We start from the raw sequence: 42710 nt of genomic DNA, 5'->3' as shown, positions 1-42710 counted from the left end.
AAGCTGGGCGCGAGGGAACGAATAGTGCCCCGGACAATAATGCACTTCACCAGTACGTGCAACGTCCTCTGTGTCGGTGGGGTCGTGCCGAGACTGGCCGCACCCGATTCTACGCGCGGACGTTCACTACACTGGACCAGGTCATGAGCGTCCCGGGAATTTCAGCGTCCTCCCCCTACGACCAGCCCTGGCTGAGCATCGACGAGCAGATCGACCACCTCGCCGGCCGGGGGCTCGAGTTCGCCTCGGGGCAGGATGCCGCCGCTGCCCTGCACCGCATCGGGTACTTCCGGCTCACCGGCTACCTCCACCCGTTCCTGCGGCGGACGCCGGACGGGTCGGTCGACCCGGACGCCTACGTCCCCGGGACCGCCCTGGACCACGTGCTGCGGCTGGTCGACGCCGACCGGCGGCTGCGCCAGATCATGCTGGACGGTGTGGACCGCATCGAGGTCAGCCTGCGGATGAGGCTGGGGCACACCCTCGGCGAGATCGACCCCTTCGCCCATTTCGACACCGCCACCTTCGACCCCGGCTTCGTCCGGCGCTACAAGCACGGCCAGTGGCTCGCCGACGCGTCCGACAACCACCTGCGTTCCCGCGAGCAGTTCGTGGCGCACTACGCGGACAAGTACAACGGTGACCTGCCGATCTGGGCGCTCGTGGAACTCCTCGGACTGGGGCAGCTCGCGACCCTCTACGACGGTCTGCGCGACGACATCGCCACCCCGGTCGCCGCGGATCTCGGCGTCCCCGACCGTGACCTGCTGCGCAGCTGGCTCGCCGCGGTCAACGACATCCGGAACGCCGCCGCGCACCACGTCCGGCTGTTCAACCGGTTCCTGGTCATCGCGCCGATGCGTCCGCGCAACGGGTCCGTACCGCTGCTGTCGCACCTGGTTGAGCACCCTGGCCTGTCCGACCACCCGACGGGCGGCTTCCGGATCTACAACGTCGCCGCGGTGATGGCGTACCTCACGCAGCGCATCGATCCGTCATCCACCTGGACCTCCGATACGGCGGAATTCGTGGAGTCCTTCCCCCGCCACCGGAGTCTGGGCGTGGACGCGATGGGGTTCTTCGACGGCTGGCACAGCGAGGAGCTGTGGCGCCGGTAGCGGTCAGCGCTACGACCGCAGGATGCGCACCAGGACGGCGGCCGCATGCGACTTCGCCGCCCGCTCGGCACCGTGGGCATCGCCAGCCTCGAGGGCGTCCACGATGTCGCAGTGCTCGCGGAAGGCCTTGTGGCGGTTGATGTCGCGGCGCCACGCGTCCGAGCGGTAGAGGTACCCCTGGATATCCAGCTTGACCAGTGCGTCACACAGCGGCCGGTTACCGGAGGCCTCCCTGATCGCGGTGTGGAAGTCCAGGTCCAGGCGTGCGTCCCTCAGGGAGTCAGGCTCGGTCCCCAGGTTCGCCTCCTGGCGGTCGAGCATCTCCCGCAGTCCGACGATGTCGTCCAGCGTCATCCTCGAGGTGGCCTGCCAGGCAGCGAGCCCGTCGAGGAGCTGGCGGACCTCGAAGACCTGCTCGAGCGTCCCCCGGTCCAGCGCAGCGACGCGGGCCCCGGCGCGGGGCCGGTACTCGGCGACCCCCTCGACGGCCAGCTGTTGGACGGCCTCGCGCACCGGGCTGCGCGACACCTCGAGGCGGGCGGCGAGCCCCGGCACGCTCAGGGGTGTTCCCGGCGGGAGTTGCCCGGTGATGATCTCCTCGCGGAGTCGGTGCAGGACGGTTTCCGTCAGCAGGGCACGTCCTCCGGCACCGGCACCTGCACCGGTGGAGATGCTGCTGACGGGGGCGGGGGACAGGTCGGGGGAGTCGGGCACGGATCGGTTCCTTTCGGGCGGTGTCGGACGCGCAGTTCCGCGCCAACGAGGACAACTGTAGCGATTACATGTATTACGTGCCGGTTTCCCAGGTAAACTCTGCGTATCGGATATGCGCGGCCCGGAGGGTGCGGATCGTGCCCGCCGCACGCTTTTCTTCTCTCTGCCTGCGGATAATCGATGTGGTCCGGAATGTTTCCTTGCTTCCCTCCCGCCGTCGCTACATGGCAATCAACGGCGAAGACCCCTAGCGTTACATGTAATTACCCCGACGACGTTCACGGCCGCCACGGCCCCACGAGGAGAGACATGTCCGCACGAAGCACCCGTACCCGCCGCACATCGTATGCAGCCCGCACCCTCGGCGCCGCCGTCGGTGTCACCGCCCTGACCACCTCCCTGGTCGCCTGCTCCGACGGCGGGGGCGGCGAGGACGTCGACATCACCCCGGCCGCCGAGGAGTACCAGCTCGCCGACGTCTGCCCGGAGAACATCGACATCCAGCTGCAGTGGCAGCCGCAGTCCGACCAGTCCGGCGTGATCGGTCTGCTCGGGCCCGACTACTCCATCGACAACGAGTCGAAGTCCGCGTCCGGCTCCCTGGTCTTCGACGGCGGCGACACCGGGGTGGACGTCACCCTGCGCGCCGGCGGTTCCGCGATCGGCTTCCAGTCCGTGCCCGACCAGATGTACACCGACACCGACATCGACCTGGGCCTGGTCCACGGCGACCAGATGGTCGTCGCCGCCGACACCCAGCGTGTCGTCGGACTGACCCCGTTGATGAAGACCAACCCGTCGATCCTGATGTGGGACCCCGAGACCCATTCCGACTGGGAGGGCATCGAGGACATCGGCGAGTCGGACGCCTCGGTCGTCGTCTCCCAGGACCAGGTCTTCCCCCGCTGGCTGGTCTCCGAGGGACTGATCGACGAGGACCAGCTCGACACCAGCTACGACGGCTCCCCCGCCCGCTTCGCCGCCGAGCCCGAGAACGCCCAGCAGGGCTTCGCCAACTCCGAGCCCTACGCCTACGAGAACGAGACGGACGCGTGGAACAAGCCCGTCGACTACGAGCTCGTCCGTGACGTGGGCTACGACGTCTACGGCTCGAACCTCAGCGCCCGGCCCGACGATGTCGAGAAGATGGCGCCGTGCCTCGAGAAGCTCGTCCCGATGGTCCAGGAGACCAACAAAAACTACGTCGAAGACCCGGACGAGGCGAACTCGATCGTCACCGAGTGGGTGGGCAACGACAACTCCTTCAACCCGTACAGCGAGGACGAGGCCGCCGCGTCCGCCGAGGTCCTGCGCGACGAGGACATCATCGCCCCGGGCGATGACGGCGTGTGGGGCAGCTACGACATGGAGAAGACCCAGTCCCACATCGACATGCTGATCCCGGTGCTCAACGACTCCGGCTCGAACCTGCCGGACGAGATCGACGCCACCGAGCTCTACGACCCGCGGTTCATCAGCGAGGACGTGCGCTAGGTGTAGTTCCCCGTGAGGTTGTGAACACGCGCTGAGGGAGTCAGGCCCCCGATAGCAGTGTGGGCTCGGTGATGATTGTAGTGGTGCAGGAACTGCTCGTACACCGCCTCACGCGAAGACTCGCTGAGATACGGTCTCGCATAGGCCCACTCGTTCATCAGTGTGCGGTTGAACCGTTCGACCTTGCCGTTGGTCTGCGGACGATACGCCCGGGTGAACCGGTGTGTCACCTCCTCACCGAGGGCGTCGTTGAACGCGTGCGAGCGGTAGCAGGAACCGTTGTCGGTCATCACCGCCTCGACAGTGACCCCCAGTGAGCTGAAGAAGTTGTTGGCCCGGGTCCAGAAACCTGCAGCGGTATCTTTGCGCTCATCATCCAGGATCTCCGAGTAGACGACTCTCGAGTAGTCGTCGATGGCGTGGTGCAGATAGCGGTAGCTTTTCTGCGGTGCCGGGCGGTTGGCTGTCTTCCGGCTGGTGCGGTGCTGATCGGTGCCTTTACCTGCAGTACGCCACCCACCGCCATCAGGGATCCGCCCGAGTTTCTTGATGTCGACATGCACCAACTCACCGGGCCGGGTTTTCTCGTAACGGCGCGGCGCAGCCTTGCGCACCGGCAGGCCGGTGGCCTGATCGATACAGTCCAGGGTGGGCATGTGGTAGCGGCCCAGCACCCGACCAACAGTCGAGCGGGCCACACCGAGGTGGTAGCCGATGCGGTGGGGTCCCCAACGGTGGGTGAACCGTAGCTTGATGATCCTGCGTTCCCGCTGCTGTGACAGCTGGTGGGGGCACCTGTGTGGTCGGCTGGTGCGGTCGGCGAGATGTTCGCCGGCGCGGTGGCGAACCACCCAGCGGTGGACGGTGGCTGGGGAGACGTTGAACCTTTCAGCCGCCCGGCGTTGGGACCAACCGTGGTCGATGACCAGCGACACCAACCGGGCCCTGCCAGTCGGGGTCAGGGGTGCGTTACGGTGGGACACGGAAGACCTCCTGTGCGTTGTCGGTGCGTGGTTGCTCCACAACGGTTACCGGAGGTCTTCCTTATGTGTCATCCCCTGCGGTGTTCACAACCTCCCCGGGAAGTACAGCTAGGTTCCAGGCCACCGGGGGCTGCCACGCCTTTCCGCGTTCGATACCCTGTCTCCCATGACTCCAGCGGCCCTCGAACGCCACCAAGTGTGGTTCTACCTGGTGGCTATCGCCGTTGGGCTGGTCACGGGAACGGTTCTGCCGGACGTGGGGCATGTGTTCGACGCCCTGCTGTGGCCCGTCATCAGCGTGCTGCTGTTCGTCACTTTCGTGCAGATCCCGATGACCTCGATAGCCACGGCGTTCCGCGACATCCGCTTCCTCGCAGCCACGCTGCTGGGCAACTTCGCGGTCCTGCCGCTGCTGGTCTGGGGACTGGTCCAGTTCCTGCCCGGCGGCCCCGACCAGCAGGCGATCCAGCTGGGACTGCTACTGGTGCTGCTGGTCCCGTGCACGGACTGGTTCATCACCTTCACCCAACTCGCGAAGGGGGCGACGGCCCGGGCAACGGCGGTCACGCCGGTGAACCTCGTGGTCCAGATCCTGCTTCTGCCGGCCTACCTGTGGCTGATGGCCGACGCGGACGTCGGCACCGTCTTCGCACTCGGTGACGTGTGGCCGGCACTGGTCGTGGTCCTGGTCCCGCTGGGCATCGCGATCGTGTCCGACCTCTGGTTCCGCCGCTCAGCCACCACCGAGAAGACCCGCGACGCCCTGGGGTGGGGGCCGGTACCGCTGTTGTCCCTGGTGGTGTTCATGATCGCCGCCGCGCATGTGGGCTCCGTGCGGGATTCTCTTGGAGTGTTCCCCCTGGTGATCACCGCTGCGGTCGTGTTCATCGCCGTCGCGCTTGTCCTCGCCAGGCTGATCGCCTCAACCTCCGGCCTCCCGGCTGCCCAGGGCAGGACGCTGGCCTTCAGTTTCACCACGCGCAACTCCTTCGTGGTCCTTCCGTTCGCGCTGTCCCTGCCGTCCGGGTGGGAACTGGTCTCCATCGTGATCGTGATGCAGTCCCTCGTGGAACTGCTGGGGATGGTGTTCTGCATCTGGTTCGTCCCGAAGTACCTGTTCCCGGACGACACCGCCGCACCACCGCAGCGTTAAGCCTGGTCGGTGGGACGGATCATGATGGTGTCCACGTCCATGTGCGCGGGACGCCCCGCCACCCAGCGGATGGTCTCGGCGATATCGTCCGCCGTCAGATTCAGGTTGTCCGCGTACACGGCGTCCGCCTTGTCCCTGTCACCCTTGAATCGGTTCAGGCTGAAATCGGTGGCCACGCGACCCGGGTCCACCTGGCAGACGCGGACGCCTTTCTCGGCGAACTCCATCCGCATCACGTCGCTCAGAGCAGTCTCGCCGAACTTCGCGGCGTTGTAGCCCGCCCCGTTCCGGTAGGCCCCGCGCCCGGCGATGGAGACGACATTGATCACCTGCGGGGCCGTGATGTTCTCCCTGGTCAGCTCGCCGAACAGTGACTGGGTGACCTGGAGGGTGCCGATCACGTTCGCCTCGTACATCCACCGCCAGTCCTCCACGTCCCCCTCGAGGACCGGGTCGAAGCCACGGGCACCGCCGGCGTTGTTGACCAGCAGGTCAACCCCTCCGAGCTCGTGGACCTGCGCCGCGAGAGCGTCCACGCTGTCCCGGTCCGTGACGTCCACCTGCGCGATGTGTGCGGTGGCGTCCGGTGCCTGATCGGCGATGCGTCCTGCGACGTCCTGCAGTTTCCCCGGACGTCGGGCGGCCAGCACCACGTCCCACCCGTCAACGGCGAGGGCGACGGCGGTGGCTTCGCCGATACCGGCGGACGCTCCGGTCACGACGGCGAGGCGGCGGTTCTGTGCTCCAGTGGTTTGTGCTCCAGCGGTATCAGTCATGCCATAGAATCTACAGACATGAAGATCCCGAGCGTTCTCAATGCGCACGCCACCCGCGCCCAGATCGACCGTCCCGTGGCCACGGCGAAGGTGATCCGGAAGCTCACCGGGTCAAGCGGGAAGAAGAAGCCCTCCGGTGCGGACAACGAACCGGCGCCCGCTCCCGCCCCGGCGCCCACCCGCGACACCCTGACACGCACCAACGGGATCGATGCCGCGAAGGTCGCCGCCGGGGTGCCCGCGGACCACTGACTGCGGATTGATCGGTCTCTGGATCCGACGGTATCCGGGTAGTCCCGCACGTCGGCCCACATGTCACGGTTGAGGTGCCGTGGGGTGGTCTACCCGTTCACATCCGACCCACGGCACCTCACCTGTGACAAGTCCGGGTGGGCAACGGAGGTTGGCCCGTCTCTTGGAACCACTACGGCCGGGGCACCAGGTAGCGACCCGCACCAGGGACCAGTTCGACCTCCATCGGCAGCGGGGCGAACTTGTCACCGTCGGCGTAGCCGTTGATGGATTTACCCCCCTTGTCCGTCATCTCGATGCGCACCTTCTTCGCCCGGTAGGTGTTCACCCCCTCCTCCTCGACGAAACTCCCGTCGAAGATCTTGATGAACTTCGTCGCGGCCCGGACCCGTCCCATGCGCTCCAGCACGGTGATGTCGAGGATGCCGTCGTGGTGATCGGCGTCCGGGCAGATCAGCATGCCCCCGCCGTAGCTCTTCGTGTTGCCCATCGCCACCAGCGTCATGTTCTCCTCGATGACCCTCTCCTCCTCCGTCCCGGGATCCAGCACCATGCGCGTGGGGATGGAGTGGAAGTTCAGAAACTCCGCCACGATGGAGATGTTGTAGCGCATCTGGCCCTTCGGCCACGAGATCCGGTTCGTCCGGTCGGACACCAGGGAGTCGAAACCGGCGCAGGCGATGGTGCCGAACCAGTGCTCGTCCCCGGCATCGTTGCGCATGATCCCTAGGTCAGTGGTGGTGTAGAACCCCCGGGCGATCACGTCCGCCGCCCGGCGCGGATGGGTGGGGATGCCGTACTCGCGAGCATGGTCGTTACCGGTGCCGGCGGGGATGATGCCCAACGGCACGCCGGATCCGGCCTGTTCCTGCAGGGCGAGGTTGATCAGACCGTCGCCACCACAGACGACCAGTGCGTCGATCCCCTCCTCGGCGACCATGCGTCCGGCCAATTCCCTCGCGCCCTCCGGCGACGCGCCCTGGATGGTGACCACATCGATGCCGTGGTCGGCGAAGTGGTCCCTGGCGACCTCCGCCGCCAACGCCGCGCCACCCTTCCCGGCGTGCGGGTTGGTCAACAGGGCGATACGTTTCAGGTCGACATGGCCAACGTCGTAGGGGGTGCTCATCGCTGCCCTCCAATCAGGGTGCCGGGGTTCAGGATGCCCACCGGATCCAGCTGCCCCTTCACGGCCCGGAGGATACCCACGCCCAGGTCGCCGATCTCGGCACCCATGAACGGGGCGTGGTCCGCACCGACCGCGTGGTGGTGGGTGACCGTCCCGCCGTTCTCTGTCAGAGCCGTGGTCACCGTGGTTTTCGCGGCCCTCCACTGTGCCACCGGGTCACCCTTCTGCGCGGCGACGATGGTGAAGTACAGGGAGCAGCCCTCGGCGTAGACGTGGGAGATGTGGCACATGATCAGCGCCATCGTCCCGGAGGAGTTCAGCGACGATGCCAGCGCCTCGCCCACGGCCTTCTTCAGCCGGGGGACATTCGACCAGTCCGTCGCGGTCTCCAAGGTCTCGCACAGCGCACCGGAGTCCAGCAGCGAATCGCGCAGGACGGGGGCGTTGAACCGTCCCTGTTCCCAGTGCCGGGCGGGGTCCTCCCCCACGCTCCGCGCGCCCAGGGAGAGCAGCAGCTCACGGGTCTCCCTGTGCCGGGACGCCGCGTGCTCGGCCGTGCCCTCGTACATGGTGATGCACATGCACCCGGGAGGGGCACTGGACTCCCCCGCCTTGTCACCGGACGACAGGTTGATGGACGACTCGATCTCATCGGACAGGCGGATCACCGTCGGCCCCGTCCCGGTCTGCTTCACGGCGCGCAGGGCCTCGACCCCGGACGCGAAGTCCTTGAAGGTGAAGGCCTCGTACCGCTTGACCTGCGGAACCGGGTGCACGCGCAGCCGGACCCGGGTGACCACGCCGAAAGCCCCTTCAGAGCCCATCACGAGCTGCCGCAGGTCCGGCCCCGCTGCAGAAGCCGGGGAGGCGTGGCCGACGGCCATGACACCGACCGGGGTGACCAGCGTCATCTCCCGGACCATGTCATCGAAGCGCCCGTAGCCCGCGGAGTTCTGCCCGGAGGACCGGGTCACCGCGTAGCCGCCGATCGTGGCGTAGGGGAAGGACTGCGGGTAGTGCCCGATCTGCAGTCCGTGCTCGGCGAGCAGCAGTTCCGCCGCCGGCCCGGTCAGGCCCGCCCCCAGGGTCGCGAGCCCGGATTCGGCGTCCACGTCGGTGAGCCTGTCGAAACGCACCAGGTCCAGGCTGACCACGGCGCGGAAGCTGTGGTCCCCGTCGGGGCCGGACACCGTGTCGGAGGGGGTCAGCCCACCGACAACGGACGTCCCGCCGCCGAAGGGCACCACCGCGATGTTCTCCCTGGTGCAGAACTGCAGCACGTTGAGGACCTGTTCATCGGTGTTCGGCGCGAGCACCGCGTCCGGCGCGGAGATCTCGTGTGAACCACCCGTCCGCCATTCCAGCAGGTCCAGCGAGGATTTCCCGCGGGAGCGCGGGGCCCGCTGGGTATCATCGGTGCTCACGTGGGCGACCCCGATCAGCCCTCCGAGGTGCGCCAGGTCCTCCTCCGTCAGCCGCACGGGGCTCAGCCGGATGTCCCCGACGGGAACGTCCTTCGCGGCGGTCTCCGACGGGTCCTCAGACACCCCCATAAGCTTCTGCAGCATCCCCTTCGTCGAGGATCCCAGCGGTTTCGCTTCGTCGACCGTCCCCCAGAGATTGAATTTCATCGGGGGCAGCGGGAAGTCAGGATTCATACCAGCGGACTTTAACCGGTCGGGCGAGGGGCGGCGGGGCTGAATCGCGACCACGCCCCGCACCCGGGCGATACACTGCAGGGTATGACACATTTCGACGCCGACGCCACCCGTCTCAACGCCGCCCGCAGGGCACGTGACCTCGACGCACTCCGCACCACCGGTTCCGGGGAATCGCATGTCGACCTCGTGGTCGTCGGCGCCGGGGTCACCGGCGCCGGCATCGCGTTGGACGCCTCCCTGCGTGGCCTGGACGTCCTGCTCGTCGACGCGCACGACATCGCGTTCGGGACGTCCCGCTGGTCGTCGAAACTGGCCCACGGCGGACTGCGCTACCTCGCCACCGGAAACATCGGCATCGCCCGGCGTTCCGCCCGCGAGCGCGGGATCCTCATGGAGACCACCGCACCCCACCTGACCAGGTCCGTCCCGCAGGTCGTGCCGGTGCAGGACCGGTACACCGGCATGCAGAAGGTCGCGCCGAAGATCGGTTTCACCGCCGGGGACGCCCTACGGGTCGCCGCGGGAACCAGCTCCGTCACCCTGCCGTTCTCCCGCACGGTCAGCAAACGGCGCGTCGCCGAGTTGTGCCCCGCCGTCGACACCAGTGACCTGCGCTTCGGCTACGTCAACAATGACGGGCAGCTCATCGACGACGCCCGGCTGGTCACCGCCCTGGTCCGCACCGCCGCGGGCTACGGGGCCCGGGTGATCACCCACTGCCGTGCGCTCGAGGCCCACGGCGACCGGGTCGTCCTGCAGGACACCCTGGCACCGGACAGCGACCCCGCCACCGTCACCGCCGGCGCGGTCGTCAACGCCACCGGCGTGTGGGCCGGGACCCTGGACCCGCAGGTCACCGTCCGGCCCTCGCGCGGCACCCACCTGGTCATCGACGCCGACCGGGTCGGTAACCCCACCGGGGCATTGACCGTGCCGGTCCCCGGGCACTCCAGCCGCTTCTGCTTCATTCTCCCCGAGCAGCTCGGCCGCTGCTACATCGGCATCACCGACGAGGACCTCGGCTCCGGGTCCATCCCGGACGTCCCCGAGGTCCCGGAGGAGGACGTCCGCTGGATCCTCGACGTGGTCAACCAGGCGCTCGAGGTCGACCTGACCCCCGACGACGTCATCGGCGCCTTCGCGGGCCTGCGTCCGCTGGTCCAGTTCAACGACGAGGGCGGTTCCACCGCCGACCTGTCCCGCGAGCACGTCATCCTCACCGGTGAGGGGGAGGACGCCAACCTGGTCACCGTGACCGGGGGCAAGCTCACCGAGTACCGGCTGATGGCCGAGCAGACCGTGGACCTGGTCGCCGGGAAGCTCCGTGAGACCGGCAGTTCCCCGGGCCCGTGCACCACCACGTCCACCCCGCTGGTCGGGGCCCCCGGCTCACCCGGGGTGGAGACCGTGCACCCCAGCGACCTCGCCGGACTGCCGTCCTCCATGGTGGAACGCTTCGGCCACGAGGCACCGGAGGTGTTCCGGACCTGCCCGGTGGAGCGTCCCCTGGAACCCGTCGCGCCCGGTATCGACACCGTCCGCGCGGAGTTCGCCTGGCACGTCACCCACGAAGTCGCGCTCACCGTGGAGGACCTCATCGACCGCCGCTCCCGCATCGGCCTGGTCGGCACCGACCGTGAGACCTGCCTGGCCACTGCGCAGGAGATCCTCGACGCCCTGGCATGAACCGCCTGCGTGAGTGGCATACTGGCGCTATGAGCCCGAACGACCCCCGACCGACACGGATGCCGCTCTCCGTCCCCCGTCCCGCACCCGACACCCCGGCCACCACCACCTGGGCCTCCGTCACCGGCGCCGACCCCGCCCACTCGCAGCGCTACATCGACAGATGGGAGGGGATCGAGGGCGAAGGCACCGACATCAACGGCGAAGCCCGCCTGGTCGACGCGATGGCGCCGCGCGGTGCCCGCGTCCTCGACGCCGGGGCGGGGACGGGACGCGTCGCCGCCCACCTCGCCGCCCTGGGGCACCGGGTGTCGGCCGTGGACATCGACCCGCAGCTCGTGGACTACGCACGACGGCGCTACACCGACGGTGACGGGTCCGCGGGGCTGCCGGTCGACTGGCACGTCGGCGACCTCGCCGACGACGCCGAGGTCCCGTCCGGCCCCTTCGACATCATCGTCTCGGCGGGCAACGTCCTCGCCTTCATCCCGGACGCCGCGCACCGGCAGGCCCTGTCCGTGCTGGCGTCGCGGCTGGCACCGGACGGTCGGCTGCTGGTGGGCTTCGGCCTGCAACGCGGCCGGTCCCTGGAGCAGTTCACGCAGGACGCGACAGAGGCCGGGCTGACCCTGGTCCAGGAGTTCTCCTCCTGGGACGTGCAGCCGTTCACCGGGGATTCCGACTTCCTGGTGGCGGTACTGGGCAGGGACGAACCGGGCCGGGACAGCAACGGGAAGGAGACGCGATGACTGACGAACCAGTGTTCTCCGTGGCACAGGTCGTGTTCCGACACGACCCGACGACGGCACCGCAGTGGACGTACTACGGCATCAACGCACCGATGGCCGGCAACGCGCAGAAACTGTCCGAGGCGAAGTTCGCGGCGAACCGCGACCTGCAGTTCCTCTCCGGCGAGGAGAAGCCGGTGATGCGCGGCTACGCGGAGTGGGCGGTGGAGCAGGAGACGTCCCCTGAGGGCTTCGACCACGCCACCCCGGGGATGTACGTGCGCTCCCTGCAGGACGACGACACCAACCAGCGGCTGCACCGGCAGAACCTCGCGCAGGCATACCTGGAGGGGATCCGGTCGACGCCGGAGATCCGCACGTCGCTGCCGTCCCTGGTGCAGACTCCCGCGGACGGCGACCCGGTGGACATCATCCTGGTCACGCTGTTCCCCGATGACTTGCTGGGCGATGCGCTGCTGAACCTCACCGAGCAGGACACGGTGGTCTTCTGCCTGCCGGACGGGGACTCCCTCGGCTTCCTGCCGGTGGAGGGCTCGGACGTGTGGCCGTCGGACGACAGCCCCGGCCTGCTCGAGCGATTCGGACTGGACGAGTTCGCCACCGTCCGCGACCTGATGGACGCCAGCGACGGGACCGACGCGCCGGACGATTCCGATTCAGACGGTCCGGACACTCCCTGATCCGCCGCTTCACCGGCAAGCGCGGAAGTCCTACCGGTTTTCAGTGGTAGGACTTCCTGCGACCTGGTGTTTTCCGAGTTCAATCGCCCGAACACCGGTAGGACTTCCGGCGGCGCCGTCGGCAAGGGCCGTGACTCAGTACTGCGGGGCGTACCCGTAGCCCGGATCGACCCAGCCCTGGTTCGGATCCTGGTAGCCCGGGTCAACGTAGCCGGGGTCCTGGTAGCCGGGGTCGACCCAGCCCTGGTTCGGGTCCTGGTAGCCCGGGTCAACGTACCCCGGGTCCGGCTGCGGAGCAGGCTCGGGCACGATCCCCGGATCGGGGATCGGCGCCGGGTTCGGGCCCGGGTCCGCCGGCACAGCGGGTTCGCCCTCAAGCGGTCGCTCGACGAACCCGTCGTCGCCGGGCTTGGGCAGCCGGAACACGTCCTTCTCCATCGGGGCGTCCGGGTCGACCGGCGGCACATCCCCGTTTGCCTCGGCCTCCTCGGCGGCCAGGCGCTGCTCCTCCGCTGCCGCGGGGTCGTACATCTGCCGGGAGATCTCCGGGGCCAACTGGGCGGCGAAGAGGTTCGTGAAGTGCTGCGCGTCGCGGTAGACGAGTACATTGCCGACCACACCCGGGCAGCGTCCGTCCTTGCAGACCGCCGGGGTGACGTCCACGTTCGTCAGGTTGAGTCCCTCGTAGGCGGCGAGCGCGGGGTTCACCGGGGCCAGGGACTCCGCCTGGTCCACGCCGCAGTCGTCGTCCTCCATGCCCTCGGCGACGCACAGCCGTGCATTGCCCTGCACGCCCGGGGAGGCCAGGACCCAGGGGGTGTCGCGGGCACCGAAGGTCTGGATACCGGCGTCCGACATGCGGCGCACCATCTCCACGTACTCCTGCGGCACCTGGTCGGGGCCGTCACCCTGGATCGTCGTCGGACGCGTCACAGTCATGAACACGCCCTCGGACGGCGGGTTCTCGAAGATGTAGTCCTCGGCCTTCTGCTGCCACTCACGGCACTCCGGGTAGTCCGAACCGTCCCACTTCGGGATGTCCATGCCGATCACGCAGCCGAGCTTCAGGATCGGGACGATCTTGAAGTTGCGCTGTTCAGCGATCAACTGCAGCGCGGGCAGGAAGTGCTCGGAGTGCGAGCCGCCGACCAGGTACATGGTGCGGTCCGACTCGACGTCACCGTAGACGCACGGCTCGTCCTCCGAGTTGAACCACTTGTCCATGATCAGGTCGGTGTGCTCGAAGTGGGCGATGCACCCCTCCTTCAAGGCGTCCGCCATCATCGGGCCGTCGTCCGCCGGATCCGGGAGGACGGGGAGGCCGTCGGGCACCGGGGCGTCCTGCAGGAAGGCATTGGGGCCGGGGTACTCGGCGGGGTCGACGTCCTCGACGCTCAGTTCCTGGGTGCGGTTCTGGATCCGTGCCTCGGTGACCGGGCCGAACGCCATCACGCCGCCGGTGACCAGCACCATCAGCAGGACGGCGACGGCCTTCCACCGGGCGCGCAGGATCATCCGCCAGTAGGCGAGGTCGAAGATCACCCAGGAACGGTGGGGCTTCGCCTTCTGCCGCAGCGGGCTCTCGATGAAACGGTAGGTGAGCCACGCCAGCAGCAGCGACACGGCGATGACGGCGGTGCCGACGATGATGCCCTGGCTCGTGCCGAGGGTGGCGGTGATGCCGGACAATCCGTCCCCCACCGGAGCGGTCCCGGCCTCAGAGAACAGGTAGGTCGCCAGGACGAGCAGCGGCCAGTGCCACAGGTACAGACCGTAGGAGATCCGCCCCAGGAACTGGAACACCTTCCCGTCCAGCAGACGGGTCACACCGACCGAACCGACGGTACGTCCCTCCGCTGCCGCGAGGACGCGATCCCCATCCGGCTCGGCGGTCGGGTTGCCCGCCAAGATCACCAGCATCGCACCCGCCAACGGCACCAACGTCCACGGACCCGGGAACTGCGCCGCCCCATCCAGGAACATCCCCGTCGCAATGATCAGGGCCACACCAACCAACCCCGCAGGCCACCGGATCCACCGCAGCGAATACGGAATCACCAGACCCAGCAACCAGATCCCGAACAGACCACCCAGACCGATCTCCCAGAACCGCGACAACGGCGAATAGTAGTTCGTCGCCTGGTCCTCCCCACCGAGCCACGTGGCGTAGACGAAACTCGCCACCGTCGCAGCCACCAGCAACCAGTGGAAAATGCTCGTCCCCAGCCTCGAACGCTTCCGGAACAGCATCGCCAGCAGGGCAATCACGATCAACGACCCCACGTAGATCTGCATCTGCACCGACATCGACCAGATGTGCTGGTACAGACTCACATCACTGTTGATCGCCGAGTACTCCTGACCCTCACTGGCCAGGTGGAAGTTCTGGAAGTAGGCCAGGGACGCGGTGGCGTCATTGCCGGTGTCCACCCATCTGACCTCGGCGTAGATGATCACCGCCAGGACCAGGGTGGCTGCCACGACCGTGACCAGGCCGGGGTAGAGCCGGCGGAAGATCCGCAGGAACGACTGCACCAGGGTCAGGCCCTTCGGGTTCAGCGCATTACGGATCTGCGGCGAGAAGAAGAAGATGCCGCCGATCAACAGGAAGACATCCACACCGGCCGACACCCGTCCGATGAAGACGTGGAAGATCACGACCAACGCGATAGCGAGGCCGCGGAGTCCGTCTATGTCCCGGCGGTGGGGCCGCCGGGTCGTCGCCTTCGGCGCAGGCGTCGTGGTGGAAGAGTTCATGGCGCGCTACATCATACCGCCCACTGCCCCGGGAACCGCACAACCGGTTCCCCGGGTGGGTCTCGAACGGGGGAGAGCGCTGGTGGAGGCACTCCACTGGTCGGCCCCGTGCCCCCGCCGGGTCGCTCAGTACACCGGGACCCACCCGGGGTCGACGTAACCGGGGTCGACGTAACCGGGATCGACGTAGCCGGGATCCACGTAACCCGGGTCCACGTATCCGGGGTCGACCCAGCCCGGGTCTATGTCCTCCGGTGCCGGATCCCCCTCCCCCGGCCTCGGCAGGCGGAAGACGTCCTTCGGCGCCAGCGGGACGTCCAACTCCGTCGGCCCGCCCACCGCGTCCCCGACCGCCCGGTGGTGCTCCTCCTCCGCCGCCGGGTCGAACATCTGCCGTTCGATCTCCGGAGCCATCAACTCGACCCACGCCGGGGTGAAATGGTCCCCGTCGCGGTACACCGTCACATTGCCGACCACCGCGGGGCAGACCCCGTCCCGGCAGTACGCGGGGGTGAGGTCGATGTGGGTCACGTCGAGCTCCGCGTACGCGGCCAGGGCCGGGTTCACCGGTGCCAACCCGGCGGCGTCCGGCCCGCACTCCTCCGGGGATCCTCCATCGGCCAGACAGGTCAGTGAGTTCTCACGCACCCCGTCCGTCTGCCGCCAGGGGTTGTCGCGCACCGCCCAGGTGTGGATCCCTGCCCGGGAGAAGTTGTCAACAACGTCCACGTACCCCTCGGGGACGTGGTCGGGCCCCTCGCCCTGGCGGGTCGTCGGACGCGTCGCGGACATGAACACCCCGTCGGTCGGAGGGTTGTCCAGGATGTACTCTTCGGCGGCGTCCTGCCAGGTGTAGCACTCCTCGTAGGGCTCCCCGTTGGCGCGGGGGATCTCCACTCCCAGCACACAGCCCATCTTCACCAGCGGAATGACCCTGATGCCCCGTTCCTGTCCGATGAGGTCGAGCGCGGGCAGGAAGTGCTCGGAGTGCGAGCCGCCGGCGAGGTACATGGTGCGGTCCGAACCGGTGTCCCCGTAGACGCACGGCTCGTCGGAGCGTCCGCCGTCCTTCGTCAGCAGCAGGTCCTCGCGGTCGACACCCGCCATGCACCCGTCCAGGGACGTCTGCGGGAACATCACCCCACGGTCCCAGACCGCCGGGGGCTGGATCCCCACTCCGGCGGGGACCGGTGCGTCCTCGAGGAACGCCGTGGGGCCGGGGTACTCGTCGCCCACGAGTTCCCCGGCGTCCACCACGTCGTTGCTGCGGTGGTTGCGTGCCTCGGCGAGGGGGCCGAAGGACAGGACGCCGACCGTCGCGAGGGCCACGACGAGGGTGACCACGGCCTTCCCGCGGGACTGCAGTCCGGTGCGCCAGTAGCCGCGGTCGCCGAGCACCCACGAGCGGGACGGCTTGAGCTTCTGCCGCAGAGGCGTCTCGACGAGCCGGAAGGTGAGCCACGCCAGCAGCAGGGACACGGCGATGACGGCGGTGCCGACGATGATGCCCTGGCTCGTGCCGAGGGTGGCGGTGATGCCGGACAATCCGTCCCCCACCGGAGCGGTCCCGGCCTCAGAGAACAGGTAGGTCGCCAGGACGAGCAGCGGCCAGTGCCACAGGTACAGACCGTAGGAGATCCGCCCCAGGAACTGGAACACCTTCCCGTCCAGCAGACGGGTCACACCGACCGAACCGACGGTACGTCCCTCCGCTGCCGCGAGGACGCGATCCCCATCCGGCTCGGCGGTCGGGTTGCCCGCCAAGATCACCAGCATCGCACCCGCCAACGGCACCAACGTCCACGGACCCGGGAACTGCGCCGCCCCATCCAGGAACATCCCCGTCGCAATGATCAGGGCCACACCAACCAACCCCGCAGGCCACCGGATCCACCGCAGCGAATACGGAATCACCAGACCCAGCAACCAGATCCCGAACAGACCACCCAGACCGATCTCCCAGAACCGCGACAACGGCGAATAGTAGTTCGTCGCCTGGTCCTCCCCACCGAGCCACGTGGCGTAGACGAAACTCGCCACCGTCGCAGCCACCAGCAACCAGTGGAAAATGCTCGTCCCCAGCCTCGAACGCTTCCGGAACAGCATCGCCAGCAGGGCAATCACGATCAACGACCCCACGTAGATCTGCATCTGCACCGACATCGACCAGATGTGCTGGTACAGACTCACATCACTGTTGATCGCCGAGTACTCCTGACCCTCACTGGCCAGGTGGAAGTTCTGGAAGTAGGCCAGGGACGCGGTGGCGTCATTGCCGGTGTCCACCCATCTGACCTCGGCGTAGATGATCACCGCCAGGACCAGGGTGGCTGCCACGACCGTGACCAGGCCGGGGTAGAGCCGGCGGAAGATCCGCAGGAACGACTGCACCAGGGTCAGGCCCTTCGGGTTCAGCGCATTACGGATCTGCGGCGAGAAGAAGAAGATGCCGCCGATCAACAGGAAGACATCCACACCGGCCGACACCCGTCCGATGAAGACGTGGAAGATCACGACCAACGCGATAGCGAGGCCGCGGAGTCCGTCTATGTCCCGGCGGTGGGTACGGCGGGGAGACCGACGGCCACCCAGGACGGGTACCCGGCGGGGTTCTACTTTCGTGTACGTCGGCTCCATGTCACGCTAAATACTAGGTCTCCCCCAGGCATTCCCGCAGAGGACGTGCCGTGGTGCGCGGAACAACGTGTCACGCGGCCTCCCGCGGGATCAGTACAGCGGGGCGTAGCCGGGGTCGACGTACCCGGGATCCACGTAACCGGGATCAACCCACCCCGGGTCGACGTAACCGGGATCAACCCACCCCGGGTCGACGTAACCGGGGTCAACCCACCCCGGATCCACGTAACCGGGATCAACCCACCCCTGCTCGGGGACGGGGTCAACGTCCTGTTCACCCTCCGGTTCCACGTATCCGTCCTCCCCCGGCTTCGGCATGCGGAAGACATCCTTCGGGGACGGTTCGACCTCGTCATCGGCGGTGAGACGGGCCTCCGCGGCCCGTTCCGCCATCTCGTCCTGTGCCTCCGGGTCGTACATCTGCCGGGTCAGCTCCGGAGCCAGCATCTCGGAGAACCGTGAGGTGATGTGCTGGGAATCGCGGTAGACCAGGACGTTCCCGACCACCGCGGGGCAGCGTCCGTCACGGCACACCGCGTCGGTGAGGTCGATGTGGGTCGCGTCCATCCCGTCCAACGCGGTCAGGGCGGGGTCGACGGGGAGCAGGGCATCCTCCTGCGCCACACCGCAGTCTTCCCCGGGGTCCCGTCCCTCACCGACGCACACCCGCGCGTTCAGCATCTCGCCGGGACCGCCCATCATCCACGGGGTATCGCGCACAGCCCAGGTGTGGATCCCTGCGTCCGACAGCTCCTCGACCATGTCGGCGTACTCCGCCGGGATCTGGTCGGGCCCGTCGCCCCGGATGGTGGTGGGACGGGTGACGGTCGTGAACACCCCGTCCGACGGCGGATTGTCGAGGATGTGGTCCCGCGCCTTGGCCTCCCACTCGGCGCATTCCGGGTAGGGGTCGCCGTTGACCCGTGGCAGCGCCATACCGATCACGCAGCCCATCTTCAGGATCGGGACGACCTGGAACCCCTGCTCCCTGCCGATGATGTCGAGGGCGGGGAGGAAGTGCTCGGAATGCGATCCCCCAGCCAGGTACATGACCCGGCCGGAGTCCACGTCGCCGTAGACGCAGGGCTCATCGGACTCGTTGAAGTCCTTGGTGAGCACGAGCTCCGTGCCGGGGAAATCGGCGTAGCAGCCGTCCGGCTGGTTCGGCGGCATCATCGGCTCGAACTCGGCCGGGTCCTGGATGACCGGCAGGTCGTCCGGCACGTCCGCGTCGTCCAGGAACGCCGCCGGGCCGGGGTACTCCTGGGCGGAGAGTTCCCCGGACGCCAGCACCGACGCCCGGTGCTCGTTGTAGCGCGCGACCACGGGGCCGAAGGCGACGACACCCACGCTGACCACCAGGATCACCATGGTCACGGTGGTCCTCGCACGGTCCCGGGCCGCCTCGCGGAGGTAGGCGCGGTCGAAGACCACCCAGGAACGCGCGGGACGCGTCGTCTGCTGCAGCGGGACCTCGATGAACCGGTTGGTGGCCCACGCCAGCACCAGGGACACCCCGATCACCCCGGTGCCGACCAGCGTGCCGTTGACCGTGCCGAGGGACGCGGTGATCCCCTGCAGCCCGCCGGGGTCCGGGGCCACCGTCACCGCGGACGCCGCACGGTTGGAGACGACGTAGGTCGCCAGGGTGAGGATCGGCCAGTGCCACAGGTAGAGACTGTAGGCGTTGCGCCCGAGGAGCTGGAAGACCCTGGTCTCCAGCAGGACCGAGACCCCGGTGACCGGACGGACGTCCTGCCCGCCATCCTTGACGGGACTGCCCGCCAGGACGACGAGGACGGCGCCGGCCAGTGGCACCAGCGTCCACGGCCCCGGGAAGCTGGCCGCACCGTCGAGGACCAGGCCGGTGCCGATGATAAGCACCAGTCCCGCCAGGCCGGCGGGCCAGCGCAACGGCGCCCACCATCGCGGCAGGTCGCGGCCCAGCACCCAGAGCCCGAACAGGCCGCCGAGCCCGATCTCCCAGAACCGCGACAACGGCGAGTAGTAGTTCGCCCCCTGGTCCACGCCGCCCAACCAGGCCGCGTACAGGACGCTGGCGATGGTCGCCACAACGAGAACCGTGATGATGGTGCGCCGGGCGACGTCCCGGCCGGCCTTCGCGGCGGTGACCGCCCCGAGCACGGTGATGAGCACCAGGGACCCGAGGTAGATCTGCAGCTGCACCGACATCGACCAGATGTGCTGGTAGAGGCTGACGTCGTCGCTGATCGCGGCGTAGTCCTGGCCCAGGGCACCCAGGTTCAGGTTCTGGAGGTAGAGTAGTGACGCCGCAGCGTCGCGGCCGGCGTCGGTCCACCGGACCGGGGCGTACACCGCGACGGCGGCGACGAGTGTCACGGCGACCACGGTGACCAGTGCCGGGTACAGGCGGCGCAGGATCCGCAGGACGGACTGCACCAGGGTCAGTCCGGACGGGTCCAGGGCGTTGCGGATCTGCGGGGCGAAGAAGAAGAGGCCGCCGAGCAGCAGGAAGACGTCCATCCCCGAGGACACGCGTCCGACGAACACGTGGAAGATCACGACCAGGGCGATGGCCAGCCCCCGAAGGCCGTCGATGTCGGTACGCCGGAGGGAGGACCGTGCCCTGGTGCGGGTGCCGGCCCCGGGGCCCTCGTGTTCCGTCCTGCCGGTCATGACCGGTTCATCCTAGTCACTCCTCGCGGGGCAACACGAAAACATCCTTCTGCGGGAGTGGCGCGGCCACGGCAGCGGGCTGTGCCGGGACCGCGGGATCGGGCGCAGGTCCGTCCGGCGCGGCCTCCGGGTCGAACATCTGGCGTTCGAGCTCCGGGCCCAGCAGCGAGGAGAACAGCGACGTGAAGTGCTGCCCGTCGCGGTAGACCAGCACGTTGCCGACGACCGCGGGGCAGCGTCCGTCACGGCAGAGTGCCCCCGTCACGTCGATGTTGGTCATATCCAGACCGGCGTAGGCCTCCGGGGCGGGGTTGACCGGGGCGAGGCTCGCCGCCTCGTCGATACCGCAGTCGCCACCGTTGTCGTTGCCCTCGGCCATGCACAGCCGGGCGTTGCCCTGGACCCCCGGTCCGGCCATGTGCCAGGGGGTGTCGCGCACTCCCCAGGTGTGGATGCCGGCGTCGGTGAGCCTGGTGACCATGTCCACGTACTCCGCCGGAACGTGGTCGGGGCCGTCGCCCTCGATCATGGTGGGGCGTGTGACGGGCATGAACACGCCGTCCGTCGGCGGATTGTCGAAGATGTACTGCTGGGCCACCTCGTTCCATTCCGCGCATTCAGGGTAGGGGTCGCCGCTGAGGTGCGGCAGCGCCATACCGAGCACGCAGCCCGACTTCAGGAGCGGGATGATCTTGATGCCCTGGTCCTTCGCCACCCTCTCGAGCCCGGGCAGGAAGTGCTCCGAGTGGGACCCACCGGCCAGGTACATCGTGCGGTCCGAGTCCACATCGCCGTACTCACAGGGCTCGTCCGAGGAATTGAAGTCCTTGTTGAGGATCAGTCCGGATTCGGCGAATCCGGAGAAACAACCGTCCGGCAGGGACTCGGGGATCATCTCCTCCTCACCGATGGCGGGGTCCGGCTCGACCGGGACGTCATCGGGGGCCGGCGCGTCCTCCAGGAACGCCGCGGGCCCCGGGTACTCGGCGGGGTCGACCTCGGAGGCGGAGGTCAGGGCGTCCTCGTCATTCTGCCTGTCCACCAGCGGGCCGAAGGCCAGGACCCCGGCCGTGGCCACGACGATGGCCAGCGTGGCGGACGTCCTGACCACGCCGCCGCGTCCGGTCACGGAGTCGCGCAGGTAGGTCGGCGTGACCACCCAGGACCTCCTGGGCTTCGACCGTTGCCGCAGCGGCGTCTCGATGAAGCGGTGCGTCGCCCAGGCAAGGACGCCGGACGCCACGACCACGCCGACGCCCACGAGAATCCCCTGGCCGGTGCCGAGGGTGGCGGTGATGCCGCCGAGCGCACCGGCGGCATCACTGTCGGCGACCGCCGGATCGGACGCGGCCTCCCCGCCGCCGGCCGGGTCGGGGGCCGGACCGTCCGACAGAACGAACGTGCCCAGCACCAGCATCGGCCAGTGCCACAGGTAGAGGCTGTAGGCGATGCGGCCCAGGAACTGGAACGGGCGGGTCTCCAGCAGGGCCGTGACACCCTCGGACCGGGGCGCACGGTCGTCCTCCACGGGGTTGCCGGCGAGCACCACCAGTATCGCCCCGGCGAGCGGCACCAGGGTCCACGGACCGGGGAACTGGTCGGCGCCGTCCAGGAACAGCCCGGTGCAGATGATCAGGCCGATGCCCAGCACACCCGACGGCCAGCGCAGGGTCTCCCAGATGCGTGGCAGGGTGCGGCCCAGCAGCCAGATGCCGAAGAGCCCACCCAGCCCGATCTCCCAGAAGCGGGACAGCGGTGAGTAGTAGTTCGCACCCTGGTCCTCGCCACCGAGCCACGCGGCGTAGAGGAAGCTCGCCAGGGTGGCGGCGACCAGCAGCCAGTGCATGAACCGGGACACCGCCGCCGGGTTCTCCCGGGACTTCGCCACCAGACCGGCGACCATCGCGATCGCGGCGATGACCACCAGGGAACCGACGTAGATCTGCATCTGCACCGACATCGACCAGATGTGCTGGAAGATGCTCACATCCCGGTTCAGGGCGGAGTAGTCCTGGCCGAGATCCGTGAGGTGCTTGTTCTGGAAGTACAGCAGCGATGCCGCGGCGTCCTCCCCCAGCTCCGACCAGCGCACCCGGCCGAAGACGAGGGCCCCGACAGCCACGGCCACCGCCACGACCGTGATCAGCGCGGGGTACAGGCGGCGCAGGATGCGCAGGAACGACTGCACAACGGTCAACCCCGCCGGGTTCAGCGCATTGCGGATCTGAGGCGAGAAGAAGAAGATTCCGCCGAGCAGCAGGAAGACGTCCACACCGGCGGAGACCCTGCCCACGAACACGTGGAAGATGACGACCAGCGCGATGGCGAGGCCGCGCAGGCCGTCAATGTCGGTGCGGTGGCCCGGGCGCGCGCGGACCCGCGTTCCGCTCCGCTCACCGTTGTCGTGTCGTGGCTGTGCAGATTCCATTGGTCCCACATGTTATCGGCCGCGGCAGTCTCCCCGAAGTTCCCCCACGCCCTCTGCTCCCCGGTTACGCTCACCCCCATGCCATCATCGCGCCCCACATCCCTGTCATCACGCCTGCCCCACCGCGACCGCACCGGTCAGAAGGTACTGGTCACCGGCGCGGCATCGGGGCTGGGGCTCGAGCTGACCACCCTTTTCCTGGCCCGGGGCGCGACCGTGACCGCCACCGACCTGCACAGCGAGGAGCCGGAGTCCATCGCCGGGCTCGCGGGACGCTTCCCGGGACAGGTCACCTACCGGACACTGGACGTGACCTCGCTGGCCGACTGGGAGGACGCCGCATCGGAGTTCAGCGTGGACAATCCCCTGGACGTCCTGGTCAGCAACGCTGGCATCGCCGTGGGAGGACGCATCGACCACACCCCCGTGTCCACCTGGGAGAAGGCACTGGACATCAACCTGCTCGGCTCGGTGCGTGGATGCCACACCTTCGTGCCGCTGATCCGCGACGGCGGGCAGATCGTCCTGACCGCCTCCGCCGCCGGGCTGGTCAGCGCCCCGGCGATGTCGACGTACAACGCCACGAAGGCTGCCACGGTCTCCCTGGCCGAGACCCTCAGCGCGGAGCTGCGCCACCGGCGGATCGCGGTGTCCGCACTGTGCCCCCAGTTCTTCCGCTCCGGTCTGGCCTCCTCGCTGATCAGTGACGATGACACGGCGACGTCCCTGGCGAATGCGCTGCTGACCAGGACATGGCTGACGGCGGAGATCGTCGCCCGACGCGCGATGACGGGGATCGACGCGCGTCGCCTGGTGGTGACCCCGGACGGCTTCGCCACCTTCTCCTGGTACTCGAAGCGGTTCACCCGGCCGGGCTACCTGTTCGTGACGAGGACGATCGGACGGGTGCTCGCCCGGCGCGGGGAGTGACCCGGACGGTAAGTGGCCTGCTCGGGCGGGTGATCCGGGCCTGCACTTCGCCCTCCGGTGCCAGCCGCCCTCGCAAACCGTCAGGTGCCCTCACGAACGGTCGGGCGAACGGCGTTAACTCGACAGCTTGTGAGGGCGGTGGACAGGCTGTGAGGGCAGGCCACGGGGATGCGCCGCTACACCGCTATGTGGCGTCGAACGCGGGGTGGTAGCGGACCGTGGCCTTCGGGTACGCCGCCGCGTTGTCGGGGGCGGCACCAGCACCGTCACCACTGTCCAGTCGCCGCGCCTGGAAGTAGGGGGCTTCCTCCTCCGGCAGCCCCTCCATCGTCAACCCGTCACGCGCGAAGAACTCGAACCGTGAGTACAGGGACGGCTCACCGAGCAGCACGGCACCAGCGGCACCCAGCTCAATGAGGTTGTCCAGCATGGCCCTCATCAGGGCGGATCCGACACCCTGGCGCTGGAAATCCGGGTGCACGGACAACGGCCCGAGCCCGTACCAGTCACCGAAGGACTCGGCGAGCTCATCCACCTCCACCTCCGACTGGGCCTCCCGCTGAGGGGTGAGCACTACCGGGGACGCTGCGGCGTGGCCGACGATGCGTCCCGCATGGACCGCCACCAGCGAGATGGTCAGCGCATCGGCGTCCCGCAGGGCATCGATGATCGCGGACTCTGTGCCGGACGAATGCTCGGCACCGGCGAAGGCCTCGGCGGTCAGGGCGTGGATGGCTCCGATGTCCTCGCCGTCGGTCCGCTCGGGGCGGATGACCGGGTAGTCGTGCTCGACGGCATCAGGGGCAGCATCGGTGGTGGTGTCAACGGTGGTGTCTGGTGTGGCATCCATGCCCGAAGTTTACCGTCAGAAGTTCTCCGAGGCAGCGTCCAACGCCGCGATCTCCTGCTCGGTGAGCTCCAGGGTCGTCGCCGCCAGCAGGGGCGCGACCTGCTCCGGGGTGCGGGCGGAGGCGATCGGCGCAGTCACGCCCCTGGCCAGCAGCCAGGCCAGTGCCACGGAGGCGGGCGCCACCGTCTCACCGTCGGTGCTGTGCGCACCGGCGATGTCGACGAGGGTGTCAACCACGACGAAGGGGTCGGCGTCCCCCTCGAAGTAGCCGCCGGTCTGGCCCTCGCGGGCAGCGCCGGACAGGTCCTCGCGGGAACGGTACTTACCGGTCAGCAGGCCGGACGCCAGGGAGAAGTAGGTGAACACCCCGACGCCGTACTCCTCGACGACGGGCGCGTAGTCATTCTCGAAGCCGGAGCGGGCGAGCAGGCTGTACTGCGGCTGGATCGCCAGGGGAATGGCCTGGTCCAGGTCGAGTTCCCGGGCGGTCTCGAAGAACTCACGCATGCGTTCCGGGGTGTAGTTCGACAGGCCCAGGTAGTGGACCTTGCCGGAGTCGACGAGCCCGGCGGCGGTCCTGACCTGGTCCTCGATGCTCACCGACTGGTCATCGTAGTGGTAGTAGTAGATGTCCACGTAGTCGGTCTGCAGCCGTTCCAGCGAGCGGTCGAGGTTCGCGACGACGGTGTCATGGGCCAGGCCCGGCGCGTCCTGGAGGGCGCCGACCTTGGTGACCAGCACGATGTCCGACCGGTTGCCACGTTCGCTGAACCATTCACCGAGGACGGTCTCCGACTCCCCGCCGGAGTGCCCCTCCCCCCACTGGGAGTACATGTCGGCGGTGTCGATGAAGTTTCCTCCGCCGGAGACGTAGGCGTCGAGGACCGCGAAGGACTCCTCGCGGTCGGACGTCCATCCGAAGGTGTTTCCACCCAGGTTGAGCGGGGTAACGGTGAGGTCCGTACCCGGGATCTCAACGCGTCCGGACGTGGCCGTACGGACGGTGGTCGTGGTTGTCGTATCAGTCATGCGTCCCACGCTACGCCCGCGATACTGTGGTCAGCCATGAGCCCTACCATCGCGATCCTCGGTGGCGGTCCGCGCGGAATCTCCGTCCTGGAACGCATCCGTGCAGCGTGCACGGCATCCCCGCCCACGTCCCCGCTGACCGTCCACCTGGTCGATCCGGCCCCCGGGGCCGGTGAGGTGTGGCGCACCGACCAGTCGCCCACGTTGTGCATGAACACGCTGGCGGACGCGGCGACGATGTTCACGGAGCCGGGGTCGTCGGTGGCTGCGCCGGTGGTGGAGGGGCCGACGTTCCACGAGTGGATGGGCGAGGGCCGGCCGGATTCCCACCCGCCACGCGCGGCGTTCGGGCGTTACCTCCAGTGGGTGCTGGCACGGGTCCTCGACGACCTTCCGGAGCAGATCACCGTGGAGATCCACCGGACCCTCGCCACGGACATCAGTGAGGGGGCGGGGCGCGACCGCATCTCCTGCGCCGACGGCACGGTCATCGACGCCGATACCACGGTGCTGGCCCTCGGGTGGACGGCACCGCAGCCGGACGCGATGGAGTCCTTCATGGCGGCCTCGTGCGGCATGTTCGGTGAGCTGACCTGGGTACGTCCCGGGAACCCCTGCGACCAGGACGTGGACGCCATTCCGTCCTACGCGGAGTCCGGGCAGGATGTGCTGGTCCGGGGCCTGGGCATGGGTTTCTTCGACCTGATGGCGATGGTGACGGTCGACCGTGGAGGGAGGTTCGTCCCCGATACCGCGTCGCGCTCGGGACTGCGCTACGAGGCTTCCGGGCGCGAGCCACACCTGGTCGTCGCGTCCCACCACGGATACCCCTACCAGCCGAAACCGGTGTACGGCTCGCTGCCACCCGCAGCGGTGATGCCCCGGTTCCGGGCGGCCCTGGACGAGTTGCCCACCGGTCCCGGGCCCGGGTCGGTCGACTTCGGGGCGGCCCTGTGGCCGGCGATCCTGCGGGACGCCCAGGCCGCGTACTACACGGTGCTGCTGCGTGACGATCCGGAACGCCTGGCTGCGGTGACCGAGCTGATCGACTCCCCGGGGATGGAGCCGTGGCTGCTGCACAATGACCCCGCGCTGGCTGAACTCGTCCCGGACGGGGACGACCGCTTCGACCTGCCGTCCCACGCCGACCCGGTCCGTGGATTCACCGGCACCGTCGGGGAACTGACCACGTTCATCGCCGACCGGACGGCCTCCGACCTGCAGGAGGCGTGGCTCGGCCGGGGCTCCGCGGTCAAGGCGGGCCTGCAGGTCATCGGGTCGGCCCGCAAGCCCGCGGCGCTCGCCGACGAGCCGGGGCGCTTCACCCTGGCATCGCGCCGGTCGACCTACGCCGAGCTGCGCCGAGTCGGACAGATGGTCGGCTCCGGCCCACCGGCGTTCCGCACCGCGGAGCTGCTCTGCCTCATCGACGCCGGCTACGTCCGGTTCCTCGGGAGCCACCCGACGGTGGTGATCGATCCGGAGACCCCCGCGTTCGTGATGACCTCGGACACCACCGGCGACGTGGACGTCCCGTCGCGCACGCTGGTGGACGCCTGGATGCACAAACCGGACGCCCGCTCCCCATCCGACCCGGTGACCAGTGCGTTGAAGGATGCGGGACGGTTGCGACCGTGGGCGTTCGACGAGGGCTCCGGTGGTGGGACCGGCGGAGTCAGGACGTCCCGCGCCCCGGAGGTCGACCCGGCCACGGGCAGGCTCGTGCGCGGGGACGGGCACCCGGATCCACGGGTGCACATGATCGGGATCCCGATGCAGGACGTCCGTGCCGACCGGACGATCTCCCCGATGCCGGGGAGCGACCCGGTGTTCCTGCAGGAGACGGATGCGGCAGCGGTGTCGGCATTGCGGATCTGCGGGGTTGAGCTGCCGTGATCGACCTGTCGTCCCCACCGGAGATTGTGGCTCCGCAGCTGCTCGGAGCCACGCTCCGACGCAGGTCACCGGAGGGAACCGTCGCTGTCGTACTCACCGAGGTCGAGGCGTACCCGGGCGTCGGGGATCCGGCGTCCCACACCTACAACGGCCCCACCCCACGGTGCGCGACGATGTTCGGCCCGCCGGGGAGGCTGTACGTCTACGCGTCCTACGGGATCCACCGGGCAGGCAATATCGTGTGCCGCGGGGAGGGCACCGGGGCCGGGGTGCTGATGCGGGCAGGACGCGTGGTTGGGGGATCGGACGTGGCACGGGACCGGCGGGGTCCGAAACCGCAGGACGACGGGCTGGCCCGGGGCCCGGGCAACCTGGGCGCGGTGCTGGGTCTGGAGCTGGACCTCAACGGTTCGGTGATCACGCAGAACACGGGTGACGACCACTCCCCGTTCACACTCACCCCGGCGCCCGGTCCCGTGGACTGGGTTAGCGGACCACGGATCGGTATCTCGAAGAACAGGGACGCTCCCCTGCGATTCTGGATCCCGGGGGACCGTACGGTGACCACACCGCGCGGACGGCCGCGCTGATATCTGCGCCGATATATCTGTTTCGCTACGGCTGTTCCCGCCTTGTGGGAGGAATTCGGCCCCGCTTCACCCCCGGAAGACTTTCTCACAGATGGTTCTCGGGGGTGATTTCTGCAGGAATCACAGCAGTTCAGACGTCTTTTCCTGACGTTCACCAAGGGCCCCTCGCCGCACGTTCCCCGAAAAAGTGGTGGCCGTCACACTTTTGACGTTGCTAGCGTTCTCGTCACTGCCTGCCCGCACTCCAGCGGGATGTCGCAGTGCATCACCCTCACTTATCCCCCACTTGAACGGGAGCCTTACATGTCAGATCAGCTTCATGCCGCAGTCGTGGAGAAGTTCCGCGACCCGCTGGCCATTCGCGACCTTGACCTGCCGACCCCCGGCCCCAACCAGGCCCTGGTGAAGCTCATCGCCTCCGGCGTATGCCACACCGATCTCCACGCCGCGCACGGCGATTGGCCTGTCAAGCCCGAACCCCCCTTCATCCCCGGCCATGAGGGCGTCGGCGAAGTCGTCGAACTCGGCCCCGGCGAGCACAGCGTGAGCGTCGGCGATCTGGTGGGCAACGCCTGGATCTGGTCGGCCTGCGGCGAGTGCGAACAGTGCCGCAAGGGCTGGGAGACCCTGTGCCCCAACGCCGAGTACGGCGGCTACACGGCCAACGGTTCCTTCGGCACCTACATGCTCGTCGACACCCGCTACGCACCCCGCATCCCCGAGGGGTCCGACCCCGTCGAGGTGGCACCGATCCTGTGTGCCGGTGTGACCGTCTACAAGGGGCTGAAGGTCTCCGAGACCAAGCCCGGCCAGTTCGTCGTGATCTCCGGTGTCGGTGGTCTCGGCCACCTCGCCGTGCAGTACGGCGTGGCGATGGGTATGCGCGTCATCGCCGTGGACATCGCCGACGACAAGCTGGAGCTCGCCAAGAAGCACGGCGCGGAGTTCACGGTCAACGCGGCGGATGTCGACCCCGCCGAAGCCGTCCAGGAGTACACCGACGGCGGTTCGCACGGCGTGCTCGTCACCGCGGTGCACCCGCAGGCTTTCGGCCAGGCGATCAACATGGCGCGCCGTGCCGGGACCATCGTGTTCAATGGTCTGCCCCCGGGAGATTTCCCGGCCCCCATCTTCGACATCGTGCTCAAGGGTCTCACGATCCGCGGCTCGCTCGTCGGTGACCGTCAGGACCAGGTCGAGGCGCTGGACTTCTACTCCCGTGGCCTCGTCAAGCCGACGGTGAAGTCCTGCCAGCTCGAGGACATCAACGATGTCCTCGAGACGATGGAGCAGGGAAAGATCGACGGACGTATCGCGATCAAGTACTGACACCGGGGCAATGCCCCGAGAACTCAGGCCCACCCCGTCGGACGGTCCATGGCTGTCCCGTTCCACGGGGTGGGCCTTTGCGCGTGCACCCACACTGACGCCGGACCCCGAACAACACATGCGAACCCGGGAATCCCCGCACCGCTTTCCCACGTTCCACTGCAGAGAAAAGCCCCGAACCGGTGCGCTGGGGGCCGGAACGACAACCTGTCTTCGCTGCATCGTCCAACTTCTCCGGGTCACCGGTCAACCAGCCGTCGCTCAGTCTCTTTCCCCGCCTCCTTCTGTCGGGCCAGGATCTCCCGAAACATATCGTCAGCGCGGACGGCCTACCGGTGCTTGCAGCCGGGCCAGCAGCATGGCCTGCGCTGTCCGTCCTCCAGTTCCTCGCAGGTCCGACGGATTCTCCGGGCCCGGGTCTTCGCCTGCATGGCGTCCTCGACCCAGCAGATGAACTCGTTGCGGGCCAGCGGGGTGATGTCCTCCCACAGGGGCAGGACGCTGCGGGCCACCGACGGGCTTCCGTCGTCACCCTCACCGCGCTCCCCACCCAGGATCGCTGCGCGCAGATCCTCGGGCAATTCATGGACGACGCCGCCGGGGACCGCGGTGGGCCCGGAGGCAGTGGCGGGGGCGGTGGGCTCACTCATGCGACTGAAGATACAGGATGAGCACCCTGTCCCGCACCAGCACCGGCGCGCATCCCCCCCAGTTTGTCGAGTGATTCACACCCTGAAGGCCCGTACCGCGTCCCATGACGGGTCCGCCTCCTCGGTGACGTCGGCGTCGCCGAGGTCCCAGGTGGAGGCGACCGTGTTCAGGGTGTTCAGCACGGAACGGTCACCGGTGCCGTCGGGGCCGCCCACACCATCGGCCGCGGAGTCGAGGTACAGGTGCATCGTCGCACTCTCCCCCTCCTCCCCGGTACGGGTCACCACGGCGACGAGCAGTCCGGCGGAGTTCTCCTTCACCGTCGCGTCCAGCGCATCCTCGATGGCGCTGACCAGGTGGGTGACCTGCGCACCGGTCAGGTCGGACGCCGCGACGGGGTCGATCGGCAGCGTCACCGCCACGTGCAGGTCGCAGGACGGGGCGACCATCGGCGTCGCCGGGACGATAGTGCGCGCGGTTCCCTGCTCGAAGCGCAGGACGGTCCACGCGGGGTTCCCCTCCGGGTCCACCGAGTCCGCGGCCATCCGCCCCAGCAGTCCCCGGAGGTCATCCATGGTGACGGCGTCCTTCGGACTCTCGTCCGTGACGTCGATCGACCCCAGCCAGGTGGACACTGCTGCCTCACCGAGTGCCGCGTCCAGCATCAGGAACCCGGCCTGCAGGTCAGGGGCGGTCCCCTCGGTTGATCCCGTGCCGCCGAACAGTCCGCGGCGCAGCGCCGAGGTCTTCGCCGGACCCCAGTTCGGGTGCCACAGCGTGACATGGACAATGCTGTGACCTGCCTGCAGTCCGATGCGGCAGTCGACGGGGTCGTATGTCAGCCCGTCCCACTGAAGCACGGAGTTCGGGGACGCCAGCCGCATGTCCGCGAAGGACCATGCCGCGTCCGGCGCGGGGGCCGCGTCCAACCAGCGCCGCGCGTCCGGACGCAGCCCGGGGACTCCCCCGGCCGTCACCGTCAGGCAGTGGCGTGCGCCCCCGGTGCCGGGGCCGAACTCCCACTCCAGGTCGGGGTTGATGGCACGGACCCTCCCGGTGAGTTCCGGGACGATGTCCTGCGGTGTCAGTCCCTGCGCAGTAGCCGTGTCACCGTCGAACACGGCGGCGAAGCGGGACGCGACGGTCGGCCACCACTCCCAGAAATCGGCGATGGGGGACCCCGGCGCGGGGGTCACAGTGCGTCCAGCGCCTGCTCGAGATCGGCGAGCAGGTCATCGATGTTCTCGATGCCGATGGAGATCCTCACCAGGTCGTCCGGCACTTCCAGGGCGGAACCGGCGGCGGACTGGTGGGTCATCTTCGCCGGGTGCTCGAGCAGCGACTCCACCCCTCCCAGCGACTCCGCCAGGCAGATCAGCCGCGTGTTCTCGCAGAACTGCAGTGCGGGGGCCTCTCCCCCGGCGAAACGCACCGACACCATCGCCCCGAAACCGGACATCTGCGCGGCGGCGGTGTCGTGTCCCGGATGGCCGGGGAGTCCCGGGTAGAGCACGTGCGAGATCTCGGGGCGTGCGTCCAGGAACTCGGCGACGGCCTGCGCATTGGAGCAGTGCCGGTCCATGCGCACGCCCAGTGTCTTGATGCCCCGGTAGGTCAGGTAGGCGTCGAAGGGTCCGGGGACGGCACCCACACCGCCCTGGAGGAACAGCAGTTCGCCGTCCAGGTCCTCGTCGTTGGTGACGATCACCCCGCCGACCACGTCGGAGTGGCCGCCGAGGTACTTGGTGGTGGAGTGCATGACCACGTCCGCTCCCAGGTCCAGCGGCTTCTGCAGGTAGGGGCTGGCGAAGGTGTTGTCCACGACGAGCTTCGCACCGTGGCCCTGCAGTGCCGTGGCGGTGGCCGCGATGTCGGTGATGCCGAGCAGCGGGTTGGTCGGCGTCTCCAGCCACACCAGCTTCGTGTCCGGGCGCAGCGCGGCGACGATCTGGTCGGTGTCGGCGGTGTCCACCACCGAGGTCTCCACACCCCAGTCCCTGTAGGTGGTGTCGAGCAGGCGGAAGGTGCCGCCGTAGGCGTCATTGCCGAGGACCACGTGCTCCCCGGGCTTCAGCAGCGCACGCAGCAGGGTGTCGGTGGCGGCCATGCCCGAGCCGAAGGCGCGTCCGAACCGGGCACCCTCCAGTGCGGCAACGGTCTCCTCCAGCGCGGTGACCGTGGGGTTGCCACAGCGCGAGTACTCGAAACCGCCGCGGAGCTGGGCGACGCCGTCCTGCGCGTAGGTGGTGGAGGCGTAGATCGGAACGTTGATCGCGCCGGTCTGCCCGTCCGGCTCGTAGCCGGAGTGGATGGCGTTCGTGTCGAAACCGTAGGGACGTCCGGACGCGTCGGACAGGCGGTCGCCGGCAGCGAGGGCCGCGGCACGGCGGGCGGCCGTCCCGGCATCGGCACGGGACTCGTGCTCGGCGTTGTCGACACTTGTCATGGGGTGGTTCTCCTGGGGCTGCTCATGGTCGCTGGCTACCGGCCCCATCCTATCGAACAGCCTTGTCCGCTTCAGCGTCCGGCATACTGGTCGGCATGACCGACATGACTGACATGACCGAGGCGGACGCGCGCGCCGCCGCCGAGGCCGATCCCCGCACCATGTGGCAGCGCATGGTGGCCGGCGAGCTGTACAACGCGGAAGCGGACGGGGAGATCGCCGACGCGTCCCTCTCCGCACGCTCCGCCTGTTTCCGGCTGGGGCAGACCGACCCGGCGGACGAGGCGTCCTACGAAGGCCAGATCCGGGAGCTGCTGGGATCCGCCGGGGAGAACGTCACGGTCTGGCCGGGACTGCGTGTGGACTACGGGGCGAACATCCACCTGGGCGACCGGGTGTTCATCAACGTGGACGCCACCATCCTGGACGTGTGCCCGGTGACCATCGGGGACAACTGCCAGATCGGGCCGGGCGCGAAATTCCTGACCCCGTTGCATCCGATGGAGAACCACGAACTTCGGGCGTCCGGCTGGGAGTACGGGGCACCGATCACGCTGGGGAGGAATGTGTGGTTCGGCGGCGGGGTGACGGTGTGCGCCGGGGTGGTCATCGGCGACAACACCGTGGTCGGGGCCGGGTCGGTGGTCACCCGTGACCTGCCGTCGAATGTGCTGGCGGTGGGGACGCCGGCCCGGGTGGTGCGGGAGCTGTAGGACACGGCGGCTTTCGTCCCACCTTTCACACCAACCACACCCGTCACACTACCCCCAGGGGCATCATGCGTGACATTGTGGCGGATCTTGGCGAAGATGGACTTTTCTGACTCTTAGTTTGATCTAACAATAGAGAATGGAAGGCCATCGCCACCATGACCGCCGGGACCTCCTGGAAACAGACCGCCCTCAGTATCGGCGCCTTCGGGGCAGCCCTGGCCATCGGGGCCGCCGCCGCCATGCCCACTGCCGCCGCGCAGGACGCCGCTCCGCGCATCCACCCCGAAGCCGCCGAAGGAACGGATTTCGACCCGGGCGTGACCGGCACACCCGAGACCTTCGCCAATGGCATCGACCTCGGCCAGATCGGCGACCTGCTGGAGAACGAGCTGATCCTCGACTACATCGAGGTCTGCCAGACCGGCGACGGCCCCGTCCCGGAGGACGTCCTCAACGACCCGGACGTCACCCCGACGGCGGTGGCCGACTGCAGCCAGTCCACCGGGGACGGCATCGCGGTTGTCCTGCCCGAGTCCGTCGAAGTGGGGATGGTCGCCGAGGAGATGACCGTCGACCTGGGCGACGACATCAACATCCCCCTGGTCGGCACCGTCCGGCTCGGGGAGCGCAACCTCATCGAGCTGATCAGTACCGCCGCCCTGGGCAGTGACACGATCAAGAACATCGTCGCCGGCATCCCGGGTCTCGGCCTGCCCCGCATCGACCCGACCCAGCTGGGGAAGTACTCGTCCTACGCGCAGGTGCAGCGGGACGCGGCGCTGCCCGTGAACATGGTGACCGAGCGCGAGTGCACCGGTGTGGTTATTGCAGGACGCTGCCTCGGCCAGTGGGTAGAAAAGACTCAGGACACCAACCTCGCGAAGCGCACCGATGCCCTGAAGATCGCCGAGTACCTCACCGGCGAGTCCTACAACTACACCCAGCCGGTGGAACTGCCGGGACGCGCGGAACCGGAAGGCACCTCGACGGTCATCGGCGACGGGACGCAGGTCGCCGCGGCCATGCGCGGCGGCAATGCCACCGCCGAAGCCCACCAGTTGCTTGAACTTCCGGGCATCGCCCTGGCCGGCGCCGATGAGGAACGCAGCTCCATCGCCTACACGCGGCTCGGCTTCAGTTCCGCGATGAACATGGACACCGACGAGATCGGCGTCAGCTGGTTCGGCAACGCCATCGACTTCACCGCACTTCGCGAGGCCGGCATCGTCGACTTCGCCGGCGAGGAGATCGAGGACATGCTGACCATGGTCGACGACCTGGACATTCCCGCGCTGAAGGAGGTCAGCTGCTTCGGCCTGTTCGCCCACGCCAACGCGGAAGGGCTGGGGAGCTGCGCGAACATCCTCGGCACCTTCGACAGCTACCAGGACCTGCGCGATCCCGAACCCGGGGAGAGCCGCCAGACGCAGGTGGGCATCACCGACGTGACCTCGCTGGTGCTGGGCAACGATGCCCTGCTCAAACAGTTCACCGGCGAGACCGAGGACACCCCGTTCCTCGACGACCTGATGGCCGACCTCACCTCCGAGGACGACCGCCTGACGTTCGCCAAGGACTTCGTGCGGTACACCACCGACAGGTACACCGAGGAGATCGAGGGGCCGGACGGGGAGACAACAACCCGCACCACCATCGGCGCCTGGGTGACCAGCGACTACGGCCTACGCGAGCCGGTGACCGTGGAGTGGCTGGGCCACCGTGTGGTGTTCTTCCCGGCCGTGGAGGTCAACGGGAATGAGCGCCCGAACCTGATCGGCCTGCCTGAACTGGAGCGCATCGCCGATGATTCGGATGCCGGCCTACTCCCCAAGGTCAGCCTGGTCACCTGGGACAACGCCTTCGGGCTGGGTACAGTCGTGCTGGATAACCTGACCCGTCCCGATGTCATCTACGGGAACTGGCGGGACAGCGTGACCCTGGGCGACGACATCTCCTGGCTCGCCGAACTTGCCGGCGTGGGGGGTTCGGACGGATCGGACGACTAGGAGCGTGGGTCTTCAGTTCCTGTCCGGGAGTCTCAACCGGCAGACCAGCAACACCGCACCGGTTTCAGCAGATCGGCTTAAGAAGAAATGGCCAAAGCGGTGCGAAGTTGCCGATGGGCCCCTCTCCTCACACCAGTGCCTCTCCGGTGGAGCAGCACCCTTGCAGTCCGGGCGGCCACGAGGAACAGGTTGAAGACCCACGCTCCTAGCGGACGTCCTGCCCGTCGTCAGCGTCGAGCATGCCGAGCGTGAGGCCCAGCGCCTCCACCGGCCCGCTGCACCCGTTGAGGGAATCATGGCAGACACCGCTGAGATTCTCCCCGTCAACGGGTCGGTAACTCCTGGTCAGGAAGTTCCGGGTCAGGGTTCCGCTCTCGTCGTACTCCTGCACCATGCGGAGCTCTTCCTCGGCGACCTCCGCCCCGGTCGCCACGTCCTCACGGTCGTAGACCTGAATCACCGGGAAGTCGATGAGCTGGTCGGTGTCCTCGGGGTCCGCCGGGGTGCAGGACGCGTAGGGCACCATGTCGAAAGGGATACTCGGTGCCATCAGGCACGAGTAGCCGTACTCCTGCGCCGCACGCGAGAACTCGGTGAGCGCCTCGGACGCATCAACACCCGCTGGATTACCAGTGTCGAATCCGGGCTCGGATTCCGGAGGGGCAACGGGCGTACCCCCACCCGCCGCACCGCCCAGCTTCTTGGACGAGAGGTCCCGCCCCTCGGCTGCATCGTGGGTGCTGCCATTGAGCGAACACGCTGTCGCGGACACCGACAGGACGGCCGCCGCGACCGCGGCAGCCGCCAGACGGGGTGCCGATGCACCGAAACGTGGTGACCTCACTGCGTCCGACCTACGCGTCGTCGTCGACCGACTGACCGGTCTTGTCCGCGACGATGTCGCACTCATCGAGTGAGCCCGGCGTGCACAGCACCTGCCAGTCACCATCGGACACCGACACCATCTCGTCGCGACCGACCTCGTCGAAGGCACCCTCGTCCTCCAGATCGTCGAGGCTCTTGTCGAAGATGACCATCATCGAGTCGAGGTTGCACCAGGCCACCTCACCTTCGCGTGCGGATTCCTCGGTGCAGTGGATCTCCCAGGCGTCCAACTGCTCGGTCGCTTCCTCGAGGCTCCCCCAGCCCTCGTAGTTCTGCAGCTCCTCCTGACGCTGTGCTTCCTCCTCCTCGAGCTGCTTCTCGTACTCCCGTGCAGAGCGGTCGGCCTCATCTGCCGTGTGCTGCTCAAGCTCCTCATCATTGAGAGCCCCCTCGAGCAGTCCGATGTCCAGCCCCAGGTCACCGATAACCTCGTCACAACCATCCATCGTGTCACTGCAGAACCCGCTGACATCGTCCCCGTCCACCGGGCGGTAGGTCCCGCCGATGGTTTCCCGGGTGACTCCCCCCTCGGGATCAGCGTCGAGGACCTCCTGGAGCTTCGCCTCGGCAACCTCCTCACCGGAGTCAACGTCCTCACGGTCGAACAACTGGAACTGCGCCAGATCCGTGGACTCGGTGCCGAAGCAGTGCAGGCTCATCGCGTTGTCCATCGCGATGTCCGGGGCACCCATGCAATCCTCGTAGCCGAGTTCCTCGGCCTTCTCCTGGTAGTCGGCGAGCACGCCGGTGAGCTCAAGCCCCTCCGAGGCATCGAGTCCGTCCGTCGCGGCCGCGGCGCCGGTGGCCGCGGCATCATCCGAGGAATCATCGTCGCCACAGGCGGCGAGCGCGGTGGCGGTGACCAGCGCGACAGCCGCTGCAGCACCACGCCTGAAGGTTCTTTTCTGTGTCCATGAAAACGTCATGGCAAGTATTAGAACATATGCAACTTATCTCCCTGCAGATTCATCGCGAGTTCACCGGACCGTCCTCAAGGACTCACCACATGTTCACTCCCGCACCGTGGCGTCCGGCGACGGACCCCTGACGTACACAAGAGAGTGAAAAGTGAACAACACGCGTACACGCATGACTCGCACCGCCATCGCCGCCGTCGGCGCGATCTCCCTCCTCGCCACCGCCGCTGCCTGCGGCGACGGTGACGCCGACGAGAACGCCGGCGACGGCAGCAGTGCCGTCGAACCCCAGGACCGCGCCGCCGAGGGTGACCTGTCCGCCAACGGCGGGGCCCAGCGGCTGGACGGCGACCAGGGCGACTACGTCCGCGACGCCGTCTCCGAAACGGGAGCTAAGAACGTCATCCTCCTCATCGGCGACGGCATGGGCGATTCTGAGATCACCGCCGCCCGCAACGTCGCCGAGGGCGCCGCGGGAAGCTTCAAGGGCCTAGACGCCCTCCCCGTCACCGGCCAGTACACCCACTACGCCCTCAACGAGGACGGCTCGCCGAACTACGTGACAGACAGCGCCGCGTCCGGCACCGCCTGGGCCACCGGCACGAAGTCCTATAACGGTGCCATCGGCGTGGACATCAACGGTGAGAACCAGGAGAACCTCATCGAGAAGGCCAAGGCCGGCGGGCTGGCCACCGGCAACGTCTCCACCGCTGAGATCCAGGACGCCACCCCGGCTGTCCAAGCCTCCCACGTCGGTGAGCGCAAGTGCTACGGCCCGGAGGACACCGAGGAATGCGGCGATGACCTCCTGGACCAGGGCGGCGAGGGGTCGATCTCCGAGCAGTACCTCGAGTCCCGCGCGGACGTGACCCTCGGCGGCGGCGCGGAGAGCTTCGCGCAGACCGCCAAGGCCGGCGACTGGGAGGGCCAGACCCTGCTGGAGCAGGCCGAGGACCGCGGCTACCAGCTGCCGACCAACGCCGAGGAACTCGACGCGGTCAGCGAGGCCAACGACGACTCTCCCGTCCTCGGCCTCTTCGCCGACGGCAACATGCCCGTGCGCTGGGAGGGCGAGCAGGCCACCCAGGCCGGCTACCTCGACGATGCCCAGGAGTGCACCGACAACCCGGAGCGCACCGACGACATCCCCTCCCTCGCCGGGATGACCAACAAGGCCATCGACCTGCTGGGCAGCAACGACAACGGCGAGGAGAACGGTTTCTTCCTGCAGGTCGAGGGCGCCTCGATCGACAAGGAGAACCACTCCGCCAACCCGTGCGGCCAGATCGGCGAGACCGTCGACCTGGACGAGGCCACCCAGGAGGCTCTGAAATTCGCCGAGGAGGACGGCGAGACCCTCGTCCTGGTCACCGCCGACCACGCCCACACCAGCCAGGTGCTGGGCAATGTCAGTGACGAGGACATCGAGGGCATCGCCGAGGAGAACGACGTCAGCGTCGAGGATGCCCGCCGCGCCGTCTACCCGGGCCTGTCCAGCAACATCGTCACCGCCGACGGTGAGGACATGACCATCGGCTACGCCACCTCGGAGGACCAGGACCTGCAGGACCAGGGTCACACCGGCGCCCAGCTGCGCATTGCGGCCTACGGCCCGTCCGCCGCGAACGTTTCCGGACTGACCGACCAGACCGACCTGCACTTCACCATCGCCGACGCCCTCAGCCTCGGCAACGGGGAGTAACCACCCCCGCATTTCTGCAGCGCCCGGCGGGTGGAATAACGTCACCTCCATGACGCTCAAGAATCTCGCCGGGAACCTGCTCTTCCGGATCGTCGTCGCGATCATCCTCGGCATCGTTTTCAGCCTCTTCTTCCCGGAGTGGCTCGCCAAGGTGTTCGTGACCTTCAACGGACTGTTCAGCAACTTCCTCGACCTGTTCATCCCGGTGCTGATCTTCGCCCTGATCACACCGGCGATCGCCGGGATCGGACGCGGCGCCGGACGCTGGCTCGGGATCACCGCCGGCATCGCCTACGCCTCCACGATCATCTCGGGGCTGACCGCCTTCGCGGTGGCGACGCTGACCTACGGCTGGCTGCTGGGCAACGACTCGCTGGACACCCTCGTCGACATCGACGAGGGTGCCCTGGCGCCCTACTTCGAGATCGAGATGCCCGCGCCCTTCGAGGTGATGACGGCGTTGATCCTGGCCTTCTGCATCGGCCTGGCGATGACCGCGGTCAAGTCCGACCTGCTCTACACCGCCTCCCGCGAGCTGGAGAGCATCGTGATGAAGGTCATCAAGGTCTTCGTGATCCCGCTGCTGCCGGTCTTCGTCTTCGGCGTCTTCCTGTCGATGGGCATGAACGGTCACCTCACCGACGTGATCTCCGCCTTCCTGAAGGTGCTGATCCTCGCGGTGGTCATGACCGTCCTGTTCGTCCTTGCCCAGTACCTGCTGGCCGGCGCGATCACTCACCGCAACCCCTTCCGGGCCCTGTGGACGATGATGCCCGCCTACGCCACCGCGTTGGGGACGTCCTCCTCCGCCGCGACGATCCCGGTCACCCTGGAATGCGTGAAGAAGAACGGGGTGCCGGACAATGTCGCCGGGTTCGTGGTGCCGCTGTGCGCGACGATCCACCTGGCGGGGTCGATGATGAAGATCACCCTGTTCGCCCTGGCGGTGATCCACCTGTTCGACCTGGACATCAGCGCAGCACAGATCCTGGGCTTCCTGTTCCTGCTGGGCATCATGATGGTCGCCGCACCGGGCGTGCCCGGTGGCGCGATCATGGCGGCTGTCGGTGTGCTGCAGACCAGCCTCGGTTTCGACGCGGACCAGATCGCGATCATGATCGCCGCGTACATCGCCATCGACTCCTTCGGGACGGCTGCGAACGTCACCGGCGACGGTGCGCTGGCGATGATCGTCAACAAGCTGTCGGGTGGCAAGCTCGGGGTGCGGGACGCGCAGGAGGACGCCGACCTCTCCGGTGTCGACTCCCACGAGGCCGCGAGCAGCCGTGCAATCGCCGAGGACATCACCGAGGGCCGGAACTAGACTCCCACGGTATGCGGGACCTCTTCGTCGTCGTACACCCCGAAGCCAGCCACCACCGCGAGAACCGGGTGGGAGGCTGGTTCGATTCCCACCTCACCGATCGCGGCGTTCAGGACGCGGGACGCATCGCCGATGAGCTGGCCCGTCGCGTAAGGGACACTGACGGCCCCATCTCCGTGTTCACCTCCGATCTGGCGCGGTGCCGGGAGACGACCACCCCGATCGCAGGAAGACTCGGGCGCGGGCCGGACGATGTCACCTTCCTGGCTGAACTGCGGGAGAAGTCCTACGGTGTCGGCGAAGGACAGTCGGACACCTGGTTCCGCGAGCGCTTCGTCCCGCCGCCGGCTGGCGGCGAGAGGCTGGAGCACGATGAGCGCATCGAGGGTGCGGAAACGATGGGCACGTTCGTCCGGCGCGTCTACGCCGGGATGGAGCAGGTGGAGAGGCATGCCACGCACGGCGCCGGGAACGGTGCGCCCTCAACCACCATCGTGGTCACCCACGGCGGTGCGGCGACACCGGTGATCGCCCACTACCTGCGTCTGCCCGTGGACGCGCTCTCCTACGCGCGGTTCCGCGTCTCCCCCGGAAGCATCACCCACCTCCGCGAGGACGTCTACTTCCACAATCACACCCTGGTCAGTCTCAACGACCTCTCGCACTTGACGCGGTGATGCTGGCATGCGGACTACCCTTGATCTCGAACCCACCGTCTTGAACGCCGCCCGTGCCAGGGCGAGTGCCGAGCGCATTTCGCTCGGTCGGGCCGTCTCACAACCCGCGACATTCGATGCCGCACTCCAGGTGCCACTGATGCCTCCTGACCGCCTCAGCTGACCCCGCCGAGACGGTTCAGCGGCCAGACCTTGAACTGCACCTTGCCAACCACGTTGTCCTCCGGAATCAGTCCCTGCTCGGGGTCGCCGGCGAGGTTGTAGTAGCGGGCGTCCTTCGAGTTGGTGCGGTTGTCGCCCATCAGCCACAGCTTGTCCTCCGGCACCTCCACCGGCCCGAAGTAGTCACCCTGGCACTCGTCCGAGCCGGTGCGCGGGTCCACGGTGTAGGACATCGGCTCCTGGGTGTAGGAGTCGTCCACCTCCTCGCCGTCGACCATGATGCCGGGGTCGCCCTCCTGGCACTGCACGGTCTGCCCGCCGGTCGCGATCACGCGCTTGACCAGGGTGAACTCATCGGGGGCGAGGATGCCGATCTTCTCCAGACCATTCTGTGCCGCGGCGACGAGCGGCTGCGAGGACCGTGCCGAGGTGTAATCCTCCGACCATGCGTCGGTACCGCTGAACACGACCACGTCACCCTGATCGACATCGCTGAAACGGTAGGAGACCTTGTCCACGAAAATGCGGTCGTCGGTGCAGCCCTCGCAACCGACGAGCGTGGGTTCCATGGACTCCGACGGGATCTGGTAGAGCCGTCCGATGAAGGTGTTGAACAGTCCGAGCAGGAGGATCGCCACGATGAAGGTCACGACGTACTCGGCCCAGACCGGCATCCTCTTCTTCGGTTTCTGCGCCGCCGCACCGCCCGCCGACGGATCGTGGCCCGGGTCCACCGGCTCTGGTTCCACTGCTCTGCTGTCACTCACTCTTGCGAGCCTATCCGCTGAAGGCGAACCAGCGCCCGCCGACCCGCTCAAGCGCCACATCCATGTCGTAGAGGACGCCCAGGTTCTCCCTGGTCATGGCCTGCCCCACCGGCCCTGCGGCGAGGATCCCGCCGTCCTTCACCATCAGGACGTCGGTGGTGGACGCGGCGACCTCCTCCACGTGGTGGGTGATCAGGACGGTGGTGAGGTCGGGCAGTGAGGCCCGCAGATCGTCGATGACCCGCAGCAGGGTCTCGCGCCCGGGCAGGTCCAGTCCGGTGCTCGGCTCGTCGAGCAGCAGCATGTCCGGGTTGGTGACCAGGGCACGGGCGATGAGGGTGCGGGCCTTCTCCCCCTGGCTCATCTGGCTCCAGGTCCGGTCGGCGCGCCCGTCCATGTCGACGAGCCCGAGCATCGCGGTGGCACGCCCCTGGAACGGTTCGTAGTCGAAGCGCTGGATGCGCCCGTTGGATGCGGAGACCCCGGACAGGACGGCCTCGTGGGCGCTGATGTCGTCGAGGCGCTGCTTCGGGTCGACGTAGCCGATGTGCTTCTGGAGTTCCCGGGTGTCGGTGCGTCCCAGCTGCTCGCCGAGGATCGTCACCGTCCCGGTGGTGGGGTAGAGCCTCGCGCCGGCGAGCTTGAGGATCGTGGACTTGCCGGCCCCGTTCGGCCCGAGCACCGCCCAGTGCGTCCCGGTGGGGACGGTGACCGACACGTCCTCGATGAGGTGGTTGTCTCCCCGCCGGACGGTGGTGTGGTCGATCTGGAGTGCTGCCGGTGCTGCGTTCATGTCGGGGCACGTTACTCTCCGTGCCGCCTGGCCGGGGAGCGGCCTCCACCCCGGAAGTGGGGGCGTGGTACTGCTCTTTTATGCTGCTCCGCCACTGTGCAGTACCGTTTTCGTCGGCACCCGGCTGTTTGCCAACAAAAGCACCTTCCGGTCGCCTGACCCGGCCCC

34 protein-coding genes are annotated in these 42710 nt (G+C 68.0%); 16 read left to right on the top strand and 18 right to left on the bottom strand.

Annotation, left to right across the window (positions count from 1 at the left end; translation table 11 throughout):
* The first annotated feature begins 143 nt into the window (after nucleotides 1-143).
* A complete protein-coding gene (locus ACTIL2_RS07625) occupies nucleotides 144-1118 on the top strand; it encodes an Abi family protein (RefSeq protein WP_442336854.1) in 975 nt (324 codons plus the stop codon).
* A 9-nt stretch (nucleotides 1119-1127) separates the two neighbouring features.
* On the opposite strand, the gene ACTIL2_RS07620 is transcribed toward ACTIL2_RS07625, so the two are convergent.
* Nucleotides 1128-1790 (bottom strand): GntR family transcriptional regulator, encoded by a 663-nt coding sequence (locus ACTIL2_RS07620; RefSeq protein ID WP_442336855.1) that lies wholly within the window; start codon nucleotides 1788-1790, stop codon nucleotides 1128-1130.
* Between the two features lie 351 nt (nucleotides 1791-2141).
* Between ACTIL2_RS07620 and ACTIL2_RS07615 the strand changes: the two genes are divergently transcribed.
* Nucleotides 2142-3326, top strand: a complete 1185-nt coding sequence (locus ACTIL2_RS07615; RefSeq protein WP_442336853.1) for a nitrate ABC transporter substrate-binding protein — start codon at nucleotides 2142-2144, stop codon at nucleotides 3324-3326.
* Here the strand turns inward: ACTIL2_RS07615 and ACTIL2_RS07610 are convergent.
* A complete protein-coding gene (locus ACTIL2_RS07610; protein WP_442336852.1) occupies nucleotides 3323-4309 on the bottom strand; it encodes an IS481 family transposase in 987 nt (328 codons plus the stop codon). The two genes, ACTIL2_RS07615 and ACTIL2_RS07610, sit on opposite strands and share 4 nt — an antisense overlap.
* 166 nt (nucleotides 4310-4475) lie before the next feature.
* Here ACTIL2_RS07610 and ACTIL2_RS07605 point away from each other — a divergent pair, with 166 nt between their 5' ends.
* Complete coding sequence (locus ACTIL2_RS07605) at nucleotides 4476-5462, top strand: arsenic resistance protein (protein WP_442336851.1); 987 nt, start codon at nucleotides 4476-4478, stop codon at nucleotides 5460-5462.
* Here ACTIL2_RS07605 and ACTIL2_RS07600 read toward each other — a convergent pair.
* On the bottom strand, nucleotides 5459-6238 hold the full coding sequence (locus ACTIL2_RS07600) for an SDR family oxidoreductase (RefSeq protein ID WP_442336850.1): 780 nt from the start codon (nucleotides 6236-6238) through the stop codon (nucleotides 5459-5461). The genes ACTIL2_RS07605 and ACTIL2_RS07600 overlap by 4 nt on opposite strands.
* 18 nt (nucleotides 6239-6256) lie before the next feature.
* On the opposite strand from ACTIL2_RS07600, the gene ACTIL2_RS07595 reads away from it, so the two are divergent.
* Complete coding sequence (locus tag ACTIL2_RS07595; protein ID WP_442336849.1) at nucleotides 6257-6490, top strand: hypothetical protein; 234 nt, start codon at nucleotides 6257-6259, stop codon at nucleotides 6488-6490.
* Between the two features lie 172 nt (nucleotides 6491-6662).
* On the opposite strand, the gene ACTIL2_RS07590 is transcribed toward ACTIL2_RS07595, so the two are convergent.
* Both ACTIL2_RS07590 and ACTIL2_RS07585 read right to left on the bottom strand, forming a co-directional pair.
* Nucleotides 6663-7619, bottom strand: coding sequence for a diacylglycerol kinase (locus ACTIL2_RS07590; protein ID WP_442336848.1), 957 nt, complete (start codon nucleotides 7617-7619; stop codon nucleotides 6663-6665).
* The gene (locus ACTIL2_RS07585; protein ID WP_442336847.1) at nucleotides 7616-9277 is read right to left on the bottom strand and encodes an FAD-binding oxidoreductase; all 1662 of its coding nucleotides are present in this window, start codon (nucleotides 9275-9277) and stop codon (nucleotides 7616-7618) included. The genes ACTIL2_RS07590 and ACTIL2_RS07585 overlap by 4 nt, the downstream gene beginning before the upstream one ends.
* A gap of 84 nt (nucleotides 9278-9361) precedes the next feature.
* On the opposite strand from ACTIL2_RS07585, the gene ACTIL2_RS07580 reads away from it, so the two are divergent.
* Genes ACTIL2_RS07580 through ACTIL2_RS07570 form a run of 3 tightly spaced genes read left to right on the top strand, consistent with a single transcriptional unit; the run spans nucleotide 9362 to nucleotide 12395 of the window.
* Nucleotides 9362-10966, top strand: a complete 1605-nt coding sequence (locus tag ACTIL2_RS07580; protein WP_442336846.1) for a glycerol-3-phosphate dehydrogenase/oxidase — start codon at nucleotides 9362-9364, stop codon at nucleotides 10964-10966.
* Nucleotides 10967-10995: 29 nt separating this feature from the next.
* Complete coding sequence (locus ACTIL2_RS07575) at nucleotides 10996-11715, top strand: class I SAM-dependent methyltransferase (RefSeq protein WP_442336845.1); 720 nt, start codon at nucleotides 10996-10998, stop codon at nucleotides 11713-11715.
* Nucleotides 11712-12395 (top strand): hypothetical protein, encoded by a 684-nt coding sequence (locus tag ACTIL2_RS07570; RefSeq protein ID WP_442336844.1) that lies wholly within the window; start codon nucleotides 11712-11714, stop codon nucleotides 12393-12395. Before ACTIL2_RS07575 ends, ACTIL2_RS07570 begins: the two co-directional genes overlap by 4 nt.
* Nucleotides 12396-12530: 135 nt before the next feature.
* Here ACTIL2_RS07570 and ACTIL2_RS07565 read toward each other — a convergent pair whose 3' ends face one another.
* The 4 genes from ACTIL2_RS07565 to ACTIL2_RS07550 form a co-directional block, all read right to left on the bottom strand.
* Nucleotides 12531-15152: an acyltransferase family protein gene (locus ACTIL2_RS07565; RefSeq protein ID WP_442336843.1), complete on the bottom strand. Its 2622-nt coding sequence runs from the start codon at nucleotides 15150-15152 to the stop codon at nucleotides 12531-12533.
* A gap of 126 nt (nucleotides 15153-15278) precedes the next feature.
* Nucleotides 15279-17789 carry an acyltransferase family protein gene (locus tag ACTIL2_RS07560; protein ID WP_442336842.1) on the bottom strand — a complete coding sequence of 837 codons (2511 nt, stop codon included), beginning with the start codon at nucleotides 17787-17789 and terminating at the stop codon, nucleotides 15279-15281.
* Between the two features lie 90 nt (nucleotides 17790-17879).
* Nucleotides 17880-20447 carry an acyltransferase family protein gene (locus ACTIL2_RS07555; protein ID WP_442336841.1) on the bottom strand — a complete coding sequence of 856 codons (2568 nt, stop codon included), beginning with the start codon at nucleotides 20445-20447 and terminating at the stop codon, nucleotides 17880-17882.
* Nucleotides 20448-20463: 16 nt separating this feature from the next.
* Complete coding sequence (locus ACTIL2_RS07550; protein ID WP_442336840.1) at nucleotides 20464-22875, bottom strand: acyltransferase family protein; 2412 nt, start codon at nucleotides 22873-22875, stop codon at nucleotides 20464-20466.
* A 78-nt stretch (nucleotides 22876-22953) separates the two neighbouring features.
* Between ACTIL2_RS07550 and ACTIL2_RS07545 the strand changes: the two genes are divergently transcribed.
* Nucleotides 22954-23805, top strand: coding sequence for an SDR family NAD(P)-dependent oxidoreductase (locus tag ACTIL2_RS07545; protein ID WP_442336839.1), 852 nt, complete (start codon nucleotides 22954-22956; stop codon nucleotides 23803-23805).
* 184 nt (nucleotides 23806-23989) lie between these two features.
* On the opposite strand, the gene ACTIL2_RS07540 is transcribed toward ACTIL2_RS07545, so the two are convergent.
* Both ACTIL2_RS07540 and ACTIL2_RS07535 read right to left on the bottom strand, forming a co-directional pair.
* Complete coding sequence (locus tag ACTIL2_RS07540) at nucleotides 23990-24655, bottom strand: GNAT family N-acetyltransferase (RefSeq protein ID WP_442336838.1); 666 nt, start codon at nucleotides 24653-24655, stop codon at nucleotides 23990-23992.
* A 15-nt stretch (nucleotides 24656-24670) separates the two neighbouring features.
* Complete coding sequence (locus ACTIL2_RS07535; RefSeq protein WP_442336837.1) at nucleotides 24671-25684, bottom strand: aldo/keto reductase; 1014 nt, start codon at nucleotides 25682-25684, stop codon at nucleotides 24671-24673.
* A gap of 36 nt (nucleotides 25685-25720) precedes the next feature.
* Between ACTIL2_RS07535 and ACTIL2_RS07530 the strand changes: the two genes are divergently transcribed.
* The 3 genes from ACTIL2_RS07530 (at nucleotide 25721) to ACTIL2_RS07520 (ending at nucleotide 29499) form a co-directional block, all read left to right on the top strand.
* Nucleotides 25721-27580 (top strand): FAD/NAD(P)-binding protein, encoded by a 1860-nt coding sequence (locus tag ACTIL2_RS07530; RefSeq protein WP_442336836.1) that lies wholly within the window; start codon nucleotides 25721-25723, stop codon nucleotides 27578-27580.
* Entirely contained in the window at nucleotides 27577-28170 is a 594-nt protein-coding gene (locus ACTIL2_RS07525) for a DNA-3-methyladenine glycosylase (RefSeq protein ID WP_442336835.1), read from the top strand. Before ACTIL2_RS07530 ends, ACTIL2_RS07525 begins: the two co-directional genes overlap by 4 nt.
* Nucleotides 28171-28473: 303 nt before the next feature.
* Nucleotides 28474-29499 carry a zinc-dependent alcohol dehydrogenase gene (locus ACTIL2_RS07520; RefSeq protein WP_442336834.1) on the top strand — a complete coding sequence of 342 codons (1026 nt, stop codon included), beginning with the start codon at nucleotides 28474-28476 and terminating at the stop codon, nucleotides 29497-29499.
* Between the two features lie 329 nt (nucleotides 29500-29828).
* Here the strand turns inward: ACTIL2_RS07520 and ACTIL2_RS07515 are convergent, their stop codons facing one another.
* From ACTIL2_RS07515 to ACTIL2_RS07505, 3 genes are all read right to left on the bottom strand, one after another.
* A complete protein-coding gene (locus ACTIL2_RS07515; RefSeq protein WP_442336833.1) occupies nucleotides 29829-30149 on the bottom strand; it encodes a YdeI/OmpD-associated family protein in 321 nt (106 codons plus the stop codon).
* 75 nt (nucleotides 30150-30224) lie between these two features.
* Complete coding sequence (locus ACTIL2_RS07510) at nucleotides 30225-31346, bottom strand: hypothetical protein (RefSeq protein ID WP_442336832.1); 1122 nt, start codon at nucleotides 31344-31346, stop codon at nucleotides 30225-30227.
* Complete coding sequence (locus ACTIL2_RS07505) at nucleotides 31343-32596, bottom strand: cystathionine gamma-synthase (RefSeq protein WP_442336831.1); 1254 nt, start codon at nucleotides 32594-32596, stop codon at nucleotides 31343-31345. The genes ACTIL2_RS07510 and ACTIL2_RS07505 overlap by 4 nt, the downstream gene beginning before the upstream one ends.
* 95 nt (nucleotides 32597-32691) lie before the next feature.
* Here ACTIL2_RS07505 and ACTIL2_RS07500 point away from each other — a divergent pair, with 95 nt between their 5' ends.
* Together ACTIL2_RS07500 and ACTIL2_RS07495 are read left to right on the top strand one after the other, a co-directional pair.
* The gene (locus ACTIL2_RS07500) at nucleotides 32692-33309 is read left to right on the top strand and encodes a sugar O-acetyltransferase (RefSeq protein WP_442336830.1); all 618 of its coding nucleotides are present in this window, start codon (nucleotides 32692-32694) and stop codon (nucleotides 33307-33309) included.
* 155 nt (nucleotides 33310-33464) lie between these two features.
* The gene (locus tag ACTIL2_RS07495) at nucleotides 33465-35315 is read left to right on the top strand and encodes a hypothetical protein (RefSeq protein ID WP_442336829.1); all 1851 of its coding nucleotides are present in this window, start codon (nucleotides 33465-33467) and stop codon (nucleotides 35313-35315) included.
* A 205-nt stretch (nucleotides 35316-35520) separates the two neighbouring features.
* On the opposite strand, the gene ACTIL2_RS07490 is transcribed toward ACTIL2_RS07495, so the two are convergent.
* Together ACTIL2_RS07490 and ACTIL2_RS07485 are read right to left on the bottom strand one after the other, a co-directional pair.
* A complete protein-coding gene (locus ACTIL2_RS07490) occupies nucleotides 35521-36159 on the bottom strand; it encodes a hypothetical protein (RefSeq protein ID WP_442336828.1) in 639 nt (212 codons plus the stop codon).
* Nucleotides 36160-36169: 10 nt separating this feature from the next.
* Nucleotides 36170-37126 carry a hypothetical protein gene (locus ACTIL2_RS07485; protein WP_442336827.1) on the bottom strand — a complete coding sequence of 319 codons (957 nt, stop codon included), beginning with the start codon at nucleotides 37124-37126 and terminating at the stop codon, nucleotides 36170-36172.
* A gap of 163 nt (nucleotides 37127-37289) precedes the next feature.
* Here ACTIL2_RS07485 and phoA point away from each other — a divergent pair, with 163 nt between their 5' ends.
* From phoA to ACTIL2_RS07470, 3 genes are read left to right on the top strand one after another with little or no spacing between them, the layout of a single operon-like run.
* On the top strand, nucleotides 37290-38819 hold the full coding sequence (gene phoA, locus ACTIL2_RS07480; RefSeq protein WP_442336826.1) for an alkaline phosphatase: 1530 nt from the start codon (nucleotides 37290-37292) through the stop codon (nucleotides 38817-38819).
* Nucleotides 38820-38868: 49 nt separating this feature from the next.
* Nucleotides 38869-40143 carry a dicarboxylate/amino acid:cation symporter gene (locus ACTIL2_RS07475; protein WP_442336825.1) on the top strand — a complete coding sequence of 425 codons (1275 nt, stop codon included), beginning with the start codon at nucleotides 38869-38871 and terminating at the stop codon, nucleotides 40141-40143.
* A gap of 11 nt (nucleotides 40144-40154) precedes the next feature.
* Entirely contained in the window at nucleotides 40155-40820 is a 666-nt protein-coding gene (locus tag ACTIL2_RS07470) for a histidine phosphatase family protein (RefSeq protein WP_442336824.1), read from the top strand.
* 155 nt (nucleotides 40821-40975) lie between these two features.
* On the opposite strand, the gene lepB is transcribed toward ACTIL2_RS07470, so the two are convergent.
* On the bottom strand, nucleotides 40976-41749 hold the full coding sequence (gene lepB, locus ACTIL2_RS07465; protein ID WP_442336823.1) for a signal peptidase I: 774 nt from the start codon (nucleotides 41747-41749) through the stop codon (nucleotides 40976-40978).
* 10 nt (nucleotides 41750-41759) lie between these two features.
* The gene (locus ACTIL2_RS07460) at nucleotides 41760-42542 is read right to left on the bottom strand and encodes an ABC transporter ATP-binding protein (RefSeq protein ID WP_442336822.1); all 783 of its coding nucleotides are present in this window, start codon (nucleotides 42540-42542) and stop codon (nucleotides 41760-41762) included.
* Between the last annotated feature and the right edge of the window lie 168 nt (nucleotides 42543-42710).

Origin of the sequence: Corynebacterium sp. (genome assembly GCF_052107835.1) — a bacterium.
In the GTDB taxonomy this organism is placed as follows: Bacteria; Actinomycetota; Actinomycetes; order Mycobacteriales; family Mycobacteriaceae; genus Corynebacterium.
This window is presented reverse-complemented; position numbering and strand designations above follow the sequence as displayed.

Coding starts and splice junctions, on each gene's coding strand:
- ACTIL2_RS07485 (WP_442336827.1), bottom strand. CDS start 37,126: ATGACGTTTTCATGGACACAGAAAAGAACCTTCAGGCGTGGTGCTGCA.
- ACTIL2_RS07565 (WP_442336843.1), bottom strand. CDS start 15,152: ATGAACTCTTCCACCACGACGCCTGCGCCGAAGGCGACGACCCGGCGG.
- ACTIL2_RS07625 (WP_442336854.1), top strand. CDS start 144: ATGAGCGTCCCGGGAATTTCAGCGTCCTCCCCCTACGACCAGCCCTGG.
- ACTIL2_RS07575 (WP_442336845.1), top strand. CDS start 10,996: ATGAGCCCGAACGACCCCCGACCGACACGGATGCCGCTCTCCGTCCCC.
- ACTIL2_RS07530 (WP_442336836.1), top strand. CDS start 25,721: ATGAGCCCTACCATCGCGATCCTCGGTGGCGGTCCGCGCGGAATCTCC.
- phoA (WP_442336826.1), top strand. CDS start 37,290: ATGACTCGCACCGCCATCGCCGCCGTCGGCGCGATCTCCCTCCTCGCC.
- ACTIL2_RS07500 (WP_442336830.1), top strand. CDS start 32,692: ATGACCGACATGACTGACATGACCGAGGCGGACGCGCGCGCCGCCGCC.
- ACTIL2_RS07570 (WP_442336844.1), top strand. CDS start 11,712: ATGACTGACGAACCAGTGTTCTCCGTGGCACAGGTCGTGTTCCGACAC.
- ACTIL2_RS07590 (WP_442336848.1), bottom strand. CDS start 7,619: ATGAGCACCCCCTACGACGTTGGCCATGTCGACCTGAAACGTATCGCC.
- ACTIL2_RS07545 (WP_442336839.1), top strand. CDS start 22,954: ATGCCATCATCGCGCCCCACATCCCTGTCATCACGCCTGCCCCACCGC.
- ACTIL2_RS07555 (WP_442336841.1), bottom strand. CDS start 20,447: ATGACCGGCAGGACGGAACACGAGGGCCCCGGGGCCGGCACCCGCACC.
- ACTIL2_RS07585 (WP_442336847.1), bottom strand. CDS start 9,277: ATGAATCCTGACTTCCCGCTGCCCCCGATGAAATTCAATCTCTGGGGG.
- ACTIL2_RS07580 (WP_442336846.1), top strand. CDS start 9,362: ATGACACATTTCGACGCCGACGCCACCCGTCTCAACGCCGCCCGCAGG.
- ACTIL2_RS07470 (WP_442336824.1), top strand. CDS start 40,155: ATGCGGGACCTCTTCGTCGTCGTACACCCCGAAGCCAGCCACCACCGC.
- ACTIL2_RS07520 (WP_442336834.1), top strand. CDS start 28,474: ATGTCAGATCAGCTTCATGCCGCAGTCGTGGAGAAGTTCCGCGACCCG.
- ACTIL2_RS07600 (WP_442336850.1), bottom strand. CDS start 6,238: ATGACTGATACCGCTGGAGCACAAACCACTGGAGCACAGAACCGCCGC.
- ACTIL2_RS07550 (WP_442336840.1), bottom strand. CDS start 22,875: ATGGAATCTGCACAGCCACGACACGACAACGGTGAGCGGAGCGGAACG.
- ACTIL2_RS07460 (WP_442336822.1), bottom strand. CDS start 42,542: ATGAACGCAGCACCGGCAGCACTCCAGATCGACCACACCACCGTCCGG.
- ACTIL2_RS07605 (WP_442336851.1), top strand. CDS start 4,476: ATGACTCCAGCGGCCCTCGAACGCCACCAAGTGTGGTTCTACCTGGTG.
- ACTIL2_RS07535 (WP_442336837.1), bottom strand. CDS start 25,684: ATGACTGATACGACAACCACGACCACCGTCCGTACGGCCACGTCCGGA.
- ACTIL2_RS07615 (WP_442336853.1), top strand. CDS start 2,142: ATGTCCGCACGAAGCACCCGTACCCGCCGCACATCGTATGCAGCCCGC.
- ACTIL2_RS07505 (WP_442336831.1), bottom strand. CDS start 32,596: ATGACAAGTGTCGACAACGCCGAGCACGAGTCCCGTGCCGATGCCGGG.
- ACTIL2_RS07540 (WP_442336838.1), bottom strand. CDS start 24,655: ATGGATGCCACACCAGACACCACCGTTGACACCACCACCGATGCTGCC.
- ACTIL2_RS07560 (WP_442336842.1), bottom strand. CDS start 17,789: ATGGAGCCGACGTACACGAAAGTAGAACCCCGCCGGGTACCCGTCCTG.
- ACTIL2_RS07595 (WP_442336849.1), top strand. CDS start 6,257: ATGAAGATCCCGAGCGTTCTCAATGCGCACGCCACCCGCGCCCAGATC.
- ACTIL2_RS07475 (WP_442336825.1), top strand. CDS start 38,869: ATGACGCTCAAGAATCTCGCCGGGAACCTGCTCTTCCGGATCGTCGTC.
- ACTIL2_RS07515 (WP_442336833.1), bottom strand. CDS start 30,149: ATGAGTGAGCCCACCGCCCCCGCCACTGCCTCCGGGCCCACCGCGGTC.
- ACTIL2_RS07495 (WP_442336829.1), top strand. CDS start 33,465: ATGACCGCCGGGACCTCCTGGAAACAGACCGCCCTCAGTATCGGCGCC.